This is a genomic window from Thermopirellula anaerolimosa (assembly GCF_054657335.1).
Window position 1 is genome coordinate 3114261 of record NZ_BAAHYX010000006.1, and the last position, 57671, is coordinate 3171931.

Annotated in this window: 42 protein-coding genes and 1 tRNA gene; 24 read left to right on the forward strand and 19 right to left on the reverse strand. The window is 62.4% G+C overall.

Annotated features, from left to right (window positions below; genetic code table 11):
- The first annotated feature begins 243 nt into the window (after positions 1–243).
- From ACYQ6J_RS17160 to ACYQ6J_RS17170, 3 genes are all read left to right on the forward strand, one after another.
- Entirely contained in the window at positions 244–798 is a 555-nt protein-coding gene (locus ACYQ6J_RS17160; RefSeq protein ID WP_460185421.1) for a manganese efflux pump MntP, read from the forward strand.
- Between the two features lie 240 nt (positions 799–1038).
- On the forward strand, positions 1039–2859 hold the full coding sequence (locus tag ACYQ6J_RS17165) for a glycosyl hydrolase family 28-related protein (RefSeq protein WP_460185422.1): 1821 nt from the start codon (positions 1039–1041) through the stop codon (positions 2857–2859).
- A gap of 358 nt (positions 2860–3217) precedes the next feature.
- Complete coding sequence (locus ACYQ6J_RS17170) at positions 3218–5512, forward strand: diguanylate cyclase (RefSeq protein ID WP_460185423.1); 2295 nt, start codon at positions 3218–3220, stop codon at positions 5510–5512.
- A 67-nt stretch (positions 5513–5579) separates the two neighbouring features.
- Here the strand turns inward: ACYQ6J_RS17170 and ACYQ6J_RS17175 are convergent, their stop codons facing one another.
- Positions 5580–6569: an aldo/keto reductase gene (locus ACYQ6J_RS17175; protein ID WP_460185424.1), complete on the reverse strand. Its 990-nt coding sequence runs from the start codon at positions 6567–6569 to the stop codon at positions 5580–5582.
- A 415-nt stretch (positions 6570–6984) separates the two neighbouring features.
- On the opposite strand from ACYQ6J_RS17175, the gene ACYQ6J_RS17180 reads away from it, so the two are divergent.
- Both ACYQ6J_RS17180 and ACYQ6J_RS17185 read left to right on the forward strand, forming a co-directional pair.
- Complete coding sequence (locus tag ACYQ6J_RS17180; RefSeq protein ID WP_460185425.1) at positions 6985–7218, forward strand: hypothetical protein; 234 nt, start codon at positions 6985–6987, stop codon at positions 7216–7218.
- Between the two features lie 511 nt (positions 7219–7729).
- Entirely contained in the window at positions 7730–8509 is a 780-nt protein-coding gene (locus ACYQ6J_RS17185) for a 3-keto-disaccharide hydrolase (RefSeq protein WP_460185426.1), read from the forward strand.
- 27 nt (positions 8510–8536) lie between these two features.
- On the opposite strand, the gene ACYQ6J_RS17190 is transcribed toward ACYQ6J_RS17185, so the two are convergent.
- Positions 8537–9316 (reverse strand): hypothetical protein, encoded by a 780-nt coding sequence (locus ACYQ6J_RS17190; protein WP_460185427.1) that lies wholly within the window; start codon positions 9314–9316, stop codon positions 8537–8539.
- Positions 9317–9822: 506 nt separating this feature from the next.
- On the opposite strand from ACYQ6J_RS17190, the gene ACYQ6J_RS17195 reads away from it, so the two are divergent.
- The 4 genes from ACYQ6J_RS17195 to ACYQ6J_RS17210 are packed head-to-tail and all read left to right on the forward strand — an operon-like array spanning position 9823 to position 15869.
- A complete protein-coding gene (locus ACYQ6J_RS17195; RefSeq protein ID WP_460185428.1) occupies positions 9823–10776 on the forward strand; it encodes an ABC transporter ATP-binding protein in 954 nt (317 codons plus the stop codon).
- Positions 10760–12703: an ABC transporter permease gene (locus ACYQ6J_RS17200; RefSeq protein WP_460185429.1), complete on the forward strand. Its 1944-nt coding sequence runs from the start codon at positions 10760–10762 to the stop codon at positions 12701–12703. Before ACYQ6J_RS17195 ends, ACYQ6J_RS17200 begins: the two co-directional genes overlap by 17 nt.
- Complete coding sequence (locus ACYQ6J_RS17205) at positions 12700–14838, forward strand: hypothetical protein (protein WP_460185430.1); 2139 nt, start codon at positions 12700–12702, stop codon at positions 14836–14838. The genes ACYQ6J_RS17200 and ACYQ6J_RS17205 overlap by 4 nt, the downstream gene beginning before the upstream one ends.
- A 50-nt stretch (positions 14839–14888) precedes the next feature.
- On the forward strand, positions 14889–15869 hold the full coding sequence (locus ACYQ6J_RS17210; protein ID WP_460185431.1) for a ThuA domain-containing protein: 981 nt from the start codon (positions 14889–14891) through the stop codon (positions 15867–15869).
- A 118-nt stretch (positions 15870–15987) separates the two neighbouring features.
- Here the strand turns inward: ACYQ6J_RS17210 and ACYQ6J_RS17215 are convergent, their stop codons facing one another.
- Both ACYQ6J_RS17215 and ACYQ6J_RS17220 read right to left on the reverse strand, forming a co-directional pair.
- Positions 15988–16731, reverse strand: a complete 744-nt coding sequence (locus tag ACYQ6J_RS17215) for a zinc ribbon domain-containing protein (protein ID WP_460185432.1) — start codon at positions 16729–16731, stop codon at positions 15988–15990.
- A gap of 131 nt (positions 16732–16862) precedes the next feature.
- The gene (locus ACYQ6J_RS17220; protein WP_460185433.1) at positions 16863–17507 is read right to left on the reverse strand and encodes a zinc ribbon domain-containing protein; all 645 of its coding nucleotides are present in this window, start codon (positions 17505–17507) and stop codon (positions 16863–16865) included.
- 236 nt (positions 17508–17743) lie between these two features.
- Here ACYQ6J_RS17220 and ACYQ6J_RS17225 point away from each other — a divergent pair, with 236 nt between their 5' ends.
- Positions 17744–19582: a DUF4838 domain-containing protein gene (locus tag ACYQ6J_RS17225; RefSeq protein ID WP_460185434.1), complete on the forward strand. Its 1839-nt coding sequence runs from the start codon at positions 17744–17746 to the stop codon at positions 19580–19582.
- Between the two features lie 191 nt (positions 19583–19773).
- Positions 19774–20589, forward strand: a complete 816-nt coding sequence (locus ACYQ6J_RS17230) for a sugar phosphate isomerase/epimerase family protein (RefSeq protein WP_460185435.1) — start codon at positions 19774–19776, stop codon at positions 20587–20589.
- A 47-nt stretch (positions 20590–20636) separates the two neighbouring features.
- Here the strand turns inward: ACYQ6J_RS17230 and ACYQ6J_RS17235 are convergent, their stop codons facing one another.
- The 3 genes from ACYQ6J_RS17235 to ACYQ6J_RS17245 are packed head-to-tail and all read right to left on the reverse strand — an operon-like array spanning position 20637 to position 25094.
- Complete coding sequence (locus tag ACYQ6J_RS17235) at positions 20637–21899, reverse strand: amidohydrolase family protein (protein WP_460185436.1); 1263 nt, start codon at positions 21897–21899, stop codon at positions 20637–20639.
- Between the two features lie 43 nt (positions 21900–21942).
- Entirely contained in the window at positions 21943–24252 is a 2310-nt protein-coding gene (locus tag ACYQ6J_RS17240) for an ABC transporter permease subunit (RefSeq protein ID WP_460185437.1), read from the reverse strand.
- A complete protein-coding gene (locus ACYQ6J_RS17245; protein WP_460185558.1) occupies positions 24249–25094 on the reverse strand; it encodes an ABC transporter ATP-binding protein in 846 nt (281 codons plus the stop codon). The genes ACYQ6J_RS17240 and ACYQ6J_RS17245 overlap by 4 nt, the downstream gene beginning before the upstream one ends.
- Positions 25095–25570: 476 nt before the next feature.
- Here ACYQ6J_RS17245 and ACYQ6J_RS17250 point away from each other — a divergent pair, with 476 nt between their 5' ends.
- From ACYQ6J_RS17250 to ACYQ6J_RS17260, 3 genes are all read left to right on the forward strand, one after another.
- Positions 25571–27505 (forward strand): sulfatase-like hydrolase/transferase, encoded by a 1935-nt coding sequence (locus ACYQ6J_RS17250; RefSeq protein ID WP_460185438.1) that lies wholly within the window; start codon positions 25571–25573, stop codon positions 27503–27505.
- A 299-nt stretch (positions 27506–27804) separates the two neighbouring features.
- Complete coding sequence (locus tag ACYQ6J_RS17255; RefSeq protein ID WP_460185439.1) at positions 27805–29097, forward strand: S1C family serine protease; 1293 nt, start codon at positions 27805–27807, stop codon at positions 29095–29097.
- Between the two features lie 115 nt (positions 29098–29212).
- A complete protein-coding gene (locus ACYQ6J_RS17260) occupies positions 29213–29488 on the forward strand; it encodes a Trm112 family protein (RefSeq protein WP_460185440.1) in 276 nt (91 codons plus the stop codon).
- Between the two features lie 32 nt (positions 29489–29520).
- Here the strand turns inward: ACYQ6J_RS17260 and ACYQ6J_RS17265 are convergent, their stop codons facing one another.
- On the reverse strand, positions 29521–29667 hold the full coding sequence (locus ACYQ6J_RS17265; protein WP_460185441.1) for a hypothetical protein: 147 nt from the start codon (positions 29665–29667) through the stop codon (positions 29521–29523).
- Between the two features lie 406 nt (positions 29668–30073).
- On the opposite strand from ACYQ6J_RS17265, the gene ACYQ6J_RS17270 reads away from it, so the two are divergent.
- The 3 genes from ACYQ6J_RS17270 (at position 30074) to ACYQ6J_RS17280 (ending at position 32881) form a co-directional block, all read left to right on the forward strand.
- A tRNA-Asp gene (locus ACYQ6J_RS17270) sits at positions 30074–30147 on the forward strand.
- 560 nt (positions 30148–30707) lie between these two features.
- A complete protein-coding gene (locus ACYQ6J_RS17275; protein ID WP_460185442.1) occupies positions 30708–32393 on the forward strand; it encodes a HEAT repeat domain-containing protein in 1686 nt (561 codons plus the stop codon).
- A complete protein-coding gene (locus ACYQ6J_RS17280) occupies positions 32390–32881 on the forward strand; it encodes a hypothetical protein (RefSeq protein ID WP_460185443.1) in 492 nt (163 codons plus the stop codon). Before ACYQ6J_RS17275 ends, ACYQ6J_RS17280 begins: the two co-directional genes overlap by 4 nt.
- A gap of 33 nt (positions 32882–32914) precedes the next feature.
- Here the strand turns inward: ACYQ6J_RS17280 and aceE are convergent, their stop codons facing one another.
- Positions 32915–35665, reverse strand: coding sequence for a pyruvate dehydrogenase (acetyl-transferring), homodimeric type (aceE, locus tag ACYQ6J_RS17285; protein WP_460185444.1), 2751 nt, complete (start codon positions 35663–35665; stop codon positions 32915–32917).
- Positions 35666–36031: 366 nt separating this feature from the next.
- Positions 36032–38074, reverse strand: a complete 2043-nt coding sequence (locus ACYQ6J_RS17290) for a HEAT repeat domain-containing protein (protein WP_460185445.1) — start codon at positions 38072–38074, stop codon at positions 36032–36034.
- A 288-nt stretch (positions 38075–38362) separates the two neighbouring features.
- On the opposite strand from ACYQ6J_RS17290, the gene ACYQ6J_RS17295 reads away from it, so the two are divergent.
- The 5 genes from ACYQ6J_RS17295 to ACYQ6J_RS17315 all read left to right on the forward strand — a co-directional run bounded on the left by ACYQ6J_RS17295 (position 38363) and on the right by ACYQ6J_RS17315 (position 42133).
- Positions 38363–39151 carry a DUF4198 domain-containing protein gene (locus ACYQ6J_RS17295; RefSeq protein WP_460185446.1) on the forward strand — a complete coding sequence of 263 codons (789 nt, stop codon included), beginning with the start codon at positions 38363–38365 and terminating at the stop codon, positions 39149–39151.
- A 15-nt stretch (positions 39152–39166) separates the two neighbouring features.
- Positions 39167–39790, forward strand: a complete 624-nt coding sequence (gene cbiM / locus ACYQ6J_RS17300) for a cobalt transporter CbiM (RefSeq protein ID WP_460185447.1) — start codon at positions 39167–39169, stop codon at positions 39788–39790.
- A 108-nt stretch (positions 39791–39898) separates the two neighbouring features.
- Positions 39899–40633, forward strand: coding sequence for a hypothetical protein (locus ACYQ6J_RS17305; protein WP_460185448.1), 735 nt, complete (start codon positions 39899–39901; stop codon positions 40631–40633).
- Positions 40630–41391, forward strand: coding sequence for a cobalt ECF transporter T component CbiQ (gene cbiQ / locus ACYQ6J_RS17310; RefSeq protein WP_460185449.1), 762 nt, complete (start codon positions 40630–40632; stop codon positions 41389–41391). The genes ACYQ6J_RS17305 and cbiQ overlap by 4 nt, the downstream gene beginning before the upstream one ends.
- A gap of 10 nt (positions 41392–41401) precedes the next feature.
- Entirely contained in the window at positions 41402–42133 is a 732-nt protein-coding gene (locus tag ACYQ6J_RS17315; RefSeq protein ID WP_460185450.1) for an energy-coupling factor ABC transporter ATP-binding protein, read from the forward strand.
- A 95-nt stretch (positions 42134–42228) separates the two neighbouring features.
- Here ACYQ6J_RS17315 and ACYQ6J_RS17320 read toward each other — a convergent pair whose 3' ends face one another.
- From ACYQ6J_RS17320 to ACYQ6J_RS17335, 4 genes are all read right to left on the reverse strand, one after another.
- The gene (locus tag ACYQ6J_RS17320; protein ID WP_460185451.1) at positions 42229–43404 is read right to left on the reverse strand and encodes an aminotransferase class V-fold PLP-dependent enzyme; all 1176 of its coding nucleotides are present in this window, start codon (positions 43402–43404) and stop codon (positions 42229–42231) included.
- Between the two features lie 151 nt (positions 43405–43555).
- Positions 43556–44905 carry a Trk system potassium transporter TrkA gene (trkA, locus tag ACYQ6J_RS17325; protein ID WP_460185452.1) on the reverse strand — a complete coding sequence of 450 codons (1350 nt, stop codon included), beginning with the start codon at positions 44903–44905 and terminating at the stop codon, positions 43556–43558.
- Between the two features lie 142 nt (positions 44906–45047).
- On the reverse strand, positions 45048–45230 hold the full coding sequence (locus tag ACYQ6J_RS17330) for a hypothetical protein (RefSeq protein ID WP_460185453.1): 183 nt from the start codon (positions 45228–45230) through the stop codon (positions 45048–45050).
- Positions 45231–45336: 106 nt separating this feature from the next.
- Positions 45337–45921 (reverse strand): DUF6677 family protein, encoded by a 585-nt coding sequence (locus tag ACYQ6J_RS17335; RefSeq protein WP_460185454.1) that lies wholly within the window; start codon positions 45919–45921, stop codon positions 45337–45339.
- 559 nt (positions 45922–46480) lie between these two features.
- Between ACYQ6J_RS17335 and ACYQ6J_RS17340 the strand changes: the two genes are divergently transcribed.
- Positions 46481–46897: a PilZ domain-containing protein gene (locus ACYQ6J_RS17340; protein WP_460185455.1), complete on the forward strand. Its 417-nt coding sequence runs from the start codon at positions 46481–46483 to the stop codon at positions 46895–46897.
- Positions 46898–46954: 57 nt separating this feature from the next.
- Here the strand turns inward: ACYQ6J_RS17340 and ACYQ6J_RS17345 are convergent, their stop codons facing one another.
- Positions 46955–48727, reverse strand: a complete 1773-nt coding sequence (locus tag ACYQ6J_RS17345) for a formate--tetrahydrofolate ligase (protein ID WP_460185456.1) — start codon at positions 48725–48727, stop codon at positions 46955–46957.
- A 120-nt stretch (positions 48728–48847) separates the two neighbouring features.
- Positions 48848–49477, reverse strand: coding sequence for a phosphoribosylglycinamide formyltransferase (gene purN / locus ACYQ6J_RS17350; protein WP_460185457.1), 630 nt, complete (start codon positions 49475–49477; stop codon positions 48848–48850).
- Between the two features lie 447 nt (positions 49478–49924).
- Here purN and ACYQ6J_RS17355 point away from each other — a divergent pair, with 447 nt between their 5' ends.
- Complete coding sequence (locus tag ACYQ6J_RS17355; protein ID WP_460185458.1) at positions 49925–52879, forward strand: NPCBM/NEW2 domain-containing protein; 2955 nt, start codon at positions 49925–49927, stop codon at positions 52877–52879.
- 17 nt (positions 52880–52896) lie between these two features.
- Here the strand turns inward: ACYQ6J_RS17355 and ACYQ6J_RS17360 are convergent, their stop codons facing one another.
- The 3 genes from ACYQ6J_RS17360 to ACYQ6J_RS17370 form a co-directional block, all read right to left on the reverse strand.
- Entirely contained in the window at positions 52897–54582 is a 1686-nt protein-coding gene (locus ACYQ6J_RS17360; RefSeq protein ID WP_460185459.1) for an HDOD domain-containing protein, read from the reverse strand.
- 276 nt (positions 54583–54858) lie between these two features.
- Complete coding sequence (locus tag ACYQ6J_RS17365; RefSeq protein ID WP_460185460.1) at positions 54859–56307, reverse strand: sigma-54-dependent transcriptional regulator; 1449 nt, start codon at positions 56305–56307, stop codon at positions 54859–54861.
- Positions 56308–56656: 349 nt separating this feature from the next.
- Positions 56657–57352, reverse strand: coding sequence for a methyltransferase family protein (locus ACYQ6J_RS17370; RefSeq protein WP_460185461.1), 696 nt, complete (start codon positions 57350–57352; stop codon positions 56657–56659).
- Positions 57353–57671 lie beyond the last annotated feature (319 nt).

Genomic DNA, 57671 nt, shown 5'->3' on the forward strand with positions numbered 1-57671 from the left:
AACCCAGCGGCTACTACCGCCGGCGCCGGAAACGCCACCACCAGCTTACGCTGGTGGCTCCAAGTCGTTTTCACATTCCCACCGCCGGCTGCTCTGGATGGTTCCTGCTGCGCGTTGCGGGCGGGTCGACTTTGGCGTTACCGCGGCGTACATTAGAGGTGTTTTCATCAGCCGCCGACTTCGGTCGGCGGTGTCGTTTTTACGCAACGCCCCGCCGGATGGTGCCCTAATCGAGGAATCCTCGTGTCGATTTTGGAAACGCTCGGGATCGCGGTCGCCTTGTCTCTCGACGCTCTGGCCGTCTCGATTGCCGCCGGGATGCAGATCGCCGGACTCACCGGTCGTCACGTTTTTCGCATCGCGTTCCACTTCGGGCTGTTCCAATTCCTGATGCCGCTGGTGGGATGGGCGATCGGCTCCCAATTGGCCGTCTATTTCGCTAGCGCCGACCATTGGCTCGCGTTCGGGTTGCTGCTTGCATTGGGCCTGAAGATGATTCGCGAAGCCTTTCGGCGCGACGGTGCCTCCGCCGCAAAGGATCCTACCCGAGGCTGGTCGCTGGTCGTGCTGTCCGTGGCCACGAGCTTGGATGCCTTGGCGATCGGGTTGACGCTGGCCTTGCTCGAGGTAGCCGTACTCGGGCCTGCTTTGACCATCGGCCTGGTGGCTGGGACGCTGAGCATGATCGGAATCCGTTTCGGGGCGTATCTTCGCGGACAGTGGTCGCGGTGGGCCGAAGTTGCCGGAGGCCTCGTGCTGATCGGGATCGGTTGCCGCATCTTGATCGAGCATCTTTGAGTTCCCTTGCCCTTCAGGCCTTATTCCACGAGGTTCCAGGCGATTCCGGCGTTCGGGAAAACCGGACCGAAAAAAAAGAGGATCCGTCTCGCAAATGCCCGAACACCGCGCGGTCTTGGGATGGTACAATGGCCGTCGGGACATTTCTTTGCGAGCGGATGCCCGCCCGACCGTTTCCCGCCGCTGGATACTGCCTTTCCCACCGATCCGCCAACCCAGATAGCCGATGAGGAGGTTGCGATGCGTGTTTTCTCCAAAAGAGTCTTGCCGGTATTGAGCCTGTTTCTCGCCGTGGCGGTGGCAGGGCTTTGCCGAGGCGAGGACGTGGCCGCGCCCGGCGGCGAGTATCGCTGGAGCGTCCGTGCCTTCGGTGCCAAAGGGGACGCCGAAACCGACGACACCGCCGCGTTTCAGGCCGCTCTCGATACGGCGGGCCGGGAGGGCGGGGGTATCGTGGAGGTCCCCGCCGGAAAGTATCGCATCAACGGCACGCTGAGCATTCCCGCGCACGTCACTTTGCAAGGCGTGTTCCGCACGCCCCCCACCAGTTTTCGGCGCAACATGACCGCGGGCGGAACGGTGCTGTTGGCCTATGCGGGCAGGGGTGAACCGGACGGACCGGCGTTTCTCCGACTGGCGGGCAGCAATTCCAGCGTGGCGGGGTTGGTCGTCTTCTATCCCGAATGGCGGCGGGAGGACATTCCGCCCATCCCCTATCCGCCCTGCATTCTGGCGCAGGATGTGGAAAATACGGCGATTCAAGATTGCCTCTTGGTCAACCCCTACGAAGGGATCCGCTTGATCCGCGCCGCTCGCCACTTGGTACGGAACGTGGGCGGCTACCCCATTTGGCGCGGGCTGTACGTGGACGAATGCTACGACATCGGTCGGGTCGAGAACGTCCACTATTGGCCTTTCAATGTGGCCTATCGACCGGACGATCCGTACTGCCTGTGGATCAACACGCAGGGCACCGCCTTCGAATTTGCCAGAACCGATTGGCAGTACGTGTTCAACACGTTTTGCTTCGGTTACGGGGCGGGGTACAAGTTCTCCCAAGACAAGCACGGCGGGGCCAACGGCAACTTCTTGGGAATCGGTGCGGACTGCTGCACGCGGGCCGTGCTCGTCGAGGCCATTCAACCTTGGGGCGTGCTCATCACCAACGGCGAATTCGTCGGCCGGTGGCAAAGTCGGGATTCGGTGACGATCGAGGTACAACCGGGTGCCCGCGGCAAGATCAGCCTTTCCAATTGCTCGTTTTGGGGACCGATCGAGCGTTGCATTTGGATGCGTGCCCCCGAGGGCTGGTTCAGTGCCGATAATTGCCACTTTTCCGACTTCGATGTGGGCGGCGAGGGCTTTCCCGCCCTCCAACTCGACGCCGGTCGGACGATCGTACAGGGGTGCTCGTTTGCGCGATCCGGATTGCATGTCCGGGTGGGACCGGAAGTCGTCTCCGCCATCGTTATGGGAAACCAAGCCGAGGGCGGTTTGCGCGTGGAGAACGCCGCCGGACGCCGCACGCAGGTCGGCTTGAACGAACAAGACCCCATCGAATGGACCCCGGAAGCCTTGTCCGCCTATCGCGTTCAGATAGGGGCCTCGTACGACGGTCGGTATGTGGAGAAGTGCTTCGGTCCGGAAAAGGCCGGGCGACCGTTTCGCTGGACGGGGGAACAGGCCGTCCTCAAGTTGCCCGCCTTGCCGGGAAAAAAGTATCGCCTGATCGTTGAGGCTCAAATTCCGCCCAAGGCCCAATCGGAGACGGCGGGTTTGTATCTCGGCGAAACGCGTATCGCTCCGCTGGCGCCGGTCATGACGGCCGAGTTGCCCGCAGATTCAGGCGACTCGCGTCGCGTTGAGATTCGCTGCCAAGGTTGGGTGCCGCGGCGGCACGATCCGAATTCTCGCGACGACCGAACCCTGGGGATTCAACTCCAAAGCGTCCTCATGCTGGCGGAGGACGTTTGGCCTTCGGTCGAGTCGGACAAGTCGCCCGAGAAACTTTTCGACGCCAACACCGGCAAATGGCTGAGCCAAGAGCCGAAAGCCGAATGACGGCTTGAGCGGCGAGGGGATGCCTTTCGCCCGTGCGTGCGACGCGCACCTCATTGACATTCCCGTATTTGACCGTCGCCGGTTTGCGACCTAGCCTTTCCAATAGGAGGCGACGGAAGGTCCTCGTCCGTCGGCGATCCGTGCGATCGCCGCACATGCGGACGGAGGGATGACGCCGATGCCATCGCGCGGCCCAAGGATCGAGACGGGCGGGAACGGCACCGCCCGGGGGCGCTTGGCGCCCTTCCTAAGCTGTTGCCGTCGCGGTGAGACGCTTGCGCCTTCCGCAACGGGCCTTTTCCGCGCCGAGCATTCGGACCGCCGATCCTTGCCGCCAACCGGAACGAGATGGCACCGCATGAGCCAACAGCAATCCTCGGCCGATAATCCGACCCCCTTGCTCGCGACCGTGGCGGAAGCGGTCACCGAGTTCTCGCTTGCGGACACGACCCAAAGCGCGGTCGCGTCGGGCATCGCTTGGCAGTCGGAAACGTTCGCGGGCCGGGACACATCCGGCGCAACGGCGGTCGAGGCAGGGCCGACAGTCGCGACGGCGGGGGACGAAGACGCGGCGACGGCCGCTTGGCTGAAACAGCGGTTGGGGGCGGCGGCAGCCTTGTTCGCGGCCCTGAAGGTGCGGCACGCTCCCACGGCGAGGCATGCGCTGCGCGTGGCCATGATCTGCTCGGCTTGGGCCGATCATCGAACCATGCGGGATACCGATCGGATTCGGTTGGAGGCGGCGGCCTTGCTGCACGACGTGGGCATGATCGGATTGCCCGACCAAATTCTGCTCAAACCCGGTCCGCTGACCGCCGAAGAGGCCTTTTACGTCGATCGAGCGCGGCACATGACGCTCGATATCATGAGTCGCATCACGAGCGATGCCGTAATCCTGGCCGCCATGGATCACGTGCCGGCGTGGTTTGACGGCAGTCGGCCCGGCTATACCCTGCGCGGTCGATCCATCCCCTTGATCGCGCGGATGATCTCGGTGGCCGAGGCCTATGACGCCATGACCACGGATCACATCTACCGCTCGGCGATGAGCGTGGAGCGGGCGGTGGCTGAGTTGTATCACTACGCGGGCACGCAGTTCGACCCCGATTTGGTGGCGGAATTCGCCGCCCACGATTGGTCGGCCTTCACGGGCACGATCGGCGGGGGCGAAGGGAGTTGGCTCAAGTCGATCGATCCCCACTTGGCGGAAAGCCTTTGGGAGACCCCCGCGACTTCGCCCGCCATGGTCCCGCCGGAATTGGAGACCGTCTTTCAGCACCGCCTCTTGTCGCACATGCACGACGGCGTGGCCTTTTTCGACGCCCAACGAAAGATCCTCCAGTGGAACCACGGCATGGAGCGATTGACCGGTATCGCGGCGGACGGCGTTCGCTCCCGACTGTGGAACCCCGGCATTGTGGGCTTGCGGAACGAGCGCGGCAACCTGATCGACGACGAGACCTGTCCGGTCGTGACCGCCATCCGCTACGGCATGCAAAACCTGCGGCGGTTGACGATCCGCGGTCGCAACGGGGCGGCCATCCCGGTGGATTGCCACGTCGTCCCCGTCGTGCTGCAAGGCGGTACGATCGTCGGGGCCGTCATGGTCATGCATGACGCCTCGCCCGAAATCAACCTCGAGCAACGGGTCGAGACGCTCAAGGAAAAAGTCAACAAAGACCCGATGACGCAATTGGCGAATCGGGCCGAGTTCGACCGCATGCTGGCCTTTTTCGTCGAACAATATCGGCGGCATCACACCCCGTTCAGCCTGATCCTCTCCGACCTGGACCGTTTCAAGCAGATCAACGACGTGCACGGGCATCAGGCGGGCGACGACGCGATCCGCAGTTTCGCCTCCATTTTGAGCGGGCAGTGCCGGGCGGGAGATCTGGTCGCGCGTTACGGCGGAGAGGAGTTCGCCGTGATTTGCGCCGGCTGCGACGTCGCAGCCGCCGCGCGCCGCGCCGAACAATTGCGGCGGCTGTTGGCCGGAACCATGCAACCGCGAATGGGAGGGCGACCCGTCACCGCCAGTTTCGGCGTCACCGAAATCCAACCCGGCGACACCCCCGAAACCGTCCTCCGCCGCGCTGACCGCGCCTTGCTGGAGGCCAAGGCCAAGGGACGCAACACCGTGGTGCAATTGGGAACCGGCAACAGCGGAGAATCGAGTCGGCCCCGATCGTCCTTTTGGCCGTGGCGGCGCGAGTCCGTGCAATTGGCCGTCAGTCGCGTCTTCTATACCGACGTGCCGCCCAATCTTGCCCTGGAAAAGCTCCGCGGATTCATTGCCGATCATCAGGCCCGCGTCACCCGCGTCGAACGGAATCGCATGGACATCGAAATCGAGGACCGTCGCGTGTATCGGCAGCGGCGACGGAGCGACCGCCCGGCTTGCTTCTCCCTGGAGATCATTTTGGACGAGGAGCGACCTCGCGAAGCAAGCCAGGGAGCCACGCGGACGCGACTACAGGTCCATGCCACATTGGTTCGCTATCGCGATCGGCGCCGACGCGACTTGGCCGAACGACTGCACGACCTGCTGGAGAGCTTTCGCTCGTACATGATGGTCACCGAGGAGGCGTCGGTCCGGCCCAACATTCTGGTCCGCGCCGTCTCCGTGGCCCGGCATTGGTTGAAGAAGCAATGATGGGCCGGCCAAGACCGGCCGCGTCAGAGCCTCGCCGTAAGTCCGGGCAAGCATAGCCGGGAAACGATCAACGGGGTTCTCCCAAGGCCTCCACGTCGCGGCGCATACGGGCCAGCGTCGCCTCGTCGAGTCGCAAGTCCCCGGCGCCCGCGTTTTCCACCGCATGCGCGGACTTTCTCGCTCCCACCAGGGCCACGGTTATACCGGGTTGGGCGATCGTCCAGGCAAGCACCAGTTGTCCCAGCGTACAGCGATAGGCGTCGCACAGGTCGCGCCACCCCTCCAGCATCTCGAGCACGCGGCGGCGATTCTCCGGTTTGAACCAAGGAATCATGTTTCGATATTCACCGGGCGAAAACGTGTCATTCATGCCGATTCGACCGGTGAGCAGGCCCTGCTCCAAGGGAGAATAGACCAGCGTCGCGATTTCATGGCGGACGCAGTACGGTAACAGGTCGCGCTCGATCCGGCGATCCAACATACTGTATCGCGGTTGGCACACGTCCAGTCGCCCGACCGCGCGGTATTCGTCCATCTGTTCGCACGTCACGTTGGAGACCCCGATGGCGCGAATCTTCCCCTGACGCTGCAAATCCAAAAGGCAGGCCATCGTATCAGCGATGGGAGTCGCCTCGGGGGGAATCGCCGGCCAGTGCGTCTGGTACACGTCGATGCAATCGACACCCAATCGGCGGAGACTGCCCTCGATTTCCTCCCGGATGGTGTCCGGGCGGAGGGAGCGGTGGATCGAGCGGCCCTCCAAAGAAAAGAAAGGCGTGCCCCGCGGATCGTCCCAAATCAGCCCGCACTTTGTGGCCAAAATGACTTGGTCGCGGCGTCCGCGAATCGCCTTGCCGACCAGTTCCTCCGATAATCCGAAACCGTAGGCAGGAGCGGTGTCGATCAAATTGACGCCCGCGTCAATGGATGCCTGGATGGCGCGGACGGCCTCTGCTTCGTCCGTCGGTCCCCACCACGGGCCTCCTCCGACGGCCCAAGTCCCCAAGCCGATGGCGGAGGCCTTCAGTCCCGACCCTCCCAGCGCGCGATATTCCATGACGCCCTCCCTAAAACAAGGTTGCAGATGCGATCGGATCGTCATTGTACGCGACCATCCTCCGCCGCGACAACCGAGCCCGCCCGTCCTGGCAGACCCGAATAGAAATGACCCCTTGCATCGTGCACGGTCCTATGGTCGGAGGACCGAGCGAATCGGGCGATTCCGCTTCGGACTCGCTTCGTCGTCGTCCGCTTCGCTGCCCGATTCGGCAGTTCCTTGAACGCCTCGCAAGGGGCATTTCTATTCGCGAGAATCAGGAGATATTTCTATTCGTGGGTAACACACCGCTGCGGGCAATCTTTTCTTTTCTCGTCACATATTCGAGGAACCTCTGCGCAACAACCGTCTGACAACATAATACGGCCATAATTGGGAGCCAAGATAGAAACGCCTCGACATTAGGACGGTGATCATGGCGAGGAAGGACAGTTCATCGCAGCGCAGTTTGGCGACGGGCGGCTTCGATGGGATGCGCAAAACGCCCCGACGACAGAAATCCCTACGGATGATGGACAAGGTCGCGGTTTCGGGGGATATTCAAGAACCTCCGGTATGCGTTGGTGGTGGCGAGCGTCGTGAATATCTGCCTTCACCCTCGGGCGATCCTGCGGAGTATGACCTTGCCCGGCGCGGGATAGAGCGCTGATACTGCGCGCTCACGCGGCGACGGACCGATAAAACGGGCGATATAGAAAACATATAGACCTTATAAACCCCGCTCATCCGCCCTTTTTAACCGAAAGCACAACCGAGATACTCGAGTCGCCGAAGTCGCGGAGGTTGTTCAGGGGTTCCCTTAATCAAAGCTCTGCTCGGCAAGCGGCTCGGAGATGGGGCCGTCCTGGCCGACATGCGTGCCCGGGTTGGCATGGAATCCGCCGGAGAGAAAGAGCTGTACAATTTCCGTCCGGAGATTTGCAAAGGTCGGGGAGAAGCATCAAAATATAGCCGCAGAGCCGAGATCCGAGCGCTAGCCGAGACCCTCAAGCAAGCGACCGTCCCGCCGGGCGGAAAGACCGACAAGCCGAAGTCCGTTTTCAGCCTTACCGAACCTCGAGGAAAGAATCATGTCTGCAAACTCCTTCACTCCCGCCGTCTGCCGCGCAAACCGTCTAACCCGGGGCAATATCTCCCGTAGGTTGGGCACCGCTGGTCGAATGCGACGTCTTTCGCTCGTGCCGGCCCTTTTTTGCGTGCCGGTGCTAGCCTTGAGCAGTTTCGGCGGCGTCCTTGCCGAGAACGCTCCCCCTGCGAACCCGCCGGCGGTCGAGAAGGCCGACGGCAAGGCTGCCGAAAAGCCGCAAGACGGCAAGGAAAGTAAGAAACCGTCCCCCTACGAATGGCGAGACCTCTTCGACGGCAAGGCTCTGGACGACTGGAAGGCCCCGCAATTCGGCGGCGAAGGCAACGTCCGCGTCCAAGACGGCGCCATCATCTTGGAACGGGGCGACACGATGACCGGCGTCACCTATACGGGCAAGGATCTCCCCAAGACGAACTACGAGATCGAATGGGTCGCCAAACGGACCGACGGCATCGATTTCTTCGCCACCGCCACGTTTCCCGTCGGCGAGAGTTTTTGCAGTTTCGTGACGGGCGGGTGGGGCGGCACCATCGTGGGGCTTTCCTCCATCAATTTCTACGACGCTTCCGACAACGAGACCACGCAGTTCAAAGTCTTCAAGGACAATCAGTGGTACAAGTTCCGCGTCCGCGTGACCGACGCCAAGATCGAGGGCTGGATCGACGGCGAAAAGGTCGTCGATTTCGTGATCGGCAAGAACAAGATTTCGACCCGATTCGAGGTCGAACTGTGCAAACCGCTGGGGTTCTCGAGTTGGTGTTCGACGGGCGTGATCAAGAGCGTCCGGTTGCGGCAATTGACGCCCGACGAGGTGAAGGCCATTGAAGAGGACGCCAAAAGTCGGCCTTACTGAAACGCCTCAGCAGGCGTTGGGGGAGGGCTACCGCTTTCCGGTCTTGCCCAGATAATCCGACAAGGGCAAACGGCGAAACTCGTCCGCCGCGCGGTCGGCCTCGGCGGTACGCCGCAACATCTCGGGTTTCGGCGGTTCGTACCATACGTGATCGCTGCGTATGACGGCGCGGCGCTGCGGCAGCCAGTCGATCAGGTTCTTAGGAGCGGGTGTCAGTTCCACCGATCGAGGCAAGACTCCTTGGCTCTCCAAGACTGCGTTGACCTCCAACCTAGCCAGCGGATTGGGCGAACCGGGATGCAGGAGCAAGTTGAGTCGACACAGCCAGTCGGATGTCCGCCAATAGACGCCGGCCAAGGTTGGGTCCGCGCGGAAGGTCTGTATCCGATAGGTCAACCGCGGCGAGCCAAACTCGAACGTACCCGAGGCGCCGTCATGGGTGATTGCGAACTCCGGTCGGGCGAAGAAACGAAAGTCCCGGTCCTCATGGTCGGCCAGGCGTTGCCGCAGTCGCTCGGTAAACATTCCCAAGGTTGCGAAATCGATCTCGGCCTGCGTTCGTTGGCCGGGGTTGAGCAGGCGGACGCGCTTGGCCGCGGCGTCTACGATCGTGATCTCAGACGGATCGGCCAGAAAATCGTAGGCCTTTTCGCCCACGACGACCGTGAGACTTTCACTCAGCGGGCGATCGCCGTTTCCGGCGTAGACCCGGCTTTCGACGGCGAAATCCCCGGCACGAACGGTGGCGGTGGTGATCACCGCCGCCACCGCCAGGCCGAGCCAAGTTCCCAAACAAAAGGCGTTCATGCCGGAGGAAGCCTCGTATCTTGTTGCCGGGACAAAACAACCGGCCACCCAAACCGGGCCGCATTCCGCCCGGTGGGCCGGACACCCCTATGAATTCCGTCTTTGCCGCGAAGGTTAGCAAAATCGGCGGGTCGTTCAAGGCGAAAATCTTGAGACGGTAACCCATATCGGCGGGCGACTTCCGGGCTGCTTCCGTCCCGGCGGGCTCTTGACCGGATTGCCCGGCGAACACGGCAAGTCTTTTCGTTGCCATGATTGCCGAAGCGACTTATAGTGGAGGTTTACCCTCCCGCAGATGGGAGGACCTAGCCCGTAAGATCGGCTGCGGCATTCCTGGAACCATGGATTCGTCCGCCGCAGCGATTCCAGTGCAACCCCCTATTGAGGTGGTATCCGCGGAGTATTCAGGCTGCAACTCGTCGAATTTTGGCAGATATGAACCGTTCCCGCGCCGCCCGCGTAAAAGCCGCGCTATCTACTCCGTATTTCGGGATGAGGTGAAAGCCATGTCTCAAGTCACTATGGATTCGGCTAGCGCCGAACGCTCGGAACCTTCAGGCCGAGGCGTGGTCATCGAGACCCGCGGCCTGTCGAAGTTCTACCGCGACTTTTGGGGTCGCAAAAAGGTTCAAGCCTTGAAGGCCCTGGACTTGCAAATCTACCGCGGCGAGGTGTTCGGTCTGTTGGGACCGAACGGTTCCGGCAAGACGACCACGATGAAGTTGCTGCTGGGACTCTTGTTTCCGACGGGAGGGGACGTGTTCGTGTTTGGCCGCCCCGCCACGGATGTCGCCAAGAACGAGCGGATCGGCTACCTGCCCGAAGAATCCTATCTTTACCGCTTCTTGAATGCGGAGGAGACGCTGGATTTTTACGGTCGGCTGTTCAACATGCCGCGCAGTGTGCGACGGCAGCGGGTCTCCGACTTGATCGAGATGGTGGGCTTGACCTGGGCCAAGCGGCGTCCCTTGAAAGAGTACTCCAAGGGTATGACCCGGCGGATCGGTCTGGCCCAAGCCCTGATCAACGATCCGGAACTGATCCTGCTGGATGAACCGACCTCCGGGTTGGACCCTATTGGGACCCGCGAGATGAAAGACCTGATTCTCAAGCTGCGAGATCAGGGCAAGACCGTCGTCATGTGCAGCCACCTGCTGGCCGACGTGCAGGACGTCTGCGACCGCATCGGCATTTTGTACCAGGGTGAGTTGAAAGAGTTGGGTCGGGTCGACCAGTTGGTCACTCTGAAAGATGTGACGGAGATCCGCGTGCCGCGACTGAGTCCGCAGGCCGAACAGGAATTGAAAGCGGTCTTGGACCGGCACCAAGTACCGATTCTGGAGTGGGGAAACCCGTCCACCACGCTGGAAGATTTGTTCCTCCGCATTATTCGCGAGAGCGAAGCCCACCCCGGTTTGCGCGTGCATGGGAGAGGTGACGGGAATGCCGATCGAAACTAATATCCCGGAACTGAAAACGTGGTTGTTGCCCAGTTTGGGAGTTTGGGCCGTCGCCCTGGCGGGCCTGGCGATCGCGCTTTTCGTGGTGGGCTGGATTTGGGCCTTGCTCCACGGAGGCGTCGCCGGGAATCTCAGACTCTTCGGCCCGCTCACCGGGCGCTATCTCCTCCGAACTTGGGCCGCGCTGGCGGACCTCGTCCTCATCAGTCCCCGGCGCGTAACCGCCCTGGCATGGTTGGGCGTTAAGGAGGCCATCCGCCGCCGCGTGATCCTGGTGTTCGTGATCTTCCTGGGCATCCTGCTGATGGCGGGTTGGTTCCTCGATCCGGCCTCCGACAACCCGGCCAAGCTGTACCTCAACTTTGTGATGGGTACCAGCGACTACCTGATTCTGCTCTTGATGTTGCTGGTCACGGTGTTCAGCCTTCCCAACGACATCCAAAAGAAGACCATCTATACCGTGCTGACCAAGCCGGTTCGGCCCAGCGAGATCATTCTCGGCCGGATTCTCGGCTTTACCGTGGTGGGAACGGTTTTGGTGGCGGGGATGGGCCTGATCAGCTACGCCTTCGTGGTCCGCGGCTTGGCTCATACGCATCAAATCGACGCCGCGACGCTCCGTCCGCTGGGCGATCCCGTCCCCCAACCGGACGGCACAACCAAGACGCTGCAACAAGGTTGGACCTCCAAGGTCCACGGGCACCGGCATCGCGTCTTCATCGACTTGCAAGGTCAAGCGCGACTCGACATGGAACAGGGGCACACCCATGCCGCCAAGGCCGTGCCGGGCGAAGACGGAAGCTTCGTCTTGGGCGGTCCCGAGGGACTCCTTACCGCCCGTGTGCCCAAATACGGCGATCTCGTGTTCCGCAACCGGCAGGGCTTCGACGAAGCCAAGGGCATCAGCGTCGGGGACGAATGGACCTACCGCAGTTATATCGAGGGCGGGTCCGAGGCCGCGGCCATCTGGACCTTCAGCGGCATGAGGGCGTCCGATTTTCCCGGCGACGCCATCCCCGTGGAAATGAACATCGGCGTCTTCCGCACCCACAAGGGCGACATGCAGCGGGGAATCTTGGGCAGCCTGTTGGTCCGCAATCCGGACACCGGCGTGATGGTCGAGTTGGAGGTCTTCGAATCGAAGGAGTTTTCCATCCTCCAGCTTCAAATCCCGAAGAAAATCGAGCGATTCGCGTCCGCTCGGTTCATGCAGCGGCGTACTCGGTCGCCCAACGGTTCCATCGTCTTCTCGCCCCAACAACCGCCTGAAGAGGACCCCGGCAAGAAGAAAGAATTCGATCTATTTCGCGATTTGGTGACGCCGGACGGCCGCCTGGAAGTCTGGCTGCAATGCCTGGAGGGCGGGCAGTACTTCGGCATGGCCAAACCCGACCTCTACCTCCGCGTCGGCGACGGCACGTTCTTCATGAACATGATGAAGGGCTACGCGGGGACGTGGTGCCAAATGGTCATGGTGATCGCCTTCGGCGTGATGCTCAGTACGTTCCTTTCCGCCCCGGTGGCCATGGTGGCGACGTTGGGCATCCTGATCGGCGGTTTGGCCCACACGTTCCTCACCCAAGTTGCCGTGGGGCAGATTTTCGAGGGCGTGGAGACCCCGTACCAAGCCGGACCGATCGAATCCCTGGTGCGGCTTGTGACGCAAACCGGCGTGATGGAGGAATTGCCGAAGACGCTGGCGAACGACGTGATGCGGGCGGTGGATACCGGATTTCGGCTTTGGCTGGAGTCGATGGCCTACGCCATTCCGCCGCTTTCCCAAATGAGTTTCGTCGGTTTCGTGATGAACGGTTTCAACGTCAGCGGCGAACTGCTGCTGATCGATCTGTTGCGAGTGTTGGGTTATTTCCTTCCGGTATTCATCTTGGGCCACTTCTTCCTCAAATCGCGTGAGGTGGCGGCATGACGTGGCGTCAGGTTTTTCTGCGCAAGATCGGTTATTTGGCGGGCATCGCCGTGCTGCTGGGCCTGCTGGCTTGGCTGGGCACGCCGCCCGCTCCTTCCGTCGATCGCGAGAAGTCATCGCCCGGCGGACTGCTGGCGCAGGTCCGCGACAAGGCCGGCCTCACGCCTTCGCAATTGGGTGAACTGGACCCCGGCGGCGAGGCCGTGCAATTGGCGACGCTGGGCATGCGCGGCGTCGCCGTCCATATCCTGTGGACTAAGGCCGAGAATTACAAGAAGAAGAAGGATTGGACCAACCTCTCCGCCTCCCTGGAGCAGATGGCCAAGCTGGAACCGCATTTCATCACGGTTTGGCGGCATCAAGCCTGGAATCTCTCCTACAACGTTTCCGTCGAGTTCGACGATTACCGCGAACGCTTTCGCTGGATCCTCCGCGGCATCGAATTTCTTAAGACCGGCATCCGCTACAATCAGCGCGAACCTTTGCTGTACGGAGATACGGCTTGGATCTATTCCCAGAAGATCGGTCGGGCCGACGAAGTCAAGCTCTTCCGCCGACTCTTCATGGATCCCAACGATCCCTACGAAATTCACGGCGGTCGGCCTCCGCGGGACAACTGGCTGGTCGGCAAGGACTGGTACGCCGAGGCGGAAAAGCTCGTCGATGAAGGGGCGATCTTGCGAACCACGCCGCTGATCTTCTTCTCCCATCGACCGATGTGCCAGATGAATTACTCGGACGCCATCGAAAAGGAGGGGACCTTCGGCGACGCCGCCATGCAAGCGTGGGAAACGGCCTTGCGCGAGTTCCGCGACGAGTTCGGTCGCCGCGAACTGCCCAGCGGTTACGACTTCGCGCCGTTCATCCGCTTGGAAGAGGAGGAACGCATTCGCGGGGAGATCGAGGAATTGGCCCGGCAAATCGACGCCTTGCAACCCGGCCTGCGCGAGGAGATGCTGGCCGAGCGTCGTAAGGATCTGACGCCGGAGGAGTTGAAAGCGGTCATGACGCCGGTCGATCAGCGGACGCCCTTGCAGCGTCAAATCGCGGCGGCCATGCAATTGACCAAGCTGCGCATGACGCACGAGCAGGTCGCCCGCCGCATCCGCGATCCCGAGAAACGCAAGGAGGCGATGGAATTGGCCAAGAAGGCCGTGGCCCTGGAACGCACCGCCGACGCCATCTCGCACAATCGCAACATCGTCAATTACGCCTATTGGCGGCGGCACGCCGAAGTGGAGCAGACGCCGGACGCCGTGGCCGCGCGCGAACTGATGTACCGTTCCGAAGAGGCCTATCAGCGCAACGATCACATCACGGCCCAGGAACTGTTCTACGAAGCGGCACGGAAGTGGCGTGAGGTGCTGGAAAAGAACCCCGACTTGCAGTACGACGACAACGTCGTCAACGACTTGGCGGACTTCATCAACCGTTACATGAAGATTCTGGACCAACTGGATACCGTGTTTCCGCCCGATTTCGCGCTGCAAAGCCTGGTGCGGCGTTACGTCCGCAACCTCAGCGCCCACGAAACGCTCACGCGCCTGGTGGATCGGGCCAAGGAAGCGGTGGACAAACGCGATTACGCCGCGGCCCGACGCGACCTGGAAGAGGCCTTCCGCGAATGGAGCAACGTCCTGGATCGCACGGCGAGTCTGAAGTTGCTCTCCGATCGGGAAACCGTGCAAGAGATCATGGACATGACCGCCCTCTACGATCAGGTCTTGCAAGAGTTGAACGACACGTTCCCGGGCCAGATGGCGGTGGCGGACGTGATTCGCATCCAAATCGCGCAGTCGCCGCAAATGAAGCGGATCAAGCAGGACCTGGCGCAGGCCAACTATCTACTGCTACAAAGCACGGCGCCGGCCCAACTCCAGGCCGCGCGCAAACTGTTTGAGGACGCCCTGCCCTTGGCGGCGGAAATCCTTCAGCAGTACCCGCACCTGATGCGCCTCTCCGAACGCAAGACGGTGCAGGAATTGCTGGAATTGCACGAGAACTACCGGCGCTTGCTGGCGACCTTGAACGAACCGTTGCCCGAGGGCTATCCGCTCCGCGACTTCGCGGACAAGGTGGTCCCGCTGCTTCGGCGAGAATCGTCCGAGTCCGCGAATCCGAGCGGGGGATCGTAACCCGACACGCGGAATCGGTCGAATGCGTTTCACGAGACGGGAGGCGAATCATGAGCTCGACGACAACGAGAATGGATCGCCGCTGGGCGGTCGCGGCGGTCGCTCTGGCTTTAGGCTGGACGCTGATTCCGTCTCCGCAAATCGCCTTGGGGCAGGCAACGCAAGAGAAGGCCGGCAAGCACGTGGTGTTTTTGGCGGGCGGACCCAGTCACGGGTTCGGTAGCCACGAGCATCGCCCGGGTTGCTTGTTGCTGGCCAAGAAACTTTCCGAGGCCCTACCCGAGGTTACCACCGCCGTCTATTCCCTCTGGCCGGATGATCCCGCCGCCTTGGCCAAGGCCGACGCCATCGTCGTCTTCGCCGATGGGGGAGGCGGCAACCTGATCCAGCGTCGCTTGAAAGAACTGGAACCGATCGTAGAGCGTCCCGTCGGCCTGGTGGTGCTGCATTACGCGCTCGACCTGCCGGATTCCGCCGCTCGAGAAAAGATGAAGCAGTGGATCGGCGGTTACTATGAGACCTTTTGGTCGGTGAACCCGCACTGGCGGGCGGAGTTTCGGGAATTACCCGACCACCCGGTCACGCGGGGCGTTCGGCCCTTCGCCATCGACGACGAGTGGTATTACCACATGCGATTCGCGGACGAGATGCGCGGCGTCACGCCGATCTTGACCGCCGTCCCCCCCGATGCCACGCGGAAAGGTCCGGACGGTCCTCACAGCGGCAACCCCGCCGTCCGCGAGCGACTGGGAATGCCCGAGCACGTCGCTTGGGCTTACGAGCGCCCCGGCGGCGGACGCGGCTTCGGGTTTACGGGCGGGCACTGGCACTGGAATTGGGCCCACGACGATTATCGCACCTTGGTGCTCAACGCCATTGCCTGGGTAGCCGGTATCGAAGTCCCGCCGGAAGGATTGCGGACCGCGACGCCTACCCTGGACGAACTGCTCGAAAACCTCGACGAGCCGATTCCCGATAACTTCGATCGCGAAGCGATTGAGCGACGCATCCGATCTTGGGGGAACCCCTAACATCGCATGCGGCCCCATCTCCCGGCGTAATTGCACCCACGGAAGGAACCGCGCGGTGCGTCGCTTCGTCGGCGCCCGGGGAACCCCATCCACGCGCCGCGCGATGTTCCGGTGCGCGTCAGGTGAACGCCGATCGGACTTCGGGCTTGTTTAGAACCACCATCGCCCAAATGCCCATCCCCAACCCGAGCGGCCAACAACAGGAAAAGCATGGGATCATGGCCAGGATGGCGCCGGTGACGGCCAGGCCGCGCATCTTGGCTTGCAGCATCATGATCGCTCCGAAGAGCGTCACCAGGTTCGTGATGCCGGCGAAAAGAATGATGCCGATCACGGCCTTGGCGCCGAATTGATAGCCCGCCACATAGGAAGGATCGGCGTCCGGCGGAGGGGGCGGCACATCCAAACCTCCCACGGCGAAACGGGCCAGGATGATCAGCAGATTGATCCCGGCCGCGACGATGAGGCCGATCGCCGGCCCTATCAGTTTCGATTTCGCCGCCGCGGCAAACGGAGAGGAATAGGCCGTCGGGCGAGGTGCCTGCCCGAACGTCGGCGGCATGGCCGGGCTGGGAGGAAAGGGCGAACCGGACCCCGCGGCACCGGTCCCGGGAACGAATCCCCCCATGCCGGATTGTTGCGGCCAGGGTCCGGTGCCCGGCGCTCCCCCGGTCTGTCCCTCGCCGCTCAGTCCGAACACGCCTTCGTCCCAAACACTGGAGGGACCGGCCTCGCCGGGCGTTTCCGCGGCAGGCGCTTCGATCACGAACACGCTTTGACACGCCGGGCACTTGCCCTTCTTTCCGATGCTGGTCTCGGGCACCTGCAAGAGCTTGCCGCATTGGGGACAAGAAAGTTTCATACCTCGGCTCCCGCTATCAAGAGAATGAACGAAGGCACCGCACCGCCCGAGCCTCGACTCTGCCCGGACGCCGAGCCGAACAGACGGTCATTTTACAGCCAAGCGAGTATTCCTTACGGAACATCCTCGCATCAGGTGAACGAACGGCGTACCGCGGGATCACTCAGCACGATGATGGCCCAAATGCCCATCCCCAGTCCCAAGGGCCAGCAGGAACTGAAGCAAGGAATCATTTGCAGGATGGCGGCAGCCATGGCAAAGCCGTGGGACCGCAGTTTCTTCATTCCCACCGCACCCATGATGCTGATGATGTTGACCACAATCGCCACCAAACCCATGGTGCCGTAAATCGCCACCATCACGATCATGACGGCCATCGCCTCTTGGGGGTCGCCTCCCATGTCCTCCTGCATCGGCAGGAGGAATCCCAGCACCGAGTAGAAAGCTACGATCCCGATCCACAAGATGATGTTCAAGATGGCGCACACGATGAGTCCGGTAGCGGGACCGGCAACGCGATCCCGAGCCATGCGGCGTTGGAATTCGAGATCGTGGGCGCCGAACGGAACAAAGCCGCCCGCCGCGGCGCCTCCGCTCGGCACGAAGCCCGAACCCAAAATCTCGGCCTGCTCGCTGGAACCTTCACCGCCGGTCGCCTGTGCAGGACCGCCCGGCACCGTGCTCAGCCCGCCGCAAGCGGGGCAGCGGGCTTTTCGGCCTTCGCTGCCGTCGGGCACCCGTAACGTCTGACCGCAATGCGAACATGCGAAATCCATGGGAAGCTTCCCGTGTCTCTCTCCTCACCCGGTTTCGAAGCCGCTTCGTCGCGCCCCTGGTTCACGCCCCTGATTCTAGTTGCGGCCGATCCCGCTGTCCACGCATTCGGCTTCCACCCTTGTGTTCGCCGCTGCGGGGGCTTATCTTGATCAACCAAGACTGCGAATCTCATGTCGGCGGCGCGTGCCGACCGGCACTAGGCGACGGCGTCCACTGAGCGGTAAAGGGTTCGAACATGCGCAACATCAAGAGCGGCAACCTATTTTCTCTCTTGCGTCTGGGTGGCATGGTATTGATGTTCGCCCTGATTTTGCCGGCGACCGGAATACTCTGCGGCGAGGAGTTGGTCCTGGTCGAATCCGGCAAAAGCCCCTATCGCATCGTCATCCCGCAAGATGCGATTCCTTCCGTGCGATTCGCCGGGGAGGAGTTGCAAAAGTTCGTGGCCGAAATGACCGGGGTGACGCTGCCGGTGGTGACCGACGACCAACCCCGCGTCGATCCGGAAATCATTCTGGGTTCCGCCTCGCGATTGGCGGGCATGAACGTCGCCGTCGATGTGCCTTCGTTGGGCATGGAAGGCTACATCCTGAAGACGGTCGGCCCCAATTTGGTAATCTTCGGCGGCGAACCTCGGGGCACCTTGTACGGAGTCTACGACCTGCTAGAGGAGAAATGGGGTTGCCGCTGGTTCACGCCCGATTGCAGTCGCATCCCCAAGCACGAGCGTCTGGCTTTGCCCGCCCTGGACGAGAAGAAGGTGCCCGTCTTGGAGTACCGCGAACCGTTCACCGCCGATTGCTTCGACGGCGATTGGTGCGCGCGAAACCGGATGAATTCCTCGATGGGGCGACTGGAGGCCCGACACGGCGGCAAGGTCCGCTTCGGTAACGGCTTTTTCGTGCACACGTTCGAACGACTGGTGCCTCCCGAAAAATATTTCGACGAGCATCCCGAGTATTTCAGCCTGGTCAAGGGAAAGCGTCTCAAGGAACGCTCCCAACTTTGCTGCACCAATGAAGACGTCATCCGCTTATGCACGGAAGGTATTCTGCGAGCCATCGAATCGGATCCGGATGCCTTCGTGTGGTCGGTCTCGCAAAACGACTGGTACAACTACTGCGAGTGCGACCGCTGCCAGGCCCTCGCCGAGGCGGAAGGGTCGCAAATTGCGCCGGTCCTGCAATTGGTGAATCGCGTGGCGGAGGCCGTGGCCGAGCGCTACCCGGACAAGGCCATCGAAACGTTGGCCTACCAATGGACCCGCAAACCGCCCAAAACGCTTCGCCCCCGCCCGAACGTGATTATCCGCCTCTGCTCCATCGAATGCTGCTTTTCGCACCCCTTGGAAACGTGCGACCTGCCGGCCAATCGTGCCTTCGTAGAGGACTTGCAAGGTTGGGCCAAGGTGGCGAACCGCCTGTGGATCTGGGACTACGTCACCGATTTCCGGCACTATTTGCTGCCGTTCCCCAATCAACGGGTCCGCAACGACAACGTCCGCCTGTTCATCCGCAATAACGTGCGGGGAATCTTCGAGCAAGATACCTACAACACGCTGAATAGCGAATTGGCGGCCTTGGGCGGTTATATGACGGCCAAGTTCTTGTGGAATCCCGACTACGACGAAGACACGGCCATGAACGAGTTTTTGGACGCCTATTACGGTGCGGGCGCCCCGTTCATCCGCCGGTATATCGACCGACTGCACGACTACGCCGAGAAAGAGAACGTGCATTGCAGCATTTGGGTCCCGCCTACCCACGGTCACCTCACAGATGAACTGCTGGTCGAGTCGGACGAGCTATGGCAAAACGCCGAGAAAGCCGTCGCCGACCAACCGGAGATCCTCCAGCGGGTACGCATCGGTCGTCTGAGCGTGGACTACGCGATCTTGGAACGCGCGCGCTCGGCGCCGGACAAGGAGCCGCTGGCCTCCTTGGCCAAGAAACGATTTGCCCCGTTTGTCGAGACGATCCCGGTTGCCAAGATCACCCGGCTTATGGAGTGGCAGACTCTCAACTTGGAAGAGTATCGCAACGACCTGGCCAAGGCGTTGGGAATCACCCCGTAAAGCCTTCGATTCGGATCGTTCGGGATATTCAGGTGCCTGACACGATCGCAATACCCATCCTGAGAGGGGATGTTTTTTGTCGTCCCACCTAAAATAGGGGATTTTCGTTCGCCATGATTGAGGATAGGCAACTCAGGACGTATACTTCTCCAATGTAGGCGAATTCAACAATCCACTCGGGAGGGCGTATCATGCCTTGGCCGGCCTTGCGAATCGGCAACCAGACCGCCTTCAGCGCGGCGTATCCGACCGCGCCCTTCGACTTTGCCTTGGATAACAACTTCGACGCCTTCGAGTGGTTCAACGATAAGCGTCACGGTTGGGGGTGGGCTCAAGAGGACTCGGACGCCCACGACCGCGCACGCATCCGAGAAATCGGCCGGACTCGCAAAATCGCGTATTCGGTCCACGCCCGATGCCAAGCCGACGCCAACTCCCCCGCCGATCGTGAGGAAATCTTCCGCTCGATCGAATTCGCCCGCGACATCGGGGCCGGACTGGTCAACATCTATTACAGTGATTCCCAGGGCGTAGATGGTTTTGCGGAGTCGCTACTGGCGGTGTACGAACGCGCGAAGGAGGCGGGCGTCCGGTTGAGCGTCGAGAACACCGTCTTCGTCGGACCGGACGTCTTCAATCGGCTTTTCGCTTTGCTGCAAAAAAGGCTGGGGGATGTCCCGGCGGATCTGGGCATGTGCTTCGACATGGGCCACGCCAATCTTTGCGCGGCCTCGCGCAACAACTACGTCGGTTTCCTTCAAAAGCTGGAATCCTTCGTTCCCGTCATTCATCTCCACGTCCACGAGAACTGGGGCGACGGCGACAGTCATCTGCCGCTGTTCACCGGGCCTGCGGGACAAGACGACTCCGGCGTGCGGACCATGCTGAGCCTGCTCAAGGAACGGGGATTCGACGGCACGATCGTGATGGAGCAATGGCCCAACCCGCCCGATCAATTGCTCGGCGCCCGCAACCGCCTAAAACAATTGATCCTGGACATCCACTGAGTCGAGGTCGCACCGCGTTTTTCCGTCTCCTTTCCGTGCTTGGCCCATCACGCTGCGCCCGTTGCCGAAATGGGCCGACCGGCCAACCACACCTGAGCCACATTCGACGTCGACCGCAGCACGGCGGCATACGGATCGTCCACCGGTTCGGATACGGCCACAACCGTGATGTCGGCGCGTTTTCCCGCCTCCAACGTGCCGGTCTCGCGGTCCAATCCCAAGGCCCGGGCTGGGACGACGGTCACCATTTCCAGCAGATCCTTGGCGGAAAGCTCAGGATGGGCCTCCCGCGCCGACCGCAATTCGTGCCACAAAGAAAGGTCCGGCGCCGTAGCGCGGCTATCCGTCCCCACCGCCACGGGAACGCCCGCTTCCCGGTACATCTCCATCGGATAAGCGGCGTCGTTGAAACGGCGATTCGTCCGCGGGCAATAGACCACGGTAGCGTTCCCCATCGCGGCTAGACGGTGGATCGTCGCCGCGTCGAGATGGTTTCCGTGAATGACCAGCAACCGCGGGACATCGCTCAACCGCGCCAAGTAGTCGGACCAGTCCAAACCGCCGGGAAACCGCCGCGGGTCGAAGGTCGACAATCGCTCGAGCATCGTTCGCAGCGGCCCATCGCCGCCTCGCAGCAAGCGACGCTCCTCCGCGGTCTCACCCAAATGAATGGCCGCGGGAAGCTCGAACCGCCGGCTTTGCGTAGCAATCTCTTCCAGGAGGTTCAACGGGATCGTGTAGGGTGCGTGAGGGCTTAAGCCGGGGTGCCAACCGCGCGCCGCGCACCACTCCAGATGCGATTCCACTAAGGCCGTGACTTCTCGCGGTTCCTTGCCCAGGGGAGCGACGATTTCGAGAAAGGCCGTCACTCCGGGCCGAGGTCCATCCCCGGGCAACCCGGCGACTCTGCCGCCTCCGTCCGTATTGCGGTCGATCAAGGCGGCGGGCATGATGTCCCCGATCCAAGCTGTGCCGTGCCGCAAGGACTCAGCCAGGCCGTTTCGCACCGCCTCGGCCGGTCGGTATTCCGGACTGCGACGAAATGCCACCACTTCCGGGACCCAATTCCAAAACTCCTGCCGGTCCGCGTGCGGCCGATCCCAGCCGCTCAATTCCAGGTGGCAATGGGCGTTGATCAACCCCGGCATCAGCACGGCGCCGCTGAAGACCACGAGATTCGGATCGCGGTCCGCCCGCGGGCGCTCGCCCGGCTCCACGGCCTCGATCCGTCCGTTCCGAACCCGCACGCAACCCCAGCGACGGGGCGGTCCGCCGATCGGCAACACCCATTCGGCCTGGAGGCGCAACACCTCCTCCGACGGCGCGCCGGTTCGCGTAGGGGCAATCTCGCGGCTATTCATCATCGTCCTCGAGCGGCGGTTCGGTATCGCTGTCACCCGGTGCGCGGAGACGAGCGGGGGCATACATCCACAACAATACCCACGCCGCCAAGAGCAAAGAAACGATCGTTACGGCGGGATGGTAGGTGAAGCCGTCCTCGGAAAAACTCCCCAATCTGCGAACGGCGGACGTGACGCCCGGCCTCAAGCCCTCGTAGCGTCCCCAACTCTGCGTCAGCAGCGCGGCCAGCATGCCCGTCCCCAACGTCAGCGAGTTGTGAATGGCGTGAAACGCGATACACGGCCACAGGCTCCGTGTCACCAGGGCGATCGTTCCCAGCACCAAACCCGCCGCAAAGGCCGTGATGGACTGCTGAAGAATGGTGTGGCTCAAACCGAAAAAGATCGCGCTGAAAACCACGGCGTTTCGGGCCGACACCCCCTGCCGCAAACCGGACAGAATGAAGCCCCGAAATGCCGTTTCCTCGCATACGGCGGGCAACAGGGCGAAGGCCAAGAATATCAACCAGGGATTGCTCAATTCGCCCGTCATTCCCAGCAAGTATTCCCGCAATAGCGGATCGAGCGGGTACAACCGCGTCACCGTCTGCTGAAGCAAGGTTGCCGTCGGTTGCAGGAGCAGGGCCAAGAGAATCGCCCCGGCCATCCCCCGCCGCGTCGGCGCGTGAAGTCGCCATGTCTGCGTCACGCTCCGCGCGAAAAGCAGGGTCATCAGCAAGACAGGCGCTGCAATGACCGCCAACTGGGTGATGACGGCCAATCGAATCAAGTCGGCCTGAATTTGCCACCGCGAAAAGACGCCGGTCAAACCGAATCGGACAAACAGGATCAACAGGCCGCACGCAACGGCCAAGGTCGGCGAGGGGACGTCTCGGCGTTCCAGGAATAATCGCCGCAGCCACAGTCGCATATCGAAGCGGTCGGCGTCGCGGAATAGGACCTGCTCGTTGTTGAATTGCAAGACCGCCCAGCGAATCGCGTAGTAGCATCCTCCCAGGGTGACGGCGGCCACGGGAAAGACGTAGGGCCAAGCCTGCGCCGCCTCTCCCTCGATCAGCGCTTTCAGCAGCAGCACCAAACCCGTGACGGGAACCAGGCTCGTCCCCAGCGTCAGATCCAATCCCCGCGCCACCGGCACCCCCACCAGGGGCAACGTCAGGAACAGCAGCGGCAGCAGATAGTACTGGCCTTCCTTGGTGCTTCGAGCGAAGGCCGCGATTCCCAACGCCAGGGAACTGAAGACGGCGGACGTGGGAATCAAGGCCGGTATCAGCCACAAGACGGACCACGGCGGAGGGGCGAACAAGGGCAGGTTTCCCAAGGCCAACCAACCGGTCAGACCCATGCTGACCAGATTCAGAACGGCGGTGGCCATGCTGAAAACCATCACCGCTCCCAACTTCCCCAAGACCACTTCGACCCGTTCGGCCGGGCTGGAAAGGAGCGTCTCCAGCGTGCCTCGCTCCTTCTCTCCGGCGCACAAATCCACAGCCGGATAGAACGCCCCCGTCAAAGCCCACACCACCAGCAGGATCGGCATGATCTTGGACCACAAGGCGGCGCCGCGAAAGCCGCTGTCTTCCGCCACGTCGGCTTCCTGCACGCGAAACGGCTTGGCCGCTTGCGGCGGCAAACCGCCCGCCGAAAGGTTGGCCGCGCCCACGTGCTCCCGCCACTGCAACAAGACGTCGTTCAATCGCCGAAAGGCCTCGGTGGAGCGTTCGTTGGCCGTGGAAAAAAAGACTTGCGGATTCGGTATTTCAGGGACGATCAGGGCCACGGCGCCGCCTTGCGGCGACTCCGCCGGGCTTGGCCCTTCCCCCTCCGCCGATCGCTCCAACCTCAATCGCTCGATCGCACGCCGCACATCTTCTCGAAAGGTCTCCAATTGCCGGGCAAAAAGGGGAGGAAAACGCAGCACGGCATCGAACTCCCGTGTGCGCAAGACGGCCTCCGCCACCGCCAGATCATCCTCCGCTTTGTCGGGCGGAATTCCTAACGCAGCAGCTTTTTCCGGCGTGTAGAACTCGACCTCCAACTGCCGGGCTTCCTCAGGAGTTCGGAATAGGTGCGCGGCGAAACGGCCTTTCTCGAACAGCGGCGGATCCCCCAACTCTTGGGCCCCCAGGACCAAGATCCGGCTAGGTTTGGGTTGCATCACCTGGGAGATTTGGAAGAAGCTGAAGCCTAGCAACGGATACAACAGAACGGGCAACACGGCGACCATCATGAGCGTGCGGCGATCCCGCAATTGATCGCGGATTTCACGCTCGAATATGATTCGCACGTTCCGCCCGGTCATGGCTTCATCATTCTCCCGTCCGGCCGACTCGGTGCGACCTCCGGCGACGCATTGCCCGTCGCGGGTCCGCCCCGCCGGTCCCCGTCGCGGCTAGCATCCTCGGCATGCTCCGTCTCGGTGATCAGCCGGAAGAAAATCTCCTCCAGATCATTCTCTTGGAATCGCTCGCGGAGTTCGTCGGGGGTCCCCTGAGTCAGAATCCGTCCGCGGCACAAGATCGCCACGCGGTCGCAGAGCTTTTCCACCTCGCGCATGATGTGCGTGGAAAAAATGATGCACTTGCCTTGGTCGCGAAGTTCCCGAATGGTTTGCAAGAGATTGCGAGCCACCAGCACATCCAGCCCGGAAGTCGGCTCATCGAAGATCAGCACGGGCGGATCATGTACCAGCGCCCGGGCGATGGAGACCTTTTGCTTCATTCCGGTGGACATCCGCCCGCCCGGCACGTCGCGGATTTCGTTCATCTTCAGCCGATCGAACAAAAGCTCCATGCGAGGATGGAGTTGCTCCCGCGTCCAACCGTAGAGCAGGCCGAAGTATTCCACCATTTCCCACGCGGTCATGCGGTCGTAAACGGCGGTATTGACCGACATGAAGCCGATATTCCTGCGAACTTGGGCGGGTTGGCGAAGGCAATCGAAACCGGCCACGACGGCCCGGCCGCCGCTGGGACGCAGCAGCGTGCTCAGAATCCGCAGCGTGGTCGTCTTACCTGCTCCGTTCGGACCGAGCAAGCCGAAGATTTCTCCGGGCCGGGCCTCGAAATCGATCCCGTCCAGGGCGCGGACGACACCGCCGCGCGGATCGTCGTAATGTTTGGAAAGATTCTTCGTCTTGACCATCCGCGACTCTCGCCCGAAGGCCGTCTCCTCCGGATTCCGCGTTCCGGCCCAGCCCGACGCGCGGTCTTCGAAATTCCCCATCTTTGCGATTGTATCCCATGCCGTCGGGCGTGCGTACGGCGTCCGGTCCGCCGTTCCCCGCCCGTGCCGCATCCGCCGCGGCGGCGTACCGATTGTAGGGATCGTGCCGAAAGGGGGTGCGTCTCGCGCGTCCTTCCCGCCCGAATGAAACGACTCGAGGACGAACAGCGCCGCATCCGACGCGGCGATCCAACGCGCCTCCCGGCGATTACGACCCTGTCCTTTCGGCGTCCCGCGCTTGCTCCATCCGTTTCTTCCGTTCAAGATGATGAATGCTGGGGAGGCGCGCCGCTCGCCGCACGGGGATTGTATCCGCCGTCGCCAGGCTGGGTGTGCTCCCGCTTCGGCCCGGCACAAGACAGTTAAGAGATTCGATTCCCGGGGAGGTTGCAGCAATGCAGTTTGCCAAAGTCACCGCGTACGCCGTTTTGTTTTGTTTCGTCTTAACATGTTGCATGTTTTTTGGGCGCGCGTCTATTTCCGCCGCGGCGGACGAATCGCCCGCCCCGTCTCGCCCCAATATCATTTTGATGGTCTCGGATGAGTTGGGTTATTATGAACTGTCGTGCATGGGTCATCCGCACTTCCGCACGCCGCACATCGACCGCCTGGCCGCAGAGGGGATCCGCTTTACACAGGCCTTGGCCGGCAGTTCGCTCTGCGCCCCCACGCGCTGTTGCCTGATGACGGGCAAGCATTCGGGCCATACGTCGGTGCGAACCAACGGCGGCGGCACGCCCATGAGGCCGGATGAGGCTACCATCGCCTCGGTCCTCAAGCAAGTCGGCTATGCCACGGGAGGCTTCGGGAAATGGGGATGCGGCGGGCGCGGCTCCACCGGCGTTCCGGAATTGCACGGCTTCGACGTCTTCTTCGGCTACTACGATCAGGTCCATGCCCATTCCTACTACACGCCCTACCTCATCCGCAACAGCGTCGAGGTGCCGCTGCCTGGCAATCACGGCCTGAGCCGGGGCGCAACGTATTCCCATTACGTGATTATGGAGGAGGCCGAGAAATTCATCCGGGAGAACAAGGACCGCCCCTTCTTCTGCTACCTGCCCATCACCCCGCCGCACGGCATTCACGATATCCCCGAGAGCGATCCGGCGTGGCAACCGTACAAGGATGAACCATGGCCCGACGACGCCCGCAAGTACGCGGCCATGGTCAATATGGTCGACCGCAACGTCGGCGAGATTCGCGACCTTCTCCGTGAATTAGGGTTGGAGCAGAAGACGATCATCTTTTTCTCGGGCGACAACGGCGGTGCCGAGTACTTCAAGGACGCCGAACATCCCCGCGGTTTCCACGCTCCCAACGTCGATCCTCGGACGGGCGTGCAGTTTCGAGGCGGCAAGGGAAATCTGTACGAGGGCGGCTTGCGGGTGCCGATGATCGCATGCTGGCCCGGTCGCATCCCGCCGGGCCGAGTCAGTCATTTGGTCTGCTACTTCCCGGATATACTCCCCACCTTGGCCGAGTTGGCCGGGGCCGTTCCCCCGCCGGACATCGACGGCATCTCGCTGGTACCGGAGACCTTGGGCGCGGAAGCGGCGGGACGGGAACAACCGCAGCATGAGTTCCTGTACTGGGAGCTGGCCGGTCAAATCGCCGTTCGCAAGGGAGATTGGAAGGCCGTCCGCCCCGCTCGCACAGGACCTTGGGAATTGTACGATCTGTCCCAAGACGTCGGGGAAACGCGCGACTTGGCCGGCAAGCACCCGGAAATCCTGGAGGAATTGATCGCCCTCGCCGAATCGGCCCATCAACCGGCGGTCGAGGGAAGCTTCACTCAACCGGAACTGAATGAGAAAGACCGCCGCGCAAAATTCGGTGACGCGGTGCCGCCCGACCGGGTCAACGTCACCCTCGTGCAACGCATGCCGGAGGAAGGCCTGATCCCGCGGAAGAACTACCGCATCGTGTCCGTCGACAGCGAGTCGGAGTTCAACAATCACTTGGCACGGCACGCGATCGACGGGAACCCACTCACGTGGTGGCACACGCAATTCTCGCCGGAATTGAAGCGGCCTCCCCACCAGTTGCTCATCGACCTGGGAGATATCCACACGGTCCGCGGCGTCCGCTATCTCGCTCGTCAGGATACCTCTTGGAATGGCGCCGTATCGGAGTGCGACGTGACGATCAGCGAGTCCCTCGACTTCCCCGACGAGCCTACCGCACGCTTGCAATTCAGCAAGACCAAAGAGCCTCAGGACGCGCCCGTGCCCCCTACGCGCGGTCGCTACGTGCGGTTTCGCATCGACTCTGAAGTAAACGGGGGCCCCTGGGCATCGATTGCCGAGATCGGGTTCGTGGGCGAGTGACGGCGGGCTCCGCATGGCGGGCAACCGTACGCGCAATGCTTCGTTGGGCCGTGCAGCCAACCCGAATCCCATGTCCGCCATCGTCTTCCCTGGACCGGGGCGCGGTTGGTGGCAGGTTTGTCTCCGCGACCACGGGGAAACCGTGACCGCCTTTCGGCCCGTGTGTGCCTGTCGGGGTCGTCGGCGGTCCGACCCGATCCGCCCCCGCGCGATACAATAACAATCGGAAACATCGACGCCGAGAATCGCCGCTCGGATCTCTCACCGAGGTCGCCTTCGAAACGATGGGAACGAATGCTATGAGTGCTTTCGATAGCCGACCGAATCCACTCTCACCGGACGAAGAGAACTCTTCGCCAAGCGGAAGCGAAACGTTGCACGACGACGAGCCGATCTCGGCTGTGGCGGTGAGCGAGTCGCCTTATTCACCGTGGTCACCGCACCCGGAGCCTGGGGTCGTCCAACGCCCGCCGCGGCATGTTCGGTTCGGTTTGTTGCTTTTTCTGCTCTTGATGTTGGCCGCTTTGCTGACCGCCCCCTACCTCCTGGAAGCCATTCCCTACGCTTGGACTCGGGGCAGATTGCGGGCGGAATTCGAGGTCGCCAGGCAGGTCTTGGACGAGTCGGCCGAACCGCGCGAACGCTTCCGCTGGATCGTCCGCGGCGTGTCTCCCGCAGTGGTGGGAATCGAAACCGTCCGGCGGGATGTCCCGGCTTCCGTCCCCGACGAATGGCGGCACTTCTTCCAGCCCGAATTTCGTGAAGAAGGCATGGGATCCGGCGTAATCGTCGATCCGGAGGGCTATCTGGTCACGAATTTCCACGTCATCAACGAGGCCTCCCGGATCACGGTCCGTTTGGCCGACGGGCGGACCCTTCATAATGCCAGCGTGATCGGCGCCGATCCCGTCAACGACCTGGCCGTGCTGAAAATCTCGGCGGAGGGACTTGCCGCCGTGCCTTGGGGCGACAGCGACCAACTGGAGGTCGGCGACACCGTGCTCGCCATCGGCAACCCCTACGGCTTGCGTCATACCGTGACCGCGGGAATTATCAGTGCCAAAGAGCGTCGGGCGGCCACCAACGCGGGCGGGTACCAGGAATTCCTCCAGACCGACGCGGCATTGAATCCCGGCAATAGTGGCGGGCCCCTGGTCGACATGAAGGGTCGAATCGTGGGAATCAATACCGCCATCTTCGGCGAGGCCTACCGCGGGATCAGCTTCGCTATCCCCAGTCGCGTGGTTCAAGACGTGTATCGTCAGCTTCGCGAGACCGGTCGCATCAGTCGCGGTTGGCTCGGCGTGCAAATGGAGGAGGTTTCGGAACGGGACGCCCGCCGCGGCAACCTGGAAACCGCCGCAGGGGCCAAGGTCGTTCGCGTCGTTCCCGGTTCTCCAGCCGAAGCCGCCGGCCTGAAGCCCGACGACATCATTTTGACTTGGGACGGCAAGCCCATCCCGGAACCTGCCGCCTTGAGTATTGCCGTGGCCCGTTCCACGGTCGGCAGCAAGATCCGAGTCGGCATCCTGCGCGGCAGGGAACGATTGGAAGTGGAAGTCGAGGTCGCCGAAAGGCCGCTTCAGTTTTGATGCCCGGCGAAGCCGGCCGTCGAGTCTCGCCCTTTGCCATCCCGTTAAGTCCGCGAAAGATCGGCTCGCACGCAGCGACCGGCGAAACAGAGAAAGCCCAAGATAGGAGACAAAAATGGTGGACGCCCAACTGTTGGCCATTTTGGCCTGCCCGGAGACACGGCAACCCTTGAAGACCGCCGAACCGGCACTCCTTGCCGCGGTCAATGAGGCCATCGCCGCTGGAAGGGTGAGCAATCGGGCCGGTCAACCGATCCGCGACCCGGTGGAGGAACTTTTGGTACGGGAAGACGGCGCGGTGGCCTATCCGGTCCGCGAAGAGATTCCCGTCCTTCTGATCGATGAAGGCATTCCCCTGGAGGGGTTGGCTCCCAGCCAAGCCAAGAGGTAATGTCGCGACTCAGGCTTTATCTCACGCCCCAGTCAGTAATTGCGACGCGAACCGAAACCTCGCAACCAGAGCATGCCCAGGATTACGGCAAGCATGCCGAGCAGCAACCAATGCTCCGGTTCCAGGTGGCCGATTTCTCGGGCGGCGAGGTTCAAACCCCGATTCAGGTAGTACCACATAGGCCGATCTCGATAAGAAATGCCGGCGGGACGAACGTGGGCCATCCCCAACTGGTCCGGAACGCCGCCTTTTGGGGGTAAGGCGTTGATGGTCCGCGGCTCTATTCAAGCCTAGCTTATAATTTTGCTGGAGCATGCGATCGGCCGACGGCGTTCGCGTTGTGCCGACCCCCTTGCTGAAACCAACGCGACCGCGATAATCGAAAAAGTCGGCTCAAGAATCGCCGCGACGAAGATCCGAATACGCCCTCCCCGACTTGGAGAGGGCCGCCCTAAAAGCTAAAATAACTTTGTAATCGTTGAGATTCGGTTTTGATTCGCTCGACGATCAGGCGTCATTCGGCCGCCGGCGCGTTGCGTTGTTCGCCCAATGTTTGCGGCGGGCTGAATGCCGGCCTTAAGCTACGGGGGCGTAGCTCAATTGGTTAGAGTACTGGACTGTCGATCCAGTGGTTGCGGGTTCGAGTCCCGTCGCCCTCGCTAAATCGCGACATCAAAGGCGTGCCACGCAGTTCGCGACGACCGCCGTTCGACAAGACTTCGCCGCCGGCTTACGCCGGCGGTTTTCTTTTTCTTGCGGCCTCTCCGAGGGGCATTCCCAACGCGTTACCGTTTGCCCGGCATCGTGCGTCCCAGTTTTCCTCCGCCCGAGGCGTGCTCAACCTATTGTCGGCCCGAGCGGCCAAGCCTTGAGGGCGGCATGGATCGAATCCATGCGGTGCATCCGCAACGGGAAGACCGCTTCCTCTCAAAGCGGCATCCCATCAAGCAGGGATGCTTACGACAGTTGTGCGCGACAGGCTGCCGAACCCCCTCGTATCGGGGGAACCAAGTCTATTTCCCGGCACCACGTGAACCCCATTTTCTTCAAATATGACCTACACTTCTTGAGACTCTCCTAATCGAGAGCCTCCGCCCCAGGGTCCGGACGCGGTCCGGGGAAGCCCCTGTGGAACGTCTTCCGGGTGCCGGATCGGGGCGAACTGCAAACGTCTTGTTGATAACCCCGACAATTGGCACCGAATTGCCGACAGTGCCGCATGGCGGATTCCTGGGATATCACGTTCGAGCATCTTGTTCAGACTCGCAACACCGCGGCGGGACCGGTGTTGGAACGGGCGCTCGATTCCCCATTCCCGCAGATTCGGGAGCGGGCGATCGCCGGCCTTTTGCAGCGACCCGAGCCAAACGGCCACTTCGCCGTTCTCCGCCGGATTAATCCCTTGGACCCCGCTTGGCCTCCCCGATTCCGGCAAATGCCGAGTCGCTTCCTGCAAAGCCTCCGCGAGGCCCTCGTCTCGAGCGACGAACGACTCCGAGAGAATTCCTATCAAGTCGTGCTGTGGACGTCGCTCTATGACATGATTCCCCTCTTGGCGAATCTCGTGGAGCGTCCCGAACCGGATCAGGCCGAACGGGCGGGAGAGGTCCTGCTCGAACTGACGCGACGACTTGCCGCCGCGCCGACGACTTCCGAGACGCCGCACAACGCCTCCGCTTTGCAAAGGGCCGCGGAACAGGCCCGTCGCGCCCTGGCCATCGGCGTGGACCGTTACGGCAAGCACGAGCGGAGGGAAGTGATCGAGGCGTTCATTCTGCTCGTTAAAGAGAACGTGGGCATCCTGCGGGAAGTTCTGACATCCACCGTTCACCCGGCGCGAAACGCCCTTTTGCGGATATTGCGCGACGCCGCGGACCCGTCCGTGCTTCAAGTTCTGTGCGGTTTTCTGCAATTGCGCGACATCCCGACCGGGGTCCTGGGCGTCTTGGCTCAGCGGGATGATCCCGCCTTCGTGCGGCAATTGTTGAAGCAGGTGGGGGCCGATCCGCCCGCCGAAGTGCGCCGCAACCTCAAGAGGCTGCGTCAGTTGAAATGGCTGAACAACCTGCCCCGAATCCTGCCCGAATTGAACGAATGCGAGCAGAGTCTTGTTCCGTCGTTGGTAAGCAAGACGGCAGTCCCGGCGTCGCGAGCGTTGACAACGATTGGTGAGGTATTGCGGCACGGACTACCCGGCGCGCGTGCCGCTGCCGCCGAGGCCCTGGGGCACTACCATGGGGCCGAGGCCAACGCCTTGGCCATCCAAGCCGCCTACGACCCCGATCCCTTGGTGGTGGCGGCGGTGCTGCCGCAACTGCGCGGAAGGGGCATGGCCGGTGCGCTGCCGGTCATCCTGCAATCCCTGGAAAGCTCGCATCCCATGGTCCGCCGCGCCGCCCGACGGTGCCTCAAAGAGTTCTCGTTCCGCCGATTCCTGGAAACTTGGGATATGCTCCCGCCGGATATTCGTCGTGATACGGGAATGCTCGTCAAGCGAGTCGACGGGCATACGACGGGCCTGTTGCGAGCGGAGTTGGCCGCGCCGTTTCGCTCGCGGCGACTGAGGGCCCTGCTGGTCGTTCAAGAGCTGGATCTGGTCTTTCGCGTGGAATCTTCGGTAATTCCATTGCTTGAAGACGAGGACCCTGCCATCCGCGCCGAGGCTGCCGCCGCGCTTGCTATGACCGACTCACCCGCCGCCCTCCAAGCGTTGAAAAACGCCCTCAACGATCCGAACGCACTGGTCCGGGAGGCCGCGGAAAACAGTATCCGATCGCGCGAGCAGCGCGGAGCGCACGCCGACTGCGAAGCAACCATGCACCACCATACAGGCGCCCCTACGCCCGTGAGCGACATGCCCGCGCTAAACTCCTTCGGCCCCTTGGCGGAATCCGCGGAACCATGATCCCATTCGCGTTTCACATCACGAGGATCGCGACCGACCTCTTGCTGGGACAGTCTCGCTTTCCCCTGGATCAACTCCGGCAAGAGTTTCAGCGACGCGGCAGTCGGCCGATTGACGTGACGTCCCTTCTTTGGGCGGCGGCATTCGTGGTCGCGATCGTCGTCGTGACCATCGTCATCGCGCGAATCATGGACGTGATTCGCACGGGCAAGCCGTATCGCAGCAACGGGCTGCTGTTCCTATCGTTGTGCCGTGCCCACGAACTGTCATGGTACGAGTCACTTCAGCTATGGCGACTGGCTAAGCGAAAAGGTCTGCGCCCCGCCGCGCAGATATTCTTGTCGCCCGAGCTGTTCTCGGAACCCGGCGGCGACGGGGCCGAGATATCGGACTACCTGGCCGATCGACTGTTTCCCCACGATCCCGGCGAATCCTCCGAGCTTCGCAATGGCCGGGTCGATTTGGCCGACGGGTCGCTCTCGGCGTAGAGCTTCGTCGAGCGTCGGCGACGGGCTAATCCGTTATCGCGTCCAGGGCGGCGGCGTATCGGGATCCAACCCCAGTTCTTCCAGCACCGCGGGGAGCTTTTCCTTGGGGAAGCGGTCCTCGGCGGCCAGTGATGCCAACGCGGCGAACGTGATGTGTTCGGCGTCGACTTCGAAGAATCGCCTCAGCTCCCGCCGCGCCTCGCTGCGGCCGAAGCCGTCGGTCCCCAAGACCGTGTATTGGCCGGGAATCCACTTCGCCAGCGATAGCGGCACGGCGGAAACGTAGTCCGAGGCGGCCACGACGTGACCCCGGCTATCGTTCAACACCTGCTGCACGTAGGCCGGCTTGGGCGGCTCATGTGGGTGAAGGCGATTGGTTCGCTCCGCGGTTCGGGCGTCCTCCAGCAGGGCCTTCCAACTGGTCACGCTGTAGACGCGGCTGGAGACGGCGAACTTTTGATCCAGAATATCCTGCGCCCGCAAGACCTCGCGCAGAATGGCCCCGCTTCCCATCAGGTCCACGAACGGCCGATCCTTGCCCAAGTCCCGCGAAGAGAGGGGATACATGCCGCGGCAGATGCCTTCCGTGGATCCCATGGGGAGGATGGGCATCTCGTAGTTTTCGTTCATCAACGTGATGTAGTAGAAGATGTCCTCTTCTTCGTAGTACATCCGCCGGATGCCGTCCAAGACGATGACGGACATCTCGTAGGCGAAACAGGGATCGTAGGCTTGGAGGGTGGGATAGGCCAAGGCGAAGAGATGGCTGTTGCCGTCCTGATGTTGCAGGCCTTCGCCCGCCAAGGTCGTCCGTCCGGCAGTGCCGCCCATCAGAAAACCTCGGCACCGCATGTCGCCCGCCGCCCAAATCAGGTCCCCGATTCGCTGCAATCCGAACATCGAATAGTAGATGAAGAAGGGGATCATGTTGACGCCGTGGGTGGAGTGCGCCGTGCCCGCCGCGATGAACGACGACATCGACCCGGCCTCCGTGATTCCCTCCTCCAGGATCTGCCCGTCCTTGGCTTCGTGGTAGTACAGCACCGTATCGGAATCGACCGGTTCATAGAGCTGACCGACGTGCGAGTAGATGCCGAATTGCCGGAACAAAGCCTCCATACCGAAGGTACGGCTTTCGTCGGGTACAATGGGAACCACATAGCGCCCGATGTTCTTGTCCCGCATGAGCCGCACCAACAGCCTCACGAAGGCCATCGTGGTCGAGACCTCGCGGCCATCGCTGCCCGAGAAAAACTCCGAAAAGTCCTCCCATTTGGGCGGCTTGAGCTTCATCATGGGATGTCGCCGCTGCGGGAGGGGACCGCCCAAGGCCGCTCGGCGCTCGCGGATGTATCGAATCTCGGGGCTATCTTCGGGCGGACGATAGAACGGCGCCTCCGCCACGCGTTCCTCCGGGATCGGGATGTCGAAACGACGGCGGAATTCGCGCAGCTCATCCTCGTTCAACTTCTTTTGCTGATGGGTGATGTTGCGGCCTTCGCCCGCCTCGCCCAATCCATACCCCTTGATCGTCTTAGCCAAGATGACGGTCGGCGAACCGCGGTGCTCGACCGCCGCCTTGTAGGCCGCGTAAACCTTGAGCGGATCGTGCCCGCCCCGCTTCAGACGCCGAATCTGCTCGTCGGTCAAATCAGCGACCAAGGCTTCCAAACGCGGATCCGCGCCGAAGAAGTGCTTCCGGATATAGCTCCCCGGCATGACGGTGTACTTTTGGTACTGACCGTCCACGACCTCCATCATGCGTCGGGCCAAGAGGCCTTCGGTGTCGCGTGCAAAGAGGGGGTCCCAATCCGTCCCCCAAAGGACCTTAATCACGTTCCAACCGGCGCCTCGGAAGGCTCCTTCCAGTTCCTGAATGATTTTGCCGTTCCCGCGGACCGGTCCGTCCAATCGCTGCAAATTGCAGTTGATCACGAAGATCAGATTGTCCAGCTTTTCCCGACCCGCCAGTGTGATCGCGCCCAGCGTCTCCGGTTCGTCGCACTCGCCGTCGCCGACGAAGCACCAGACCTTGGAGTCACGGGCTTGGGGGCGTATGCCGCGATCCGCCAGGTATTGATTGAATCGGGCCTGGTAGATCGCCATGATCGGTCCCAGCCCCATCGAGACCGTGGGGAATTCCCAGAACTCGGGCATCAACCAAGGGTGGGGATAGGACGATAGGCCGCCGCCCGGGGCCAATTCCCGGCGGAAGTTCTCCAAGTGCTTTTCGTCGATCCGACCCTCCAGGTACGCCCGTGCGTAAATACCCGGCGAGGCGTGGCCCTGGATATACACGAAATCAGGGGACTCGGTTCCCTGCTTACCGCGGAAGAAGTGATTGAAGCCGACCTCGTACAGCGTGGCCGCCGAGGCGAAAGTCGAGATGTGCCCGCCGATCCCCGAACTCTCCCGGTTCGCCCGCACCACCATCGCCAGGGCGTTCCAGCGGATCAGGCTTTTGATCCGTCGTTCCAGGGTGCGATCGCCGGGGTAGGGCGGTTCTTTCTCCGGCGGAATGGTATTCACGTATTGCGTGGTGGCGGCGGAGGCGAACGGCACGCCCGATCGAAAGGCCTTTTCCTTCAGCCGTTCCAGAAGGTAGATGGCCCGTTCGCCGCCCTCGCGCTGAAGCACGTACTCGAACGCCTCCAGCCACTCTTGGGTTTCGGTGGGATCGGAATCCACGGCGACCGGCGATATCCCGTTGGTTCCCGTCTTCGCCGTTTGAGGGTCGTTGACCGCGGGATTCGGCCGCGCCTTATTACTGGCAACCGCACTCATGTCATCCTCTTCGAGATCAATACCATGCCAAAGCGAGACGGGAGACCTCGTCTCGGTCACGCCGCCCGGACGGCAACCGCCTCGTCACCGATTTTATCACCCTTCTTGCGTAGTCCTATATATCCCTTTTCGGTTGTTTGGCCTTGCCAATGGGGAGATTGCGTTATTATACGCGAAAAACGACCACGCTTGGCGGTGGGGTCCGGATCGGCGCGGAGCCCCCTGATCGTGTAGCGATCTCGCGCAAGCCGACCGTTCGAGCGGCAAAGACGTTTCCGGGGCGCGCCCGAGAAGCCCGCCGCTTCCTTGGAGCAACCCGGCCATTGCCGACACCGACACGCGAAGGCGGGGCGAGGTTGCGTTCGGTCACCTTCCCCAAGGGACCTTCGGCGGTTCGCCGGTAACGCTGCGAATCAGGTAGCCTTTCTTCCGCGCGTACGTGCGGGCTGCCGCGGACAGTTCCAGGTTCGTACAGTTTGCGAACCACTCGGTCACGGTCGGGTCTTCCGCGCGTTCCATGTACGCGAGCAACTCCGGCACAGTCTCCTTGTCGCCCAATCGCACGAGCATCTTGGCCGCCTTCTTCGCACGCGGTCCGTCGTCGGAATTGAGCATGGCCAACAGGATCGGTTTGGCCTCGGCGGCTATCATTTGAAGGACCGGCACGTCCTCGTCGGCCGCGATCACTCGCACAAGTTCCTTCATGGAATTGCCGGGCCGCCGACCCAACGCCAAAAGTTCGTGGAGGGCCGCCGCGGAGACGGTTTCGTCGGCATCGTAGCAAGCCTCCATCAGCAAGGAGACGGCGTCGTTCCCGCCCAATCGACCGAGCGACTCCACCGCGGCGGTTCGCACGGATGCCCAACGATCGTTCAACGCTTCCGCCGCCGCCGGCACGCCCTCTTCGCGGTCGAAACGACGGAGGGCGTACACCGCGGCCAACCTGACCCGGATACTTTCAGACTTCAGCGCCTTGGCGACCGCGGCCCTTCCCTCGGTCCCTAAAACGGCCAAGGCCTCGGCGGCAGCCCGCATCGGACCGTCGTTCGGGTCATGGAAGAGGATTTCCTCCAACGCGGACACGGAGTCCGTATCTCCCAGTTTCCCCAGTGCGGAAGCGGCGGCCGCGCGGACTCCTTGCGCCGAATCCCCCAATGCCGACCGCCAAAAGGGAATGGAATCGCGATCCGCAAGCGTCGCCAGTGCCTCCGCCGCCGCAACGCGGACCTTGACCCAACGATTCGAAAGTAGCTCCCGAAACGTTGGGATGGACTCGACATCGCGCACCCGCGCCAACCACACCACGACCCGTGCAACGCGCTCCGGGTCGGAGGACCGCAAGTCCTGACGCAGGATGGGGAGCGCCTCTTCATCGCCCAGCATGTACAGGGACGCCACCGCTTCCCGATAATATTCCACGGGATCATGAATCTTGGCGTCTTTGAACTTCCGAAGGTCGGGAATGAATTCTCGGTACCCAAACTCGCCGACGGTCCGAATCACCGAACGCACCACGAAAAGATGGGAATGTCCGAGTCCTTCGCGGAGTAGTGGTATTCCGGCCTCCCCACGCATGGCCAATCCTTCGGCCGCTCGATCGCACAGATCGGCGTCCAGCATTTGTTTGTCGTTCCATGCCCAGTTTTGTCCCTGGCGCCACAACGCCGCGATCGCCGCATCGTCACCCAATCGCAAAAGCGCCTCCCGCACTGCCATTTGCACTCGCGGATCCGCGTCTCGTAGGGCCAACCGAAGGGCGGGGCACGATTCTTCGTCGCCGTAAACCCCCAACGCCCGCGCGGCCAGCTCCCGCACGTGACGCTGTTCGTGTTGCAGTGCCTCGCGGAGCAAGCCGTGTCCCTCCGGCCCCAGCTTGCCGAGTGACCGCGCCGCTTCCCCCGCCAGGGTGGATCCCCCAACCTGCATCAAGCTGCTCAAGGGCCGAGCGGCCTGGCGCGGATTCAAGTGCCCCAACATCGCCGCCGCGGCCAAGGGAATCCCGTACTTCTTGGACTCCAGAGCCTCCACCGCCCGCCGCGTGAGCAAGTCCCGCTGGTCCTCCGAAAGCAAGTGCATCCACCAGCGCTCACCCGCGCGACCAGGAACGGCATCTCGCTGGGCGATCCAACCCGAGACCCAGCGAGGGTAGCGAAAGACGCCCACTTCCGGCGGGATACGCACCCACACCAGCAGTCGGCGGCCATCCCGCCCCGCCACCGCGAACTCGGTCCCCGGTTCCACGTTCAGATCGGCTTCCCTTGTGTCACGAAGCTGCACGCGTCGGGCCGCAACGGCGAACTCGCCGCGACGGTAGTACGCCTGGGGCGAGTCCTCGCCCAAAGCCAAAACCGTCGCAAATAGCGATGCCGCACACGTCGCGCCGCACCAAGTCCATACGGGCCATCGCATTTTCCCGCCCTCTGAAAGGTCGCCGCGACCAATGCCATTCGGCCTGCATGGTAAGGCATGGCCTTCGCCGATTGCAACCCAAAGACCGGCGTGCCGAACCCGGTCGTTTCGACTTGCAATCACCCGAGACTCGTCGTCGCCGTAAGCGTTCCCATCGGCGCGACCGCGGCGACGTCCGCACATGGACGCGGGCGCGCGGCGGTATTATAATAACGGCAAACGTAACACACCGCATTCCACCGCCTAAGCCCGAAGTCCCGGGCATCGTCTTGCCTACGGAATTCCCCGATGCCGCGTGTGATTCCCCGCACTGCTTCAGTCGTCTTGTGCTTCATCGTCGTGTTCGCTTGCGGCCGCCCAGCATCGGCCCACTTCTTGGTCCTCCTGCCGTCGCACGACGTCGTCGGACCGGGCGAGACGCCTGAGATCGTACTGGAAATGCAATTCACGCACCCCATGGAGCAGGGGCCGATGATGCCGATGGCGCGGCCGCGCGGGTGTGACGTGTTCCTGGGTGATGCGAAAACGGACTTGCTGCCGGGCTTGCAAGAGCACCGCTCGGGCAAGGTCTCGAGCTACTCGGTTCGCTACCGATTCACGGAACCCGGCGATTATGTGTTCACCGTGTCGCCCGCGCCGTACTGGGAGCCTGCCGAGCGAAAATGGATCATTCATTACACCAAGGTGGCGGTCAACTTTCTGGGCAACGAAGGCGGATGGGAGCAGCCCGTCGGTTTGCCCGTCGAAATCCAACCGCTTGCCCGACCTTACGGTCTTTGGACGGGCAACGTTTTTCGGGGCATCGTGTTGCGGGACGGTAAGCCGGTCCCCTTCGCCGCGGTCGAGGTCGAATATTGGAACGAAGGCGGTCGAGTCGCGCCGCCCAACGATGCGTACGTCACGCAAGTCATCAAGGCGGACGCGGCGGGGGTATTTTGCTACGCCATGCCTCGCGCCGGGTGGTGGGGGTTTGCCGCTTTGGTGGATGGAACCGAGCGGTTGCCCGACCCCGAAGGAACCCCCGCCGATGTGGAATTGGGCGGCCTGATCTGGGTTCGCACCTCGGACATGAAATAGCGCCTTGCAATCGTCATGCACCTGAACGACGTGGTTTTATCCGTTTCGCCCACGGGATTGGGCATCATGGCCGCCGGTTGGCTCGGCGCGGCGGCGGGAGTCGGTTGGTCGCTTCGACGCCTGGACTACGAGCGAATCCCCGCGGTGGGCGTGATGTCGGCAGTCTTCTTTGCCGTGTCGGCGGTGCAAATACCGCTGGGACCCGTCGCCGTGCATTTGGTATTGAACGGGCTGATGGGCCTGCTCTTGGGCGCGGCGGCCTTTCCCGCAATCATGATCGCCTTGCTCCTCCAGTGGTTGTTTTTCGGAGAGGGGGGAATCACCACGCTGGGAATCAATACGGTCAACATGGCCGTGCCGGCCCTCGTCGTTTACCAACTCTTCGGCGGCGTTCGTTCGTCGCGACCGACCGCGGTGTGGTGGTCGGGCTTCGGGGCGGGGTTTGTCAGTATCCTGCTCTCCGCCGCTATGACAGGCTTGTGCATCTTCGCTGTGGGGCGAAACCTCCAGGGGCTTTCCATCTTGGTTTGGATTACCGACGGCGGCTTGGCGTTGGGCGAAGGATTGGTGACCGCCGCCGCCGTGGCTTTTCTGCATCAAGTCCGACCCGAGGTTTTGCGACCGGTCCCCGCATCGTGACGGGCCGATATGGCGGCAACGACCTCTTGCAAAGAAGGCCCGGCCTGGGTTCCGGCGACTTGCCTACCAATCCAAGCCGCAAGAACGACGCTTGACAGGAATCGAGTCATGAATCAGTTCCGTCGCCTCGCGGAGGCTCGGCTTTTCCGCTCGTGGTGGACGACTCTCTTTTTCACCTGCGTAATGCTGTGTGGTTCCACGGCCTCCGCCCATACACTGTACATCTTTGCCGCCCAAAAGGGTGCCCAGGTGGAAGGCAAGGTCTATTTCCGCGGCGGCAGCGGCGCCGCGGGGGCGAAAGTGGAGGTGTACGACGCCAACGGTAACAAAGCGCAAGAGTTGACCTGCGACGAAGAGGGACGATTTCATTTTCAGCCCGGCTTTTCCGGCAAGATGCGATTGGTGGGAATACTGGAGGACGGCCACGCCACGGAATATGAACTGGACGCGGCGGACTTCGCATCGTCAGGCGGCGTTTCCGAGGCGGACACTGCCATATCGCCCGGCGCCGCCACCCCGGCGAATACTTCCGGCAATGCTTCCGCTCAAAAAGAAACGCGAATCGCGACGGAATCCGCTCCGCCGGCGCCGGAAAAGTCCGGTAGCGATCCCGGCCGATTGGCGGCAGCCGTCGAGCAACTTCAGGCCCAGGTGGTGCGACTCCGCGAGGACATTCAAACTGCTCGCAGCACAACGGGGTGGCGCGACGTGCTGGGAGGCATCGGCTACATCCTGGGGCTGACCGGTGTGGCGTTCTACTTGTCGGCCCGCCGCAACGCACCGCGACCCTCGGCAACCAGCCCGGCGCCTTCCCGCGACCGCACAACGGGAACCGTATCATGAACCGCGTGGCGCGTTGGCCCGATGTCCCCATCGTCGCGCAGGCGTGGATCGACCGCTTCGATCCGCGACTTCGCATCGCGGCCATGTTGACGGCGGCGATCCTGATCGTCTCGAGCGCGAAGCCCGCGGTCTGGCTGCTGATGTTGACGGCGGCCCTCATCGCGGCGGCGTCGGTCGGGCTTTCCGCGCGAACGCTCTTGACGCGACTCATTCCCGTCAACGTCGTGGTGCTCGCCTCGGCGGTATTGGTGCCCTGGACCGCCGGTCTCGGCGCGGGCGACGGGGCGTCGCGGTTCGACATCTCCGCACTGGACGTCGTGGCAGAAATCGCCGTCAAATCCAACGCCATCGTCCTGTGGATGTCCGCCTTGGTCGGCACGATGGAGATTCCCACCTTGGGACACGCCTTGATCCACCTCCGCGTACCGCGGAAACTGGTCCATTTGCTGCTGTTCACGGTCCGCTATCTGCACGTCATGCACGAGGAATACCGGCGGCTTCATACGGCCATGCTGATCCGTGGGTTTCGTCCGCGATTCGACCGCCGCACCTTTCAGGCCTATGGGAACCTGGTGGGTATGCTCTTGGTTCGCAGTTTGGCGCGGTGCGAGCGCATCATGGCGGCCATGCGATGCCGCGGCTTTCGCGGCCAGTTCCACGTGTGGCGTCACTTCCATTTTTCGGCCCGGGACGGCGTTTTTCTGCTGGCGGTGGCGGTCTTTTCGGCGGTCTGTACGGCCTTGGAATTGATGTCATGAGGCTCCGGCCATGAAGCATGCCGCGGTCCCGGAACCGACTTCGCCGAACTCCGCCGGGTCTTCACCCGAGTCGGTCCCGGTCGACACGCCGGTGATCCGGATCCGCGACGTCATTTTCGGCTATGCCCCCGGCCAGGACGTACTGCGCGGGGCCTCCTTGGAAATTCGCGCAGGAGAGGCGGTTGGATTGATCGGTGCCAACGGGAGCGGCAAGACTACGCTGTTGCACCTCCTTTGCGGCCTGCTGACGCCTCGCTCCGGTTCCGTGGAAGTCTTGGGAAAGCCCCGGCGGCCGAAGGACTTCGACGAGATTCTGGGACGCGTCGGCCTGCTCTTCCAGGATTCCGACGATCAACTTTTTTGCCCCACCGTGGCCGAGGACGTCGCCTTCGGGCCCCTCAATCAGGGTCGATCGAGGGAAGAGGTTGCCGAGTTGGTACGTCGCACCTTGGAGGAGCTTGGCCTCGGGGGCTACGAAAACCGCGTTACTTATCGCCTTTCCGGAGGAGAAAAGCGCCTGGCGGCCTTGGCCGCCGTGCTGGCGATGGAACCTGCCGCCTTGCTCTTGGACGAACCCACCTCGGGACTCGATGACAAGGCCGCGGAACGAGTCGTGTCCGTGCTGACGCGACTGTCGCAAGCCAAGCTGATCGTCTCTCACGACCGCCCGCTCTTGCGTCGGGTATGCCGCCGGTTCGTGGTATTGGAGGACGGACGACTCCGGGAAACGACGGAGGTATGAACCGCGACTCGGGGGTCATAAACCCGTCCGTCTTCCTGTGAGGGAATGCGTGAGGTGCGGCGAGCACGTCGGCTCGCGTCCCCGGCGGCGGTGATTCAGGCGGCACGACTCAATTCCCGCAGCGCCTGAGTGACATACTCGAGTTCCTCAGGCGTGGTAAACGGTCCCGTGCTGATCCGTACCGTTCCCCCAAGTTTCAGCGTACCCAAGGCCGCATGCATCCTCGGGGCGCAGTGGATGCCGGAGCGAACCTGGATCCCATAGCGCAGGTCCAGCAGGGCGGCCAACTCATGAGGCTCGAAGCCCTGCAAGCGGAAACTGACCACGCCGACGCGCTCCGCCGGGTCTTCCGGGCCGTATAACGTCAGGCCGGGAATCCCGCGTAGTCTCTCCAGCAGGGTTTCGATCAACGACAGTTCATGGCGTCGCAGGGCGGAGAGCGTCCGCTCTTCCAGCCATGCCGCGCCGGCGGCCAGTCCGGCCAAACCGGAGGCGTTGTGGTTGCCGGGCTCGTATTTATCGGGCAGCATCGCGGGCTGACGGTCTTCGTCGCTTTGCGAACCGGTACCGCCCAACCGCAAGGGGGCGATTCTCTCCTCCACGCCGGGGCGGATGTACAGCACGCCCGTGCCCATCGGTCCCAAAAGGCCCTTATGCCCCGGTGCCGCTGCGAGGTCCACGCCCCATTCGCGGACGGACAGGGGAAGGTGCCCCAGCGACTGCGCGGCGTCGACGAGGACGAGAGCGTCGGGCGACCGCCGGCGCACGACCTCGACGAGTCGCGAGATATTCTGCAAGGTGCCCGTCACGTTCGAGGCGTGGTTCACGGCGACCAACCGCGTCCGTGCCTGAACGGCTTGGGCGAAGGCGGCGACATCGACACGACCGACGGCGTCGCAGGGAACGCGCGTCACCTGAACGCCCTGCGTTTCCTCCAGAAACCGTAAGGGGCGGAGCACGGAATTATGATCGGCCGCTGTGGTCACGGCGTGATCGCCCGGTCGAATCGCCCCGCGAATCGCCAAGTTCAGGGCATCGGAACCGTTGAAGGTGAAGATGACGTGGAGCGGGTCCTCGACGTCCCAAAGCCCGGCGACGCGGTGCCTCGCGTCGGCCACCACCTGATCGGCGCAAGACGCATCGCGATAGACGCCGCGTCCCGGCGAACAACCCAAACGCCGTTGATACTCATCGACAGCGCGATAGACGGCCTCCGGCTTGGGCCAACTGGTGGCCGCGTTGTCCAAATACACCCGTTGCGATGTCGTCATAGGTTCATCCCCCGGCACGCCGCCGGTGAGGTCGTATCCGCGTTGGATTCCGCCGCGAGACGTTGTGCGAAAGGGTCGCGCGCCGCGGAGGCCCGCCGAAAAAAGGGCGCCACGAGATGGGCATTCCCCGCCCGCGACCCGCTTTGCACGGTCAGTCGCTCGGCGAGAACAGTCGCACCAGTTCGTCGAGCACGTCGGCGTGGACCAGGGCGACGACATTGTCGCCCGGTTTGATGCGATCGTCGGCGCCCGGCAGCGTTACCGATTCGCCCCGAATTCTGGCGGCGATCAGGCAGTGGTGGGGCAACCCAACCGTCGCCAGCACGTGTTGCGTCACCGGAGCGCCTTCCAAGACTTCCAGTTCCACCACGAGCAAGCGGGAATCGGGCACCAGCGGCTTTCGGGAAATGACGGCGCCCGTGTTGAGGTGGGCCTCCACCTCCCGAATAACCACCTGCCTGGGAGTCGTCACATAGTCGATTCCCAGCTTCGAAAGGATGTGGAGATAGTCGGTCCGTCCGACGACCGCGGCGACCTTCTTGACGCCCAACTCCTTGGCCTCGACGCACGCTATGATATTATTCTCATCATCGCCGGTGCAGGCTATGAAAAAATCAGCGCTGGGGACGCCTTCCTCCTCCAAGTCGGCGCGATTGCGGATGTCGCGGCAGACGACCGTGGTGCGATCGAGGTGAGCCGCCAGAAACTCGGCACGCTCGCGGTTGGATTCCATCAGCAGCACGGCGAAGCGTTTGCCTTCCAGCAGTCGAGCCAGATGATACCCCGTCTCGCCGCCTCCAGCGATGACGACGCCGAGTCGCTGGGGCGGTTCGATTTCGAACTGGTCTTTGGCGGCGTCGATTTCCTCCCGTTTGCCGAGCAGCGTCACACGATCGCCGACTTCGATCGTATCTTCGGCCCCGGCGATGAAGACCTCGTCGCCGCGAACGATCGCCGCCACGCGTACGCCCTTGCCCAGCTTCAATTCCCGCAGAGGGACGTGCACGGCAGCGGTGGCGTTCTTGACTTCGATCTCTTGCAGTTCCAGGTCTCGCACGGCGAAGTTCTCGACGGCCAGCGCGCCGGGCAGTCGCACGACGCGCGCGAGGTCCAACGCCGCCAGAAACTCCAAGTTGACCAATCGGTCGATGTGGAAGTGGCGCCGATAATCAAAGGTGCTGGTATCCAGGAAGATGGGCTGATAAACCCGGGCGATGGTGCGCCGCGAACCCATGGCCTTGGCCACGGAGGCGGCTACCAGATTCACCTCGTCGTCATTGGTGACGGCCAGACACAGATCGGCATCCAGCGCGCCCGCCTGAAAAAGCGTGGACGACTGCGAAGCCGAACCTTGGATGACGCGCGCATCGATGGCGGGATTGTCGTCGATCAACCGCACGACGTCGGGGTCGCGTTCCACGATGGTGACGCGATGCTTGGGGCACAAGACCTCAGCCGCCGAGGCCCCAATCGCTCCGCCGCCCAAAACCAAAATCCGCATCCACCGTCTCCTGATTGCATTGGCGGGCCGATTCAACGTCTCTGCGCGGCGGTAAAACCGCTCGGAAAGACGCCTTCGCAACGGAATGCGGAATCCCGCATCGCCCTCCGTTCCGCCGATTTCCGAAGAACCGAATGACCCTTCACGAGAAGGCGTCGAGGATTTGAAGGATCAGGGCTATCGCGGCCATGAAGCCCACGATCCACGCCGCCGTGCTCAGCGCGTGCTTTAGGATCGGCCGCATCCGCTCTTGCCGTGTCGCGGCGTAAACCAGACTGACCGAGGCCAACAGCGGCACGAAATACCACAGATAATTGATGTTCATGGCAAATGGCTTCACCTTGCCGTCGCGGAATCCGACGTCGCCTCCGCCCGGGCACGAAACGTGGCTCGCGCAGTCCGGGACCCCGGTCAACAAGCCCCTCGCGGCCTCACGCGGGCGAACCCTCCTCCTCGCGCTTATGCCCGGAGTCGCCGCTCTCCGTTCCGAGCGGACGTTTAGGCTCGGGAAAGACCGGACCGCCCCAGGCGTCGAAGATCACAAGGATATTCAGCAACCCCGCCACGGCTGTAAAAAGACTCCCGAGGTCGAAATAGCTGTGCAACTCGTAATTCAAACGGTCCAAGGTCGGCGGATCACGGTCGTCGCTTCCCAGTCGCGGGGGAGCCATGAAGTTGTTCCACAAAGCCGGCTTTCCTTGCCTTACTCGCATGGCCTGCACGATGGCGGGCAGCGCCGGTAACCCCACTCCCACCTGACACAAATAGTACAGCCGAGTGTCGCCGGGACGGAAGGAATAGTACACCACCCGGGCGTAGCCCAGTTGCGAATTCCCGCCCAAGTAGCACCCATACAAAAACGTCCCAAGGATACATGCGAAGAACAAGACCGCCTTTTCCCGCCGGCCTTGATACCAGTGTCCCAGACCGGGCAGCAGCCAAGCCAAGAACGCCGCCGTCCAAGGGTCCTTCAAAGAGACCGTTTGACCCGTCTCATCGACAAACGATTCGTTCATGCGGACTTCTCGTGCAAAATCAGCGACGTTTCACGCAATCTCCAGGATTCGATCACCCGGCAAAGGGAACATCACGCGAAACGTCGCGTCTCATTCCTAGGCTAAGAGTTCGTCAAACCTTTGAGGCTAGTCCCCGGCGACGATTCTTGCAACTCCGTCGCGGCGTCCAAGCCTAATTTGGTTTCTCTACCCCCTTTCTAGAAGGATACAGACTAGACCCCTGTGGGATGGTCAGAACGCAACCTGATGCCGCCAATAACACTTACGGGTGGTGCGAACATGCGCTAGTGGTGACATAGCTTGTGACGATATTTCGCCCCGCGACCGACTCTTCTCTCGCTTTCCGGCTCGATGCCGGACGAAATTTCTCGCTCTTCCCACCACCACCGCCTTTCCCGCAACCTAGATTTTGCTAAAGGGCGATCCCGGCACCGGGCAGTGCCGGCGGACCGCCGATCGCCGGGGGGGGGACCCTCTGCCGTGATTTCCTTGGCGACACCCTACTGGGAGGGGGTGATGTCAGACTTTACCGCGATGAACCGCCGACGGAGAGCATGCCGTGGTATTTTCGGCTAGCAAACGTCTTAATCAAGTGCGAAGCTTCGTGCTCAAATTCGTCAACAATCATGCGGAACCGCTCTCGGAATTCGATCCGCGAAAGCGCAACGAAACCCGTGTGCGGATCAACACGGTGGTGGTCTTGATTCCGTACCAGCACGGTCGACCGGAACTAACGAAGATGTTTTCCGGCTTTACCAAGGACTGGAGCACGACTGGGATGTCGGTGATCCTCTCCGAACCTCGCGGCGTGGATCGGGTGATCGTGGGGGTTCGCTTCGAAGCCGAGATTCACTACATTCTAGCTACGGCCATTCATCTCAGCCCCATCGGCCCAGGCTTTTACCAACTGGGCCTGCGTTTCTCGGAAATGTTGCGAGTTTCGGACTTTCCCGAGTTAGCCGATCTGGTGTTTTGAAGGCCGGTCGCCGATGGGCGGCGTCTCATCCGCGGGCCGCGCGGCGGACACTCTTCATCAGAACAGGCCTCTGACTCGGCCGGTTTGCACATCCACGTCGATCCTGCGGAAAGCGGGATCCGAACCCGTCCCCGGCATCAGAGAGATTTCTCCCGCCATGGGACAAAGGAATCGGGCACCGTTGTAAACCAAGATGTCGCGGATGGGTAAGGTCCAGCCTTTCGGGGCGCCTTTGACGGTGGGATCGTGCGTCAGGCTGAGGTGGGTTTTGACCATCATCGTGGCGAATTCGCGATATTTCTCGTCGCTCTCGAATCGCCGCAATTTGGCTTCGGCCTCCCGCGTGTATTCCACCCCGTCGGCGCCGTACACCTCACGGGCAATGCGCTCGATCCGTTCGCTCAACGGCATGTCCATCTCGTACAGGTAACGGAATCGCACCGGCTCACGGCAGGCGTCCAGCACGGCATCGGCCAACTCCAAGGCGCCGTCGCCCCCGTAGCGCCAGTGATTGGAAACGGCGACGCTCGCCCCGGCCCCTTCCGCGATCCGTTTCAGCAGGCGGATTTCCGCGGCGGTGTCCGTGGGGAAGACGTTGACGGCCACGACGGGGTGCATGCCCGACTTTCGCACCGTGCGGATGTGATGGAGCAAATTGGCGGCGCCGGCCTCCAACCAGGCCAGGTTCTCTTCGAAATAGGCCTTGGGAATAGGCCGGCCCGGCGGACAAGGCGGCGCTCCCGCCGTCGTCCCGTGGTGCTTCAATCCGCGAATCGTCGTCGTAATCACCGACACGTGCGGCGTCTTGCCGAGATAACGGCACTTCACGTTCCAGAACTTTTCGAATCCGATATCGGCTCCGAAACCGCTTTCCGTGATGTGGTAGTCGGCCAGTTTCAGGCAGACTTGATCGCCGATGACCGAAGACTGGCCGATGGCGATGTTCGCGAAGGGACCGGCATGGACGAAGCAGGGCTGGCCCTCGATGGTTTGGATAAGGTTGGGGTTGATGGCCGACCGCAGCCAGGCGGTCATCGCGCCGGCCACCTCCAGGTCCTCGCACGTGATCGGTCGATCTTTCTTGTCGTAGGCTACGATGATGTCGCCGAGACGCTTGCGGAGGTCCTCCAGGCTTTGCGACACGGCGAGAATGGCCATTACTTCCGATGAGCTGGCGATTTGGAATCGGCTCTGCATCATGTAGCCGTCCATGCGACCGCCCATCCCGATGATGATATTCCGCAGCGATTGGGCGCAGAAGTCGATCACCCAGCCCAGTTCCACTCGCGTGGGATCGATATCCAGCCGCCGCAAATTACTTTTCGCCAATCGGTCGTCGTCGTAATTCCGCTCGTGTTGCAGGCGGGCGGTGAGGGCGGTCATGGCGAGGTTATGGGCGTTCATCACGGCGTTGACGTCGCCGGTCAGCCCCAGGGAAAACTCCGCCAACGGAATGACCTGAGACAGACCGCCGCCCGCCGCCGAACCTTTGATATTCATGGTCGGGCCGCCGGAGGGTTGGCGAATGCACGCGGTGACGCGCTGCTTGCGTTTCCCAATGCCCTGCAACAAGCCGATGGTGGTGGTCGACTTGCCCTCGCCCAGCGGCGTCGGCGTGATGCCGGTGACTTCGATCATCTTGCCGTCGGGAGCGTCGCGCAACCGATTCATCACCGCCAGATAGTCCACCTTCGCCACATGGTGCCCGTGGGGCAAAACTTCCTCCCGCAGCAGACCCAACTCTTCGCCGAGTTGCAGACAGGTCTTCATCCGCGATTCCGCGTCGAGCGCGATTTCCCAGTCGGGGTGTTGCGTGGGATCGAGAGGCATGGCAGTCCGCTTTCGTACAATCCGTCTCCGTGTTCAGCTCGGCACAGGTCGGTTTCATAAGCGTCCGGGAACTACTCGCCCGCCGAAAGTATGCAAGACGAGACGCGACCGGCGCGTTCCTCAGACTTCATCCACGCCGGTTGAGGGCGGTGGCAGCACCCGAACCCGCAGGCCCTCCACGCGGACGCGGTTCTCGGCGATCCAACGAATCGCCTCGGGGTACGCGCGACACTCCGCCTGAAATACGCGGCCCGCCAACGTTTCCGGCGTGTCTTCGTCCAAGACCGGCACGACCTCCTGAAGGATGATCGGCCCGTGGTCGTACTCGTTGTCCGCGAAATGGACGGTGCAACCGCTGAGTTTGGCGCCGTAGGCCAAGACGGCTTCGTGAACCTTGCGGCCATAGAAACCTTTTCCGCAAAAGGCGGGAATCAGGGCCGGGTGAATATTGATCACTCGGTTTTCGAAGTCCGGAGGGATGACGAGTTGCTTTAAGAAGCCCGCCAAAACCACCAACTGCGCGCGCGAAGCCCGGCAGGTCTCGAAGACCCGGCGACTCGCATCGCCGACCGAAAGCTGCTTCCAATCGACGACCTCCCAAGCCAACCCGGCGTTTCGGGCATGTTCCAATCCGCCGGCCTTGTCGGTGCTGGAAATGACCTTGACAATCTCGGCAGGCAACTCTCCCGCCGCGATCTTTTCGATCAGGTTCTTCAGCGTCGTACCTCCGCCGGAGATCAAGACCGCCAACCTGATCCGCTTCGTGGTTCGCGTTCTCCCGCCTGATAACGGCACACTCCCCTCCCGGCCGAAAATGGAATGGGCACGAGCGTGTAGTCGCTCGCAAAAAGAAACGGACGATAATCAATTGACATATTAATGCGGCAGCGGGGATTCCTCAACCGCCGCCCGGTCCTGCTGTCATCCGTGAATAGAAATGTCCCCTTGCGTGGTGAATCGAAATGTCCCTGCGAATTCTCCGAAAAGGGCTTTTCGATTCGGACGAGGTTGCTGTGCGGACTGCGGCGCGGCGGAGCGACCGATGCCGAGGGAGCCGTGCGGATTCTCTCGCGAGCGTGCGACGCAATCCGCCGGATTAGACGCGCTCCGCCCGATTGCGCGCACTTTGCCGGATTATAATAGAACGTGCTGATCGGCGTATTTGCGAGATTTCAGACCCCGTCGCGGAATGCCACCGTGCTGTCGATCGCGCTGCCCGTGGAAAGCCGTCGAGGTCATTGGCGGCTTTCCGATCCGAACCGCCGACGCTGCGTCGGCCTGCATACCATCCGCCAAACCGCCATGGCTTTTTTTCCCATATCCCGACAGTGTTTTGCAAATCGAGCGAGTTTACCGCTCGTCGCCTTCGCGTGGGCCATGGTTTGGCTGGGGTTGACGAAGTCCTGGGTTTCGACCGCCGACGCCGCCGTCGCCGTCGTTGTGAACGCGTGCGACGGCGAGGCCGTCGTCACCACGGAACCGATTTGGGGTGCCCCGCGGTCGTGCCGGGTCGCCCCCAATCGCGCGGCGGCGGTGTTTTTGCCGCAAGCGGTCTCCGCACGCATCACCGTGGCGACGGTCGGTGCTGCGATCACCTTGCGACCGTGGGAGATTCACACCGTTCGTCGGAACGACGGCGAACTGAAGGTCGAATACGCTTCGGCGTGGCGTGCACAACCGCCGTTGTGGCTGGCTCCGACGATCTTGGCTGAACCGCCGAGGCAAGTGATCGTTCCCGTCGCAATCTACGTGGACGACGCCCAACCGGCCCAACAGGCGGTCTGGGAACCGCGTTTGCGATCTCAACTGGCGGCCGTTTCCGAAGTCCTGACCGCGACCTGCGGTGTGGGTTTGCAAGTGGTGGGCGTAGGAACCTGGCAATCTCCGCCCGGCGTCTCGACCGCGCGTGACGTGCACGAGGCCGCCTTGCGTGACAAGACGTCGTCCGATTCCGCCTGGGTGATCGTGGGTTTCAGCAGTCGCCTGCAAACGCCGTTTGCGGCGGCCATACAACACGCGCCCCGATCCCCCCTTGCCGCGCACATTCTCGTCCCCGACGTCCATGCCGGTCTGACGCCGCAAGAGCAATGGTGGCTGTTGCTGCACGAATTCGCCCATTGGCTGGGGGCTTTCGACCTTACGGAAGGCGAGAGCGTGATGAATCCCTCCGTGAAGCCGAGCGAATATGCGGCCAAGACCGCCGCCGTGCCCTGGGACGCCGCCAACTTGCTGATTCTGAATCTGACGGCCGATGAGTTGCGCTATCGCGGAGTCCGCAAACCGGAGGCCTTTTCTTCCGGCACGCGCGATTACCTGCTGTCGTTGTACCGCCGGGCGGCAATCCAGGGAGGCGGCAACGCAGACGCCCTGCGTTTGGTCAAGTTCTTCACGCGACCGGCCTTGCCGGACGAACGTTTCCTGGCGGTCTTTGAGGACGGCACGACCGTCGGCGGCGAGGAAGTGAATGGCTGGGGTCCCGGCGGCGGGACGCCCCAACTGGGCGGCAAGGGATTCTTCGATCCGGCCAACCCCGCCCTCTGGGTGCGACAACGACAAGACGCCGCGACGCCTTCGCCCGGGCCGGGCGTCGAGTTGTTGAGCGGAGATCGACTTCCCGGTCGCGTGCTCGGCATTCGGCCCGCCGGCATCGCCGCGGATCGGTTCGCCCCCGCTTGTCTCGAAGTTTTACCGCAAAGGGGCCTCGGCTCGCCGTTTTCCGCGACAAGTCCCGGCGTTTTCGTCGCCGCCGCCCATTTGAAGCGTGTAATCCTTCGCCCGATCGACGTCGCTTATCAGCCGGGGATATTGTTCACGGAGGACGGTCGCCGGATTGCCTTTCGCGCGCTCCAGTGGAATGCCCAAGGCGTTCGCGCTCTGACCGATCAGGGCGTCCTTCAGTTCGACTTGCAGTCCCTGGCTGAGATTCACATGCCGCAGAGCGACATCTGGGACGTTTTGCCGACGGAATGGGCACGGCTTTCCCCTGCCGGCGACGACGTGCTGATTCATTTGGAGTTTGCCGATGGCATTTCCGCCACCACGTCTCGCCGCTTCTTCGCCGCGGTTCAACAGGGCGAGCAACCCGATCAATGGTTTCACGTGATCCGCCCGGCATGGTCGCCGCAACCGTTGTGGATTCCTTATCGTTCGATTCGAGCGTGGCGATTCTTTTCGCCCCATCGCATTCCCCTGACACTTCTACCCAGTGTGGAATACGAAGAGCAGCCGGTTTTGGGCGGCTATTGGGGGCCGGGGATCGATCGCAATCCGGCGGGCGGACCGCTTGCGGTGGGCGATCGCGTTTTCGGCTGGGGGTTGTCGCTGACGGCACCCGCCCGAATCGCGTTCCCGCTCCCTCCTTGCGCCGCCGCCTTTCAATCCTGGTTCGGACTGGATCGAATCGCCGGTGACGGCGGTTCCGCCCGGGCCGGCGTCGCCTTGCGCGGCGCCGCGGAACGCGTACTTTTCCGCAGCGATCTGCTGCTGGGTTCTCGAACGGCGATTGCCGGCCAACGCTTGGAGTTGGACGGCGAACCAGGCTCGCGACTGGTCTTGTTCACCGAGGATGCCGAAGGCGAACGTCCGCCCGCGGCCGACGTCTGGAACGTGCGCGACTGCGTCGATTGGGGCGAACCCCTGCTGCTGCTCGACTCGAAATGGATGAGGCGAGAATTGCGGCGACGCTGGACTTCCGCGATCTCGGCTTGGAGCGGTTGGCAGGTCGCAGGAGATCCTGATAATCCAAGTTGGACGCTCGAGACGTACGCCGATTTGGAGGACTCTCGCGATCCGCGTTTCGGTTGGGTCACGGTCCTTTCCGATCAACCGTTGGTCCTCTCGCGTCGCCTGGCCGTCCCCGCCGACGCCGCCGAACTTCAGGTCCGGGCACGCGCGGTCCCGTCCTCTCCGCCCATCCGCATACGCTTGGCGGCCGACGGCGAGACTCTCCGTGAGGCCCAGCTACCGGCACGTCGCGGCAAGGAGTCGCCCGAACCGATCACCGCCGCGCTTGCCTCGCTTCGCGGTCGCACAGTGAATTTGCGGATCGAAGTCGGCGCCCCGACGTCGGGAGCACGGGTGGAGTGGTACTCCATCGCGATCACGACCGAGGAGAGCGATGCGGCCCACGGAGCAGAACCGAATGGCCGCTGAGAGGCAATTCCTCGACGCTAATAAATCTCGATGCTCTTGACGACTCCGCCGCCGGATGCGGCCGAGGCCGCCAGGCAGCGACCTGCCGCCGTATAGAGGTCCTCCGGCGGGAAATTCGGGGCGGGCGCGGCCGCAAACGATACCCCGATCTGCAAAGTCAAGGCCTTGGCGGTCGGCCAATCCTCCGCAGGCAGGCGACTGATGATGCGAATCAGTTGATAGCCGTATTCGACGGCGGTTTCGCGATCGCAGTCGGGCAAGACCCAAGCACAGCCGAAATCGTGATAAGGCAGGCACACGCTGCCGTGGTGATCCAACCGACCGCACGCCGCCTCCAATACCCGGCGCAGACCCGACAGCCTTTGCGGCCCAAGGGTCATCACCAGCGACGGACCGTCGAAGAACTCCGCCAAAAGCAGGCTTAGGCCGACGCGTTCGCGACGGCAAAGCGCCACGGCCGCGCGCAAGTGACCCATCAGTCCGGGATCGAGGGCGGCGTCTTGCCAAGCGGAGGACCTTCCGCTCCCGCGTACCGCCGTCGGGCCGGAGGCCGGGAATCGCGGTTCGGACCGGACGGGCGACAAGACGCTCGGCGAAAAGCGGTTGCCCGCATCGCCTCGCGGCGCGACCGCAAAGCCGGACCGGATCGACGCATCGCCATCCGATTGGCCGGGCAAACCCAACACGCAGCGCCGCAAGGCATCATCCAGACCCGCGGCAGGCGGACTCCAAACGCGTTGATCGGGCGCCGCACCGCCCTCACGCAGCATGGCCTCCGCCGTCTCCGCCATTTTGGCCTGGGCCGCCGCTAACAGCGCATCCACCGACCGCTCGGGGGGCAGCCGCACGGAAAATATCTCCGCCAATTGCCGGACCTTTTCCTGGATTTCCCGTAAGAGGGCCTCGGGGTCTTGCTTGGAATCGCCGCCCAGCGCGGCCAGCTCCGCCACGGCTTGCGGCCACAATTCGGGACGGTCGTCGGCCAACACTCGGGACAAGATTTCGGCCGCGGAGAGGATTCGGCGGAGGGTACCGGCGCGGCCTTCGTCGCGTCCGTCACCGGGATCGACCGGTACGACCTCGATCAGCGAGTCCGGCATCTGCCAGTGCAGCAGCAGTTTGGCCGACAAGGTCGTGTGATCGAAGCCGAGCGATTCACGCTCCCGGTGGTACACATCCTCGCCGCATTCGCGGATTTTCTCGATCAAGCGTTGATAGGGCGTCCCCAGCGTCTGGATCAGAACCAACATGCCCAGGTCTTGCAGCAAACCGGCGATGAACGCCTCATCCCCCGGGCGGCGATAGAGCTTTTCCATCAGTTCGCGCGCGGCGACGGCCTTGGTGAGCGTATGCCGCCAGTACATGGCCAGAATCTTGGATTCCAGCCCCTGAAACATGTCGGGCGGCAGACTGAAACCCAACACCAGCAGTTTGAGCGGCTTGGACCCCAGCAAGGCCAAGGCCTGGCCCAAGTCGCCGATGGGCCGACTGGGCGAATACAACGAACTGTTGACCACGCGCAAAATCTTGGCGGTGAGGGCCGGATCGTTCTCGATACACGCCTTGAGGGTCGCGGAATCGGCATCGGGTGAGTCGGCCAACTCCAAGACTTTCATGGCCACGCCGGGCAGGGAATACAGCCTGCCGGCCATTCCCGCCAGACGGTTCAAGGTCTCGTTCACTTCTTCCGTTAGCGTGAACACGTTTCCCGCCTTTGCGAACCGATCACAATCTCCAAGGTGCTCTCCGCACGACGACGACCCGCGACGAGAAGGCCGTCACCACGACCGTCGGTTGCCCGGACGCCGGTGAGAAATAAGAAAGGCCCTCCGCCGGCAATTCCGCCCGCTGCCGGCAAGACTCGCCGTGGACACTCCCATGACAAGTCTAGCTTCCCGCCGTCATCGGCGCCGGAACCGGCCTGTAATTCCGGCGGTACCGAATCTGCCGACGGAGAGGGCCGCGTCGTCCGGTCTGGTTCAGAGGTCTCGACCCGACTCGTCCTCCTCGTCCCGATCCGCATCAGAGCCTTTTTCCAGTCCCAGTTGTATGAGTCGTCGATAGAGTCGCGGTCGCGATACGCCCAGCATTTTGGCGGCGAGCGTTTTGTTTCCCCGGGCGCGACGCAAGGCCCGTTGCAGCAACTCTTTTTCCACATCGGCCAGGAATCGCGGTAACGAAACGGCGGCAGGCCGCGTCGCCGCCTCGAACTGCGATCGAACGGATGTGACGAACGACCGGGGCAAGTCCGCGACACCGATCAGCGGACCGGCGGCCTTTTCGTGCGAGCGACGCACCACATCGGACAGTTCCTCGAAATTTCCCGGCCAGGAATAGACGTGCAGCAAGTCCAGGGCGTCCTGGGAAAACCCCATGATCTGCTTCTCGGCCTGGGCGTTCCATTCCTCCAGCACGGATTGCGCCAAGAGGGAGAGATCGTCTCGGCGGGCCTTGAGTTCGGGCACCTCCACGACCAGAACGCTGATGCCGGCGGCCAGGTCCGGGGAGAATACACCCTTCGCCGCGGCGTTCAGCAAAGGCTCGCGCGAAGTCGCCGCGATGCGGAGACGAAACGATGGCGACGCCGTCAGTCGCCGCAACACGAGTTGCGAAGCGTCGGGCAAACGATCGACATCCTCCAGCAGCAGCATGTCCGGGCGAGGCTTATCGCCGCTCGCCGTTTGGAAGGCCTGGACCACGCCTTCCAAGACGTCGGGATCCAATTCGGGGCAAGGGATCGGAATCAATGTCTGATCGGCAGAGTCCCGCCAAGCGTCGAAAAGGGCCGCCGCCAACAGTCGCTTGCCGCTGCCGGGCGGTCCCACGAATAGGACGTTTTCGTCGGCACGCGAAACCGCCCGAAACTGCGATCGCAATCGCGCCGCCGCGGCGCTGTTTCCCAAGAGCACGGCGGGCATTCCCCGGGCTTCTCTCCTCGCTCGAAACTCCTGCAACAGTCGATGAAGCTGCCGTGCGTTCCGCTCGTCTCCGCCGCCTTGCATTGCCGCGTCCGGCAGTCCGTCCGCCGCCTTCTCCGCCGAGGATGCCGTCTCGGGAAGGTCTTGACCATCGGCGACCGCCAGTAGGGCGCGAGGGGCCCCCTGGGCATCGAGACGGAGGAACTGCACCGCGCGCCGTCTCACCCGGCCTTCGCCCGTCAGGCACGCAATCTCGGCTTGCGTTCGCGGTTGCTCCATGGCCCCGGGCGGAGGACAAAGCCCCGCCGCCAGCGCATCACCGGGATCCACCGCGCCGCTGTGAAACGCGCACCTCCGATCGAGCAAGGCGTCTTCCGAGCAACCCAGCCACGCCAACAAGGCTTGATTGCAATAGCGGATCCGCCACGACGCATCCACCAAAAAGACCGGTTGCTCCACGCCGTCGAATATGCGGACCAACTGGGTAAAACGCCGTCGTTTGCCGGGCATTGCTGTGGTAGTCCCTGGAAGCGCGCCGCCGGTCGATCCGAGTGACGCCGGTCGGGCTTGGTCGCAGCCTTGCGTGTTTCGTCAAGCCCGACTCATATTGTCCGAATTCTCCGGCCTTCTCTCAACGCGGCCGAGCAATTCCGCGTCGTCCAATCGGCGGTGATTGGCCTGAACCGCTTGCGACAGCATGCCCCGACAAGCGGTTGCGCATGGCGTGTTTTTGCCGACGGGGTGTTGTGTAGGCTTGCGACACACCGTCTTGAGGACGACACACCGGCCTAGGGACGGGGTTATCCGATCGGGTCTAATCGGGAGCCTAAGCTAATAGAGTCAGAGCCCTATTGGGAGCCTAATAGAGTCGGAGCAAGATCGGGATGATCCCGTGTAAATGGCACCATTCCAGTGTTTCGGTGCCCATAAAGATCAAACCGATCAGTGCGGCGTCGCAAACCGCGCGATTGAATGCTCGGCACTGAAGCTCGACCGAGGTCGGGCAGCGGAACAGCCAAGGCTTGGGAAAGATGGCCGGCACGCCGCGCGCATAGCGGGCATACTCCTCCCCGAACAAGCGATGAAGCCGTTCCTCTTCGCGCCGAACCACCGGCAGGTGCGTGAAAAAGAAGATCGCGACCAACGTACCGGTCAGTACCAGGGATTCCATGGCCAAACCGGCGCCCAAGAATCCCAGAAACGAAAAGAAGTACAGCGGATGTCGCATGACAGAGTATGGGCCGTCTTGGATCAACCGCACGTTCTTTTTCCCCGCTATGTAGCCGGCCGACCAAATTCTGCCAATGGCGGCCAAGAAGAGCATACCGCTGCCGGTCAATTCGAAGAGCAGATTCGGCAGCCCGTCTTCCCGATAGGCGTGATGCACGAAAAGCACCCCGGCGGCGACCAGCCAAACGGCGGCTTTGGCAGTGAATAGTCGGACTTTTTCCGAATAGTTGCGGTGGGCGCGGATGCCTTGCAATCGCATCGCGACGCCGCCTTCCAGGGAAGCCCCAGCATCATCTGCCGCTTCGCCGGTAGCATTGATCGCCATGAAGGGTCGTCCTTGTAGACCGGATGATAAGTCGGGAGGTCGCGTATTCCTCGTGATGTGGTTCGCGATATTCCGAGAGAAAGCGCCTCCGGAGCGTCGAGCGTTGCGAGCACCCGGTACAAACCGCAAACCGTTCCCAGCGCTTTGCGACAAGTGCCTGAACGCAGTCTGTATATGAAAAACATCTTGGAGCGTCAAGATTGCTGCGCAGCGTCCCGGTTGCTGATCGAGGCGAGTGTGCGGTACCGAAGGCCGTTCGCTAACACGTTGCGTCGAATTCCTTACGTTGGGGGGGCCTCTTGTTGACAAGCGGGGGCTT

Bases quoted from the DNA above. Each gene is read 5' to 3' on its own strand.
- ACYQ6J_RS17165 (WP_460185422.1), top strand. From the start codon at position 1,039: ATGCGTGTTTTCTCCAAAAGAGTCTTGCCGGTATTGAGCCTGTTTCTC.
- ACYQ6J_RS17170 (WP_460185423.1), top strand. From the start codon at position 3,218: ATGAGCCAACAGCAATCCTCGGCCGATAATCCGACCCCCTTGCTCGCG.
- ACYQ6J_RS17175 (WP_460185424.1), bottom strand. From the start codon at position 6,569: ATGGAATATCGCGCGCTGGGAGGGTCGGGACTGAAGGCCTCCGCCATC.
- ACYQ6J_RS17180 (WP_460185425.1), top strand. From the start codon at position 6,985: ATGGCGAGGAAGGACAGTTCATCGCAGCGCAGTTTGGCGACGGGCGGC.
- ACYQ6J_RS17185 (WP_460185426.1), top strand. From the start codon at position 7,730: ATGCGACGTCTTTCGCTCGTGCCGGCCCTTTTTTGCGTGCCGGTGCTA.
- ACYQ6J_RS17190 (WP_460185427.1), bottom strand. From the start codon at position 9,316: ATGAACGCCTTTTGTTTGGGAACTTGGCTCGGCCTGGCGGTGGCGGCG.
- ACYQ6J_RS17195 (WP_460185428.1), top strand. From the start codon at position 9,823: ATGTCTCAAGTCACTATGGATTCGGCTAGCGCCGAACGCTCGGAACCT.
- ACYQ6J_RS17200 (WP_460185429.1), top strand. From the start codon at position 10,760: ATGCCGATCGAAACTAATATCCCGGAACTGAAAACGTGGTTGTTGCCC.
- ACYQ6J_RS17205 (WP_460185430.1), top strand. From the start codon at position 12,700: ATGACGTGGCGTCAGGTTTTTCTGCGCAAGATCGGTTATTTGGCGGGC.
- ACYQ6J_RS17210 (WP_460185431.1), top strand. From the start codon at position 14,889: ATGAGCTCGACGACAACGAGAATGGATCGCCGCTGGGCGGTCGCGGCG.
- ACYQ6J_RS17215 (WP_460185432.1), bottom strand. From the start codon at position 16,731: ATGAAACTTTCTTGTCCCCAATGCGGCAAGCTCTTGCAGGTGCCCGAG.
- ACYQ6J_RS17220 (WP_460185433.1), bottom strand. From the start codon at position 17,507: ATGGATTTCGCATGTTCGCATTGCGGTCAGACGTTACGGGTGCCCGAC.
- ACYQ6J_RS17225 (WP_460185434.1), top strand. From the start codon at position 17,744: ATGCGCAACATCAAGAGCGGCAACCTATTTTCTCTCTTGCGTCTGGGT.
- ACYQ6J_RS17230 (WP_460185435.1), top strand. From the start codon at position 19,774: ATGCCTTGGCCGGCCTTGCGAATCGGCAACCAGACCGCCTTCAGCGCG.
- ACYQ6J_RS17240 (WP_460185437.1), bottom strand. From the start codon at position 24,252: ATGACCGGGCGGAACGTGCGAATCATATTCGAGCGTGAAATCCGCGAT.
- ACYQ6J_RS17245 (WP_460185558.1), bottom strand. From the start codon at position 25,094: ATGGTCAAGACGAAGAATCTTTCCAAACATTACGACGATCCGCGCGGC.
- ACYQ6J_RS17250 (WP_460185438.1), top strand. From the start codon at position 25,571: ATGCAGTTTGCCAAAGTCACCGCGTACGCCGTTTTGTTTTGTTTCGTC.
- ACYQ6J_RS17255 (WP_460185439.1), top strand. From the start codon at position 27,805: ATGAGTGCTTTCGATAGCCGACCGAATCCACTCTCACCGGACGAAGAG.
- ACYQ6J_RS17260 (WP_460185440.1), top strand. From the start codon at position 29,213: ATGGTGGACGCCCAACTGTTGGCCATTTTGGCCTGCCCGGAGACACGG.
- ACYQ6J_RS17265 (WP_460185441.1), bottom strand. From the start codon at position 29,667: ATGTGGTACTACCTGAATCGGGGTTTGAACCTCGCCGCCCGAGAAATC.
- ACYQ6J_RS17275 (WP_460185442.1), top strand. From the start codon at position 30,708: ATGGCGGATTCCTGGGATATCACGTTCGAGCATCTTGTTCAGACTCGC.
- ACYQ6J_RS17280 (WP_460185443.1), top strand. From the start codon at position 32,390: ATGATCCCATTCGCGTTTCACATCACGAGGATCGCGACCGACCTCTTG.
- aceE (WP_460185444.1), bottom strand. From the start codon at position 35,665: ATGAGTGCGGTTGCCAGTAATAAGGCGCGGCCGAATCCCGCGGTCAAC.
- ACYQ6J_RS17290 (WP_460185445.1), bottom strand. From the start codon at position 38,074: ATGCGATGGCCCGTATGGACTTGGTGCGGCGCGACGTGTGCGGCATCG.
- ACYQ6J_RS17295 (WP_460185446.1), top strand. From the start codon at position 38,363: ATGCCGCGTGTGATTCCCCGCACTGCTTCAGTCGTCTTGTGCTTCATC.
- cbiM (WP_460185447.1), top strand. From the start codon at position 39,167: ATGCACCTGAACGACGTGGTTTTATCCGTTTCGCCCACGGGATTGGGC.
- ACYQ6J_RS17305 (WP_460185448.1), top strand. From the start codon at position 39,899: ATGAATCAGTTCCGTCGCCTCGCGGAGGCTCGGCTTTTCCGCTCGTGG.
- cbiQ (WP_460185449.1), top strand. From the start codon at position 40,630: ATGAACCGCGTGGCGCGTTGGCCCGATGTCCCCATCGTCGCGCAGGCG.
- ACYQ6J_RS17315 (WP_460185450.1), top strand. From the start codon at position 41,402: ATGAAGCATGCCGCGGTCCCGGAACCGACTTCGCCGAACTCCGCCGGG.
- ACYQ6J_RS17320 (WP_460185451.1), bottom strand. From the start codon at position 43,404: ATGACGACATCGCAACGGGTGTATTTGGACAACGCGGCCACCAGTTGG.
- trkA (WP_460185452.1), bottom strand. From the start codon at position 44,905: ATGCGGATTTTGGTTTTGGGCGGCGGAGCGATTGGGGCCTCGGCGGCT.
- ACYQ6J_RS17330 (WP_460185453.1), bottom strand. From the start codon at position 45,230: ATGAACATCAATTATCTGTGGTATTTCGTGCCGCTGTTGGCCTCGGTC.
- ACYQ6J_RS17335 (WP_460185454.1), bottom strand. From the start codon at position 45,921: ATGAACGAATCGTTTGTCGATGAGACGGGTCAAACGGTCTCTTTGAAG.
- ACYQ6J_RS17345 (WP_460185456.1), bottom strand. From the start codon at position 48,727: ATGCCTCTCGATCCCACGCAACACCCCGACTGGGAAATCGCGCTCGAC.
- ACYQ6J_RS17365 (WP_460185460.1), bottom strand. From the start codon at position 56,307: ATGCCCGGCAAACGACGGCGTTTTACCCAGTTGGTCCGCATATTCGAC.
- ACYQ6J_RS17370 (WP_460185461.1), bottom strand. From the start codon at position 57,352: ATGGCGATCAATGCTACCGGCGAAGCGGCAGATGATGCTGGGGCTTCC.